Source organism: Geothrix fermentans DSM 14018 (assembly GCF_000428885.1).
In the GTDB taxonomy this organism is placed as follows: domain Bacteria; phylum Acidobacteriota; class Holophagae; order Holophagales; family Holophagaceae; genus Geothrix; species Geothrix fermentans.
The window spans coordinates 1-52,773 of record NZ_AUAU01000024.1 but is presented as its reverse complement, the minus strand read 5'-3'; the positions used below and the strand labels follow the sequence as shown (position 1 = coordinate 52,773).

Here is a 52,773-nt window from a genome sequence, read left to right as displayed (position 1 = left end):
CACGGCTGCCTCGGTGCGGGTCGGGGCGCGCAAAGGCCGGCTGGAGCGGTCATCCAACCCAGACCGGCCCTCCTTCCTGAATCGGGCCAGCCATTTGTAGGCAGTCCGGACGCTGATCCCCGCCGCCTGGGCCGCTGCCTGGACGGTCATTCCCAGGCACCGGACACGCCGGATCAATAACGCTCGACTTCGTGGACAGGTCTTTGCTGAACTGTGGAGGTTCATCCGGGTTGCCTCTGCGAAAGCCGCTGTGTGGTAACAACAGCTTCCCAGCTCAACCCGGATGAACAACCTCCTTGGCAGTTACACCTAGGTGTGGCAGGCCTCGCAGCCGGTGACGGCCAGGAGCTTCGGATTTCCGGAGAAGTGGGGCTGGTGGCAGGACAGGCAGGTGAGGGGCTTGCCGGTCGCCTTGATGATGCGATCCGAAGTGGGGTGGCTGGCCGTGGGGTGATTGGCCTTCTTGTCCTTGTGGCATCCCAGGCAGAGTGGCTGCACCGCCCCGCGGGGGAAGCCCTTGGCGTCGCCGCCATGGGCCGTGTGGCAGGTGGCGCACTGGCCGTCCATCACGGGCTTGTGCCGCGAGGCCGCTTTATCGGCCTGCTCCCGGAGGCCTTCGTGGCACTGGAGGCATAGGTCCCTGGGATTCCCGGCCAGGAGGGAGGGCAGGGTGGAGGCGTGGGGCGTGTGGCAGGCGGTGCATTCGCCGTTGGCCACCGGGGGATGGGGGAAGGCCTTCTTGGCGGCCGCGGCCACGCCGTCATGGCAGTTGAAGCAGAGCCCGGGCATGGCCTCGCTGGTCGAGAAGGGCTTGGCCGAGGCGGGCTCCGCGTGGCAGGTGGCGCAGCCCCCCTCCGCCACGGGCGGATGGGCCGTGGCCTTGAGCATGCCGCCCTGATTGGATCCATGGGGATCGTGGCAGGTGGCGCAGTCCTTGGCGGACACGGGGTAGCCCTTGTGGGCCTTCCTCAGATCGCCGGCGTCGTGGCAGCTGACGCAGAGCTCCTCCACGGGCTGGAGGAGGCCCTTGGCCAGCTTGCCCGTGTGGGCCGCATGGCAGCTGAGGCACTCGCCGGAGGCCGCGGGCTGGTGGGCGTGCTTGGACTTCACCGCCGCGGCGATGGTCGTGTGGCACGACAGGCAGAGGTCGAGGGGCTTCTGGCGCAGCAGGCGCTGGGCCTCGGTCTGGTGGGGGGCGTGGCAATCTCGACAGCTGCTGTCCAGATAGGGCTTGTGCCCCCAGCCGGCCTTGGGCGCCTCGGACTTCTCATGGCAGGCGAGGCAGACCTGGCTGCCGGGCTTCTCCAGCAGGGCCTCGCTCTTCGAGGCGTGGGGCCGATGGCAGGACAGGCACTCGCCGCCCTTGAAGGGCTGGTGCTGGGCGGCACCGGCCTTGGGCGCCAGGTCCGCGTGGCAGGCCAGGCAGAGCTGAGGCACGGGCTGCTCCAGGCGGGGCGCCCCAGCCGGGAGCTTGGCGCCGGCGGCCGGGGAGGCGTGGCAGTTGCCGCAGCTCTCGGTGAAGGGCGGATGGGCGCCCTTGAGGATCAGCCCCTTCTTCTGGGCGGTGTGGGGCTCGTGGCAGCCCAGGCAGTCCACCTTCGCGAGGGAGCCGGTGAGGTGCTTCCGGCCCAGGGCCTCGTCGCTGAGATCGTGGCAGGCCGCGCAGGCCTCCTGGATCCGGGGGGAGGCCAGCAGGGCGGGCCCGCTGCCGGAATGGGGGCTGTGGCAGCTGCTGCACTGGCCGTCGTTCACCGGGGAGTGGACGACCTGGAACCGGTCCTTCCGGGTGTGGCAGGCGTAGCAGCCCTCGGGCTGGTCGCGCTTGAGGAACCTGGCCTGGTCGCCGCCGTGGGGATCGTGGCAGGCGAGGCAGGCCCGCTGGCCCGTGGCGGGCTGGTGCTTGGCGCCGCCCTTCATCAGGCCGTCATGGCAGCTCGTGCAGAGTTTGTCGGTGTCGTCCTTCAGGAGCCTGGCGCGGCTGCCGCCGTGGGGGGCGTGGCAGGCGCTGCACTGGCCATCTTTCACGGGGGCGTGGAGCACCTTGCGCTTCACGACCTTCTCGTGGCAGGCCCCGCAGGCGGCCAGCTCGCCGCCCTTGATGAGCTTGGCGGAGGCCGAGGCGTGGGGCGCGTGGCAGGTGAGGCACTGCCCCTTCTCTGCCGGGGCATGGGGGACGACCTCACCCTTGGCCACGCCGGCGTGGCAGGTGGCGCAGAGTTTCTCGCCGGCCTGTTTGAGGACCGGAGCGGTGGCGCTGGTGTGGGCCTCGTGGCAGGCGAGGCAGTTCCCCTGCGCGGCAGGCGCATGCTGGCTCTTGCCCTTGACGAGATCCGCGTGGCAGCCGAGGCACAGCTCCTTCGCCGGCGCAGCGAGGAGGGCCTTCTCCTTCGACTCGTGGGGCCTGTGGCAGTCCATGCAGGCGCCATCCCGGAAGGGCGGATGCAGGGACTTCCCCTTCGCGAGGTCCGCGTGGCAGCTGGCGCACAGCTCCCGGGGCGGGGCCGTGAGGAGGCCCTTGGCATCCCCGGCATGGGGCCGGTGGCAGGTGAGGCACTGGCCGTCCTTCACGGGCTGGTGTGGCAGACCGGGGCCGGGCAGGGGGCCGTGGCAATCCAGGCAAAGTTCCGGCACGGGCTTCGCCAGCCTCACCTCGCCGCCTGAGGCGGGGGCGTGGCAGTCGGCGCAGGAACCAGGCGCGAAGGGAGCGTGCTGGCGGTCCCGCAGGAGGCCCTTGGCCTGGCCGCCGTGGGGATTGTGGCAGGTGGCGCAGGCCGCGGCCCTCAGGGGGAAGCCGCCGTGGGACGAGGAGAGGCCCGTGAGGTCGTGGCAGGTGTCGCACTGGCCCGGGGCACCGGCCTTCAGGAGGTTGGGCGTGGCCGAGGGGTGGGGCTGGTGGCAGGCCAGGCAGTCCCCGGTAGCTGGGTGGGGGTGGGCCGAATCGGTGCGGGCCTTGATGTCCCCGTGGCAGGAGAGGCAGAGCTCCTGGGTGTCCTTCCGGAGCAGGCGCTTCCGGCCCGTGTCGTGGGCGCCGTGGCAGGCGCCGCACTCGCCCTTGGCCTCGAAGCGGTGGGCCGGGCGTTCGTCCGCGGCCTTCTTGAATCCCTTGTGGCAGATGGCGCAGAGGGCCCGGCCGCCTCCTTCGTGGAGGATGTTCACGTTGGCGGTGCCGTGGGGCTTGTGGCACCACTGGCACTTCCCGTCCAGCAGGGGTTTGTGGGCCGTGGCCGGGGCCGCCGACTTGACCGCCCGGGGGTGGCAGTCCTGGCAGGTCCTCAGCGCCTCCGCGGCCAGGCCGGGGGCCAGGATCGCCATGAGGGCAAACCACAGGAAGGTGAGGGTCCGGCGTGAACGGGTCATGGCGTCGGCGGTCTCAGAAAGGTGCCCCGGGGGGGAGGGCATACATCATCGTAATGTCATCTTTGTTTGCGCCAAGACCCGGATGAACCGTATTCGTGTCCGACGCCACTCGGAAAGCCCGTCTGTGTGGGGAATTTCAGGCATCACCCTGAGGGGTGGAAGGGCCCTGGTGGGGTGGTTGGTCCCAGGTCCGTCACGGGATTGTCCGAGTCCACGCCCACTGCATCAGGTTTCCGAACACAACATCTCCGGGCCCTCTCCTGCCCGGATTCGGTGCAGGCGGGCCGGTCCGGTGGGCCGGGCGGATCACGTTTCGCGGTGGGTGATGCCGATCACGAATCCGCGAAGGCGGGATGGATCTCGCCGTGCGGATGCATCTTGGGCATCTTCGCGCCCAGGTGGCCGAAGTGCTTGCCGTAGGCGGCCATCATCTCCTTGCAGGCGCTCAGCAGGTAGCGGCGCTTGAAGCCGTCGGGCAGGGCTTTGATCTGCGGGATCTTCTGGGCGTAGAACGCCATGTAGCAGCGCCCGAGGGCCACGGAGACCTCCTCGAGGGTCATGGCGTAGGGCTCGAGGATGGGGGTCGCGAGGTTGTACTTCGCGTGGTCGAAGACGCGGATGCGGTCCTTCATCTCGTCGAAGAGGGGCGTGAAGGGCATGGGCGTGAGCACGGGGAACACCGCGATGTCCGGGTTCATCCGGATGGCGACCTCGATGGTCTTGTCGATGGAGGCCGGGGTCTCGGTGGGATGCCCGATCATGAAGGAGGCCTCGGTGACGATGCCGTGTTCGCGGGCCAGGCGGATGGCTTTGGCGATGGCGTTCACGTCGTTGCCCTTGTTGAGGGCCGCCAGCAGCTCGTCGGTGCCCGCCTCGGCGCCGATGTAGAGGTGCACCACGCCGGCCTTGCGGTACTTGGGCAGCAGGTCCTCGTCGCGGACGATGTCCTCGGCGCGGGTCTCCATGAGCAGCCGCACGCCGAGGTCCGCCGCGATGACGAGGTCCAGGAGGCGCTCCCAGCGGGCCCGGTCGCTGGTGGGGTAGGGGTCGATCAGGGTGATGGACTCGACGCCGTACTTTCCGGCGAGCAGCCGGATCTCCTCGATCACATCCTCCGGCGTGCGGGCGCGCCAGTCGCCCCGCCAGAAGGCCCGGTGGCTGCAGAAGGAGCAGCCCATCATGCAGCCGCGGGAGGTGAGGATGGAGGCCATGCGGCCTGGGGGATCGATGCGGTAGCGGTAGAGGCTCCAGTCCAGCAGGTGCCAGGCGGGCTTGTAGCGGTCGAGGTCCAGCGCGTGGGGCCGTGTCTCCGTGGCCATCACGATGCCGTCGCGGAGGAAGGCGATGCCGCGCACGCGGTCCAGAGCCCCCCCGGCCAGGGCCGCCAGCAGCTCGGGAAGGGTGTCTTCCGCCTCGCCCCGAAGGACGACGTCCACGGCGCCCGAGGGATCGTGCAGCAGCTCCTGGTAGCGGAAGGTGGGGAAGGGCCCGCCGATGAAGGTGGTGATGGCGGGATCCACGGCTTTGGCCAGTGCCAGCGCCCGCAGGGCCGCGGGCACCACGGCGGTGCTGATGGCGCCCGTGACCGGCAGGTAGTCGTAGGCCACCACCACGTCGGGGCGGTGCCGCTCGACCTCCCGCCTGATGTCGTCGAAGGTGGCGCCCTCGGTGTTCATGGCGTCGTAGATGCGGGCCTCGTGCCCGGCCCCTTCGACGGCCCCGGCCAGGTAGGCGATCTGGAGGGGCGGCCAGGTGCCGATGACCTCCACCCCCCAGCTGGAGTAGGGCGGCACCACGAACAGGACCTTGCTCACGACGTCACCCTCATTGCCTTTCGCAACATCATTCTGGAGTCAAAGGTGGCGGAAAAAGTCACAATGCCGGCGCTCCGGGCGGGTCACTGGAAGTAGGCGGCGTGGAGGGAGGGCACCAGGAAGGGGAGGATGAAGGCCGTGAGGATGGAGACCCCGAAGCAGCCGATCACCAGCCAGGCCGTGGTCCGCGGGCCCAGGCGGTAGAACAGCCGCAGGTGCAGGAGGGAACCGAAGCAGAGCCAGGTCACCAGGGACCAGGTCTCGATGGGATCCCAGCCCCAGTAGCGCCCCCAGGACTGGTGGGCCCAGATGGCCCCCGCGATGATGGTGGTGGACCAGAACACGAAGCCGAAGCCCACGAAGCGGATCATGGACGCGTCCAGCACCTCGGCCGCCGGGAAGCGCTCCAGGAACCGGCTGGCGGCGCCCCGGAGCTTGCGGAGCAGGATCACGGCCGCGGCGAAGGCGAGGAGGAAGGCCCCCACCGCCAGCTTGGTGAAGAAGATGTGGAAGATGAGCCAGATGGAGCGCAGCGTCGGGGGCAGGTCCTTGGCCTGGGGATCGGCGAACAGGCCCAGGCCCATCATCAGGATGGCGCCGGGGAGGGCCACCAGAGCCAGCCCCGCCCAGCCCGGCCGCCGCCACAGCACCACGAGCAGCATGAGGACGGCGATCCAGGCATTGGAGGAGAGCACCTCGGACTTGGCCATGTAGGGACCGTGCCCCACCGCCGCCCAGCGCGCGAGGATGGCCGCGGCATGAGGAGCCAGGCCCAGGGCCGCGACCCAGGTGGCCCAGCGCGCCCGCTCGGGATGGTTCCACATCAGGGCGTGGGCGAAGAGCACCGCCGCCAGGGCGTAGACGGCCACCGAGGACCAGTGGAGCGTGGCTTCGAGGATGAAGGGCGTCATGGGGGCTCCGGGCCTCAGGGCTTTCCAGGGGGAGGCGTGGCGATGCTGTGGGCGTCCTTGGCGTCCATGGTCCAGGGGATCTCCTTGCGGCCCACCTGCGGCGGCGCGGCGAAGGAGGTCTCCTCGACCATCCAGGCCCCCTTCTGCTTCCGGAAGAGGTAGAGCATTTCGTAGCGGTCCACGGAGGCCTCGCCCACCTGGGCGCCGGTGGCGACCTGCACATCGCGATACCGCCACTGCTCCCGCGTGCGGACCCGCAGCTCGCCCTTGCCTTCTTCGACACCGGCCACCTCCAGGGATTCCAGGTGGGCGTCGAGGGCAATGCCCATGTCCGCATGCACGCCGATGAGGCCCGTGAGGCGCCGGCCATCGGGGGCGTTCGGGCCCACCACCGGATCGATCAGGAGGATGTCGTTCTTCCGGTAGGCCTCGCTCACGGCCTCGTTGTAGCGGACCACGAGGTTCCGGGCCTGCGTTTCGGAGACGCGCCCGCAGCCCAGCCCCAGGGCCGCCAGGAGGAGGGGAAGGAAACAGGTGCGCAGGGTCATGCCTCGCCTCCATGCTCCCGCACCAGGCGCGCGAACCGCTCCTGGTACAGGGGCGCGAACCGGTGGGGCTTCATTGCCACGACCACCCGTTCCTGGCCGCCTTCCGGCGTCACGCTGACGAGTTCGTCCACCCGCGTCACGCCATAGGTGAGGGCCGCCCCGGCCAGGGCGACGATGAAACCGGCGTAGGCGAGCCCGATGGCGGGGTCGCGGCTGCCGTGGATCCGGGCCCAGTAGGGGAGGCCGTGCAGGCGGAAGGTCCCCCCGCCGGGCAGGGCCATGGCCTCGCCGGGCCGGAGGTCGGCCTCCGCGACCTTGGCGGCGCCCTTCAGGATCCGCACCTCCGCGTGGTCGGGGCGGCGCCCATCCGCCGGCATCGGCACCCGGATGCGGGCGCGGAGGGCGCCGGGACCCGGCGTGTAGCCGCCGAAGGCCTGCGGTTCCTTCCGCTCCAAGAGGGCCGCCGTCCCGGAGGCGGGATGCGCGGGCAGGTCCCAGGTCACCAGGGCGGCCGGCCCGAAGAGACTGTCGGCATAGAGGCGACCGCGGCTGACGCGGAGGTCCTGGTTGATGCCCAGCTCCCGGAGCGGTCCGCCATCCGGGTCGGCCTCGGCCACCTTCAGGCGGAGACCCATGAGATCGCCACCTTCGTACCGCGTCGGCTCCACCGACACCAGCCTCAGGGGGCCGTCGAGCCGGAAGGGGGAGGCCAGGGGGCCCGGCTGCTGGAGGCCCCAGGCCGCCACGGTGGGGGGTAGGACCTCGCCTTCGAACAGGTCCACCACGGCCTGGACGCTGAACAGGGCCCCCAGGGCCCCGGCGAGGATCACGCCCAGGAGGCCCGCGTGGAACAGGGGGGAGCCGGCGAGTCCCAGCCGTCCCCGGCTGCGGATGGAGATGGAGGCGGGGCCCTGTCCGGGGCGGGTGAACTCGAGCTGGAGGGGCGCGTTCCGGAAGTGCGCCTCGGTGGGGACCTGGCCCCAGGTCGCGCGGAGCCGCCGCGTCTGCTCGACGACCACGAGGATGAGCGAGGCCGTGGCGAAGGCCAGCGCCCCGAGGAACCACCCGCTGGTGAAGACATGGTCCAGGGACAAAGCCTCCACCAGGAAGGACGCGAAGGCCCCATGGGACCGCAGGCTCGCGACCTGGGCCGCCGCGGACCGCCCGGCCTGGGGCAGGCCGGCCCCGAGGGCGCAGGCGGCAGTGATGACGAGGATCTCCGTGACGATGACGGCGGGCCGGCGCAGGAGGCGCTTCAGCGGGCGGAGGGGATTCCATCCCGGCAGGGGGCGAAGGGCCTCATCGCTCGGGCTCACCAGGATTCCACCCCCGTGCCCGTGAGGGCGCTGTGGTGCACGGTCGTGTCGCAGTTGCTGGTCGCGTAGGTCCCCACGGCCGCCTTCTTGAACTGGAGGATCAGGGTGTTGGTGCGGTCGCCCTGGTAGGCGTAGCGGGCGGGCATGTTGGTGTTGCAGGCCATGAGGCGGGACATCTTGCTGCCGTGGGGGATCACCACGTGGCAGGCGAAGCACTGGTGGCCTTCGTGGGTGCTGTTCTTCGTGTGGACGTCGTTGGTGAGGGCCGTGGTGAGCTGGTGGCAGTTGTTGCACCAGGACTGGCTGGCGACCGTGCTGCCCAGCGCCGCCGTGAGGGTGACGTTCGGCCAGTTCGCGGCCGGCGCGCCGCCGGCGAACTCCCGCAGCATGAACTGGTTCGCCGACCCGTGCGGGCCCTGGGCCGCCGTGCCGTTGGTGTTGTGGCAGTCGGAGCACATCATGGTCTGGGTGCCCACGGCGGTCCACGGGGCCTTCATGAAGGAGGCGCTGAGCGCCTTGGGGGCGACGTTGCCGGTGTAGTTGTTGAGGCCGGTCACCACGGGATGGCCCGAGGCGTTGCTGGGGCTGAACTCCTGGGCGAGGTCGGTCTGCTCCCGGGTGATGACATAGGCGGCGGCCGCCGCGTCGGTGGTGCCCGCGTAGGGGGTGGCGAGCGTGAGGCTGGTGGCGGTGGCGGCCACGATCTTGTAGGCCGGCGAGGTGAGGTTCTTCTGGATGTACATGCCCACCACCGTGCGGCCGGGCGCGGTCTCGGAGTTGGTGGCCGTGGTGGTGACGACCCAGGTGGTGCCCGTGCCGGCGACCGTGGTGCTGCCGTTGGTGAACTTGGCGGTGCCGGTGTTGTAGAAGGCGGTGACGCCGCCCGGGCGCGTGGCGCCATAGCTGTCGTAGCTGGTGTGGCACTTGAAGCAGACCTGGTACTCGTAGATGGCGCCGCTGGCGGCCACCGCGGGGGATCCGCTGGCGACCTTGGTGAAATTGGCGGAGGTGGGCGTGGGCCACAGCCCCAGGCCGGCGTAGTTGAACTGGACGCCGTCCACGCCGCGGAGGGCGTACATGTTGTTCAGCACGCCCCCGGCGTCGGCCCGGAGGCGGTTCCGGTTGGCATCGGCCGTGGTGGCGTAGGCATGCACGCCCGGGGTGGCCATGTGGGGGTTGTGGCAGTCCGCGCAGCCCACGAGGTGGCCGCTGGTCCGCTCCACGGGGTGGTGGTTGGTCTTGAGGATCTCGGTGCGGACGTCCTTGGCGGGGCTGCCGTCATGGCAGGTCTCGCAGAGGTTGGCCTGCTGGGCGCCCAGGGCGAAGGCGTACCGCCCGCCCGGGTTGTTGGCGTCGGGCCAGCCGTGGGGCGTGTGGCAGTTCTTGCAGGCGCCGCGGAGGGTCGTGTCGGCGATGGCGGGGTAGGTGCTGCCGCCGTACTGGTCTCCCGGCCAGAGGATGCCGCTGGCGGGGTTGGTGTGCACGTTGGCCGTGGCGGTGTCGGCCAGGGTGTGGCAGTCCGTGCACAGGGCCAGGGAGTTGCTTACCCGGAGCAGCATGCCCGCGGGCGCGGTGGTGGTGGGAGCCTTGTGGACGTCGTGGCAGGTCAGGCACTCGACGTTGCCTGCCGCGGAGAGGACCGTGCCCAGGGTCGGGGTCTTGGTGTTGGGGGCGGAGGCCAGGTTCACGTGGACCGGGTGCGAGGTGCCGCCCTTGCCCACGTTGCGGGCGGCATGGCAGTCTCCGCACAGGGACCCGTCGTCGTTGCGGACGCGCTGGAAGTGGCGGTTGCTGGTGGTGCCGGCGGTGTAGGTCTGGGAGGCGTTCGGGTCGAAGGGGGCCAGGGCCTGCAGGTGCTGGTCGTGGCAGGTGGAGCACATGAGCTTCCCGCCTTCGAGGTACGTGGCCATGCCCGACGTGGGCTGGACCAGGTCGGGCCGGAGGTACACGTAGAAGAGGTCGTTGAGGACGAAGGTGCCGGTGCTGGAGAAGGCCAGCGAGATGCCAGTGCCGGCCAGGGCCTGGGCGGTGGTGCTGGTGGTGATCGTCGTGGCGCTGCCGAAGGTGGCGGTGCCGTTGGTGGTTTGGGACCAGGCCACCTTGGCGGTGCCCGTGGCCCCGCCGGTGGTGACCTGGAGCTTGATGGTGGCGGCGTAGGCGCCGGTGTAGTCGCCGGAGGAGGCGATCGCACCCGTGGAGGAGTTGGGCGAGCCCTTGATGATGCGGCCCGCGGCGCTGGAGTCCCAGCGGTGGGAGGTGCCGCCGGCGGTGGAGCCCACGAGGCTGGCGTCGGCGGGAATCGCCTGGTCCGTGGCCGTGAAGGCCTGGTTGGTGGCCCTGCCGCCGCTCACGTGGCAGCTCAGGCAGAGGTTCACGTTCCCGCTCACGGTCGTGAGGGCGCCCCCGGTGGCCCCGCCCATGACCTTGTGGCAGGTGGAGCAATAGTTCAGGGAGCCGTAGGCGTTGGCCGTCGCGATGTTGTGGGGGGGGTCCGTGGCGCGCAGGGGGGAGGACAGCCACCCCCAGCCGGCCAGCGCGAGCCAGAGGCACAAGCTTGAGGTCGACCAGCGGCTCATGGCGTGGATTTCCAGGGGGATGGGGGCGGTCCGGGCGGGTTGGAACCCCTTCCGGAGGATAGGGAGGATTTTGATTTCAGGACATGTTTGTGATCTATGGTTGGCTGGCGTGTCGGGGAGGACGGTGTGCGGAATGCCGCAGTGGTCTGGAATCAGATGGATGAAAGCGGGAAATGATGAGGATCACAAACGTGCGGGGAGGGACCGCGGAGGCGAATGCCCAGCGGAGACGCTTGCGGCTCACCAGGTCTCGGAGGAGGTCACGGTCACCCCGTGGTAGCAGGAGGTCTGGCAGCTTCCGTCCTGGGAGTAGCCGGTGGCCGAAGTCGGCTTCTTGAACCCGGTGATCTTCATGTTGCTGATGGTGTTGTTGTAGGCATACCGGGCCGGCATGGTGGTGCCGCTCCCGCTGTAGCCGATGAGCCGGGACATCTTGCTGCCGTGGGGGATCACCACATGGCAGTTCCAACATTGGTAGTTGTTGTGATTGCCCGTATTGTGGGCCGTGTTGTTGCTCAGGGTCAGGGTGTGGCAGTTGGTGCACCAGCTGGTGCTGGCGTTGGTGAGGGTGATGTTGGGCCAGTTGGCGGGGTTGGTGCCGCGAAGCATGAACTGCGCTGCCGATCCGTGGGGCCCTTGGGCGGCTGGCGAGGCCGCGTCCGTGTTGTGGCAGTCCGAGCACATCATGGTCTGGGTGCCCAGATTCGTGGCCCAGGGGGCCTTCATGGTGGCGGCGGCCAGGGCCTTGGGGGCGGTGCTGCCCGTGTAGCTGTTCAACCCCACCACCACCGGGTGGCCCGAGCGGTTGGCCGGGTTGAACTCCTGCGCGACATCCGTTTCCACCAGGGTGATGGGGCCGGCCAACAGGAAGCGGTAGACGCCCGTTGTGCCGGTGAAGTTGCCGCTCAGGGTGAGGGTCGTGGGGCTGGTGACCGCGGTGATGGTATAGGTGCCCGTCACGCCGTTGGCCTGGATGGTGCTGCCTACCAGGGACGAGGTCCAGGATGTGCCATAGCCAGTGACGGCCGTGCTGCCGTTGGTGAAGCTGGCGCCGGGGTGGAGGTAGAAGTCCTGGGGCGTGGTGGAGGTGGTGGGGGTCGTGGCCAGGGTCAGGCTGGTGGCCGAAGGCACGGCGCTGATGCGGTAGGCCGTGGTGTTGCCGCTGGTCATGGCGAAGAACTGGTTGACCAGGGCGCTGGTCCAGGTGGTGCCATAGCCCGTCACATGGGGAGCGGTGGTGGAGGTGATGGCGGCGGCGTCTCGGGTCTCGTAGGCGACGGAGGCCGTGGTGGTCTGGCCGAAGCTGGTGGAGATGGTCAGCGAGGTGGCGCTGGCCACGGCCGTGACGCGGTAGTTCGTGCTGGTGGAGCCGGAGGGGCGGATGTACTGGCCCAGCATGTTGGCCGTGGTCCAGCTGGTGCCGGTGCCGGTGACCGTGGTGCTGGCGTTCGTGAATTTCGCCGTGCCCGTGCCGGCCACCCAGGGCTGGGTGGTGCCGCTGACCAGGGTCAGGGGGCTGGTGCCGCCGCTGGTGATGCCGTCGGGAGCCGGGTTGGTGCCCCACGAGTAGCTGGTGTGGCACTTGAAGCAGACCTGGTATTCGAACTCGGCGCCGGAGGCGGCCACGGTGGGCGATCCGCTGGCGAGCTTCGTGAAGTTGGTTCCGGAGGGAACGGCCCAGAGGCCGAGTCCGGTGTAGTTGAAGGCCACGCCATCCACGCCGCGGAGGGCGTACATGTTGTTCAGCACGCCGCCGGCGCTGGCCCGGAGGCGGTTGCGGTTGGCGTCGGCGGTGGTGGCGTAGGTGTGGGTGCCGGCCGTGGCCATGTGGGGGTTGTGGCAGTCCGCGCAGCCCACCATGCGGCCGCTGTTGCGCTCCACGGGGTGGTGGATGGTCTTCGTGATCTCGGCCCGGACGTTCTCGGTGGAGGGGCCATCGGCGTCGTGGCAGGTGAGGCAGAGGTTGTCCTGCTCGGCGCCCAGGGCGAAGGCGTACTTGCCGCCGGGGTTGTTGGCGTCGGGCCAGCCGTGGGGGGTGTGGCAGTTCTTGCAGGCGCCGCGCAGGGTGGTGTCCGTGATGGCGGCGTAGGTGCTGCCGCCGTACTGGTCGCCAGGCCAGAGGATGCCGCTGGTGGGGTTGGTGTGGGTGTTGGCGGTGGTGGTGTCCGCCAGGGTGTGGCAGTCCGTGCAGAGGGCCAGGGAGTTGCTCACCCGCAGCAGCATGCCCGCGGGCGTGGTGGCGGGAGCCTTGTGGATGTCGTGGCAGGTGAGGCACTCGACGTCGCCGGCTGCGGAGAGCACGGCGCCGAGGGTCGGGGTCTTGGTGTTGGGGGCCGAGGCCAGGTTCACATGGACCGGGTGCGAGGTGCCGCCCTTGCCCACGTTGCGGGGGGCGTGGCAGTCGCCGCAGAGGGAGCCCGTGTCGTTGGCCACCCGCTGGAAGTGGCGGTTGTTGGTGGTGCCGGGGGTGTAGGTCTGGGAGGAGGTGGGATCGAAGGGGGCCTGGGCCTGCAGGTGCTGGTCGTGGCAGGTGGAGCACATGGCCTTTCCGCCTTCAAGGTGGGTGGCCATGGCGGAGACGGGCTGGACCAGGTCCGGCCGGAGGTACAGGTAGAAGATGTCGTTGAGGACGAAGGTGCCGGTGCTGGAGAAGGCCAGGGACACGCCGGAAGCTCCCAGAGCCTGGGCTGTGGTGCTGGTGGTGATCGTGGTGGCGGTGCCGAAGGTGGCGGTGCCGTTGGTGGTTTGTGACCAGGCCACCTTGGCGGTGCCCGCGGCCCCGGCGAGGGTGACCTGGATCTTGATGGTGGCGGCGTAGGCGCCGGTGTAGTCGCCGGAGGGGGTGATGGTGCCGGTGGAGGTGTTGGGCGAGCCCTTGATGATGCGTCCCGCGGCGCTGGAATCCCAGCGGTGGGAGGTGCCGCCGGCGGTGGAGCCCACCAGGCTGGCGCCCGCGGGCACGGCCTGGTCCGCGGCGGTGAAGGCCTTGTTGGTGGCCTGTCCCCCGGAGACGTGGCAGCTGAGGCAGAGGTTCGTGTTCCCGCTGACGGTGGTGAGCGCTCCGCCCGGGCCACCGTGGATCTTGTGGCAGGTGGAACAGTAGTTCAGCGCGCCGTAGGAATTCGCCGTGGCGATGTTGTGGGGGGGGTCGGTGGCGAGCGCCGCGGCGCCGGCCGTGAGCAGCAGCCCCAGGGCGAGGAAGGGGAGGGAGGTTCGGAGCCGGATCACTGGAGTCTCCCGGTGGGATTGGCCACGTTCACGTCGGCCAGGCCCTCGAAGGCGCGCCCATCCGCCAGCCGGCCGGACACCACGAGGAAGGCGCTCCCATCGGGCATGGTGGTCAAGAGGCGGTTCAGGTCGAACCAGGCCCGGTACTCCACGCGGCCATCGTGATCGAAATCCCCGAGGAAGGCGCCGGGCACATGGGCGGCGGGGATGCCGTTGGCCGTGAGGGAGTCGGTCTGGATGGTGGAGGGGTCCACGCCGGGGATCTTGATCAGCACCGAGACCAGGTCCGGGCGGGGGGGGATGGGCAGGGCGCCCCGCCCGCGGAACTGGGGACTTCGGGGGGGGGTCTGCTGAGCCGCGTAGTGTCGTTCGAAGGGATCTTCCCGGCGGAGGTCCGTGGGGGCCACGGTGAGGACGGCTGAGAGGATGTGCGGATCCGTGTAGGCGTCGAGGCCGAAGATCTCCACGCGGGTATTGCCGGGCGCGGCCACGAAGAGGCGGTTGTTCCGGTCGATGGCCAGGCTGGCGGGCCCCATGAGCTGGCCGGGGTCCGAGCCGAAGGTGCCGAGCTTCCCAAGCGAGGCGCCGGCGCTGTTCACCACCACCACCACGCCCCGGAAGGAATCCGCCAGGTAGATGCGCCCCTGGGCATCGGCCAGCAGGCCCTGCACCCGGCCGAAGGTGGTGTTGCTGCCGAGCATGCCGATGAGGCCGCCGAACTTGCGGAGGAAGGTGCCCTGGGCATCGAAGACCTGGATGCGCTCGTTGCCCTGGTCGGAGACGAAGACCTCGCCCGTGGGCCCCACGGCCACGCCCGTGGGGAAGTTGAACTGGCCCGCCTGGGTGCCTGGGCCGCCGAACTGGCGCGCCAGCTGGTTGTCGGGGGCATAGACCTTCACCAGGTTCGCGAGGCTGTCCACCACGTAGACCAGGCCGTCCGGCGTGATCTGGAGGTGGTTGGGCAGCTGGAACTCTCCATCACCCTGGCCGAGGTAGCCCGCAGGCACCCAGCCTGGCGTGAAGATGGCCACGCGGCCCTTGCCTGCTTCGCAGACGAAGATGCGGCCCGAGGCGTCCACGGCCAGTCCCAGGGGCCGGTCGAAGCCGCGCTTCACGGCGAGGAACTTCCCGGATTCGTCGCGGACCGTGATGGCGCCCAGGCGGGGATCCGCCACGTAGAGGCGCCCGGCCGCGTCCGTGGCCAGGCGCACGGGCTCGCGGAAGCCCTTGTCATAGGAACGTAATGCGGTGGCCACCGGAAGGGTGGCCTGGGCCGAGAGACCGAGGGCGGACAGGCATGCGAAGGCCGCTGGCAAGACCCAGCTACGGCGGAGGGTGGACCGGCCGGTCATGGATGACCTCCAGGGGCAGGCAGATATCAGGGGGGGGGGGGGGCGATTCCCAGGACAAGCCCGGAAAACCCCATGAGGGTAGGGACCTTTTTGAATTCTTGACAAGGTGCTGATCTATGTTCGATGGGACGGGATAGGTTGTCATGATCAACCCATGACGGGCTGTGTTGAAACTTGATGGGTAAAAACATGTAGATGACGAAAATCACAAAAATAGATGACCTATTGTTCGCCTATGGTGCCTATCTTCGTGGGGTCGGCTGACAGGTTCCTGTGACGTTTGGCTGATGCAAGACATCCACGAGGCAAAAAAGCCATGTCCCAACGTTCCACCCTGCTGTCCATCGTCCTGGCCTGCCTCGCGGGTGCGATGGCGCCTCTGTCCGCACAGAAGCCCCCAGCGCCTCCCGCAGCGCAGGACGAGGTCCTGGCCTGGCCCTCTCCGCCGTCTCCCGCGCGCATCAAGTGGGTGGCCGAATACCGCAACGCCTTCGATGTGGGAGCCAAGAAGAAGCGCAGCTTCATCGACCGGCTGGCCGGCAAGTCCGAGGAGGTGATCTGGATCCAGCGCCCCCTCAGCGTGGCCGTCGATGACAAGGGCGTGATCTTCGTGGGTGACTTCACGGCCGGGGTGGTGGCCCTGGATCCCGCCGCCAAGAAGATCTGGGCCTTTTCAACGGTCAGTGGCGCGACCCTGGCCACGCCCACGGGCCTGGCGGCGGACTCCAAGCTGGTCTACGCCGCCAGCGCCAACACGAACCAGGTGGTGGTCTTCGACAAGGAGGGCCACCAGCTCAGCGCCCTCACGAAGAACGATGGCATCAACCGCCCCGTGGGCTTGGCTGTGGACGAAGGCCGGGATCTCCTCCTCGTGGTGAACGGGGGCGAGCACACCGTGCGCCTCTACAACCGGAGCCTCAAGCTCCTCAAGACCATCGGAGGGCGCGGCAGCGAGGAGGGCCAGTTCAACTTCCCGTCCTACGCCTGCATGGTGCCTGGTGTGGGTTTCGCCGTGGTGGATACGGGCAATTTCCGCATCCAGATCTTCGACTACAACGGCCGGTTCATCCGGGCCTTCGGCAAGGCCGGCGACATGCCGGGCCAGGTCTCCCGGCCCAAGGGCATCGCCGTGGATCCCGACGGCCACCTCTACGTGGCGGACGGCGCCTTCTGCAACTTCCAGATCTTCGATCAGGAGGGCCGGATCCTCCTGCCGGTGGGCACGGGCGGCACCCGCAAGGGCCAGTTCCAGGTGCCCACCGGCATCGCCATCGACGCCTCCGGCGGCATCTACGTGGCCGACCAGATCAACGGCCGCATCCAGAAATTCCAGTATTTGCGCGAGGAGAAGGTTCCGCCCTCTCCAACCCCGCAATAGAGCGGCACCGGCCGTTCGCCTTTTTCCCCACTACCCCCCCCCCAACCACCTACGAGGTGAACCATGAAGTCCCTTCTCGTCGCCCTCCTGGCCGTCGGCTCCCTGAGCCTGAATGCGACCATCGTCGGCTCCAAGCACGACCTCAGCAGCACGGGCCCTGGCGGCAAGACCAACACCACCCAGGTCTGCGTCTTCTGCCACACGCCCCACGGCGCGGCCAGCGGCGCCGCCCAGATCGTGCCCCTGTGGAACAAGACCACCACGGTCACCACCGGCTTCACGATGTACACCAGCGGCACCCTGAACGGCACCACGGACGCCACCCCCACCGGCGCCAGCATGGCCTGCTTCACCTGCCATGACGGCACCCAGGCCGTGGGCAACATGCTGAACCTGCCCAACGACATCGCCAGCGTCACCTACACGGCCGGCGGCCAGCTGCTCGGCACCGGTCTCGTCAGCGGCACCGCCCTGCTGGGCAAGGACCTGACCAACGATCACCCGATCTCCATCACCTACCAGCAGAACCTCGACGCCACGCTGAAGGATCCCACGACCTTCGCCGCCGGCACCGTGCGCCTGTTCCCCACCAACGCCAACGGCTCCAAGGTGCAGTGCGCCTCCTGCCACGACGTGCACAACTACGGCACCGCCGGCACCACCGCGCCCTTCCTGCGCGTGAGCATGGTGAACTCCGCCCTCTGCACCTCCTGCCACCTCAAGTAGCAGGAATTCCGCTCTGAACCAGCGGGGGGTGGATCCACCCGCCCCCCGCTTTTCTTCTGGCCTCCTTCCCGAAGGTCTGTTGTGAAGCTCTGCCTTCTCACGCTGGTGCTCGCGGGCGCGTCCATCGCGGCCCGGGCCGAGGACTGCCCGCTGATCCTCAACCAGCGGTTCCAGCTCCACTACAACCAGTGGCAGTCCAGCCAGGCGCCCACCATGGCGGCCACCCAGGCCGTCTACGAGGTGGACGCGGGGATTCCCATCTTCACCTACCGCCTGGGGGCCCTGGCCCTGAACGGGGCGGTGGAATACAACCGCCTGGCCTACGGCGGCGCCTCGGATTCCGACACGGGCCTGAGCCGCTACGGGGCCCGCATCAGCCTCTTCCCCTACCGCCCCTTCCGCCTCTACCTGGACTACCAGCATTCCCAATCGCCGGATCTCTTCGATTCGGGGCATGTGAAGGGCGACACCTGGGGCGCGGGCGCCACCTATCACAACCGGATCCTCCAGGACGTGCGCCTCTCCTACCGCCACGGGGACTCGAAGCTGGGAGGCGACCGCGAGGACTGGTCCCAGTGGAAGCTGGAGGCGAACCAGCGGGTGGGCGGCACCCAGGTCACGTTCCAGTCCCTGCGCCAGGACTACGAGACCCTCCTTCCGGGCCAGGGATGGCGCTACGCCCAGGCGACCCTGGACACCGAGTCCCACTCGGCCGCCGACTGGACGCTGCGGACCCGGTCCCAGTTCCAGGATTCCATCAGCAGCAGCTGGTTCGACGTCGGGGCGACCTTCTACGGACCCATCAGCGGCGCCTGGCATTCCCTCACGAACGCCTCCGCCGGGGCCAGCACCACCGGGGGCACCCGCACGAACCGCACGTTCGCCTCCGAATCCCTGGTCTATGCCACGGGGCGCTGGAACGCCTACGGCACCGGCGCCATGAGCCGCTCCCTCACGGATGCCGCGGGCCAGGACACCCGGATGGACTCGGGCACCCTCGGTGGCACCTACACGCTGACGCAGGACTGGCGGCTTCACGGCGACCTGGGCGTCTCGGCCCTCGAGCAGGGCCTGCCGGCCCTCGTCCTCCGGCGCACCACCACGACCATGAACCTCGGCATCGCCCGCGGCGGCGACGTGCCCGAGCTCATCCGGCACACCCTCTTCTTCTTGAGCGACTGGACCTTCACCCGCCGGACCCTGGAGGAGTACCCGCCGGACTACGTCCCCTCGGAGCTGGCCCAGGAACTGTTCCAGCGGCGCATGCGGCAAACCGGCAACTTCGGATTCACGGCGGACCTGTGGCGCATCACCGACAATGCCAGCCAGGGCCGGGTGGACTGGGCCCGGGTGACGGGGCAGGTCCAGACCCGGGGCCGCCTCACGCTCTACGTGGCCGGCGACTACAAGGACGACCGCGGCCTCTCCCAGCCCGGCGTCGAGGCCCGCAACTCTGACGTGATGATGAATGGCTCCTACCAGCTGGGTGTCACGTCGATCACCGCCTCCGCGGGCTATTCCAGCAACAGCCAGCGCCTCACGCCGGGCGCGGCAGCCCCCGCCTATGCCTGGGCCGGCGCCCAGGACGAATCGAGCCGCCACTACTCGCTGGGGCTCACCACCCGGCTGGGCAAGGTCCCCGTGGGCGCGCTCGTCCAGCGCTTCGATGCGGCCCTCACCCCGGCGGCCACGACGCTCTACACCTGGGTGGACCTCAGCTTCCGGCAGGTCTCGCTCCGGGTGCGCTACGAGACCACCCGCATGGACAATGGGTTCCACAGCAGCCGTGTCACGGTGGACCTGCTGCGCTGGTTCGATACCCTCTGCTCGAGGTCCTGGCGATGAGGCGATTCCTCCTGGGTGCCGCGATTGCAGGACTGGCGCTGGTGCCAGCCTGGGGCCAGGCCATCCGGACTCCGCAGCCCATCCAGGCCAGGGGCGGCCCGCCCGCCCATGCGACCTGCGCCGCCTGCCACCAGGGGCACCGGGCTGTGACGCCCGCCCGGTCCAAGGCGGGGCGGGCGAACCCCGATCGTGTCTGCATCGCCTGCCACGAGGGGACGAACCTCGCCACCACGGCGGATCGCGCGCCCAAGCTGCCCCCCTGGAACGGCCAGGGTTCCGGGCACCTCAAGAGCCGCTTCAGCTCACGCCGGGCGGAGGATTATGCCCGCACCGTGAGGGCAGGGGGCCGGGCGTTCACCCTGACTCAGGGCTGCACAGGCTGCCACGATCCCCACGGCAAGGAGCGGGGCCGCCTGCGCCTCACGGCCTTCGACGCCCGCGGCCAGCTGCTGGACCGCCGGCCCCAGTCCGTGGCCGAGGTCTGCTTCGGGTGCCATGCCGGCCCTGATGCGGCGCCCCTGCTGTCCGGACCCGCCGACCTGGGGGCCCTGTTCGCCAAGGGGGCCGCCTCCAGCCACACCATCGGGGCCACGGCCGCGGGCCGCCCCGACCTGCCCAGCCTGCGCACCTCCACCTTCAGGGGTCTCCTCGACTGCGGCTCCTGCCACGACAATCCGGATCCCTCGGGCGCCAAGGGACCCCACGTCTCGGTCCAGGCGTCCATCCTCAAGGCCGCCTTCGGGCGGGAGAAGGACCAGGCCCGGATGGGGGAGCGCGCCAACGACCTCTGCTTCCTCTGCCATGACCGGCAGTCCATCCTCGCCAACCAGTCCTTCCCGTTCCACGCTCAGCACCTGAACGGATTCACCAGCAGCGGCTCCCTGGCGGCCCAGCGGCAGGCCCCGGCCCTCTCCGAGGCGGCGGCGGTGCTGGGCTTGCGCTCCCCCCGGGATTTCCGGCCGGGGCGCAGCGGCGCTTTCCAGCCGGGTTACGGCGAACCCACCACCTGCGCCACCTGCCACGCCTCCCATGGTTCCCTCCGGCTGACCTCCCTCATCGAGTTCGACCGGTCCGTGGTGGGCGCCTCCTCCGTGGGCGCCCCCGCCTTCCAGCGGGCCGGCCTCGGCCACGGCACCTGCACCCTCACCTGCCATGGCTACGACCATGTGCAGACGCGCTATTGAATGACCCGCCCGGATCCGGCCGAGGAGCCTCCCATGTCCCACGAACCCCACCTGCGGAATGGCTTCACCCGGATGGCGGTCCTGCTGGGAGCCCTCGCCCTGGGACCGGCGCTCCCCGCCGCGCCGGCCAAGCGCCCCGCCCGCACCGCGCGCACCGTGGATCCCATGCCGGAGCGCCTGAAGGCGATCGTGAAGGCCGAGCCGGGGCTGTCTCCGGAGGCCGCCCAGGCGAAGTCGGCCCGCTTGGAGAAGGCCTGGGAGCGGGCCACGGCCAAGGGCCTCCTGAAGACGCCGGCCTGGCAGGAGAGCCGGCAGGAGGGCCGCCTGGCCGTGCTGGGGAAGGCCTACCTCGATACCCGGCCGGGCCATCCCGGCCTGACGGAGGCGCAGGTCAAGGCCGCCTTCCTGGCCCAGGGCGAGGAACGCCGCGTGTCGCATCTCCTGTGCAAGACCCGGGAGGAAGCCGGGGCCGCCCTCAAGCGGATCCAATCCGGCGAGGCCTTCGAGCAGGTGGCGGCGGAGGTTTCCGTGGACCCCAGCGCGGCCCAGAACCGCGGTGAGCTGGGGTGGATCCGCCAGAGCCAGATGGTGGCGGCCTTCGGCGATCCCGTCTTCGCCGCGCCCGTGGGCGCCCTGGTGGGCCCCCTGCAGAGCGAGTTCGGCTGGCATGTCGCCAAGACCTGGGAAGCCCGGCGCGCGACCGAGGCGGAGTTCGCCGCGCGCAGGGACGCCCTGCTGAAGGAGGCTGCGGCCGCCCAGATGAAGATGAAGCGGGAGGCGGCCCTGGAGGCCCTGCGTCCCCGGTATCCCCTGGTCCCCGACCTGGCCGTGCTGGGCGCGGACCGCACCACGGAGGCCCTGCCTGGCGACGAGAAGAAGGTGGCGGGCCGGGTGGCCGGTGCGGCCATCAGCCTGCGGACCCTGAAGCGCCACATGGTGGATGTGCTCAAGACCATGGGCTCAAGCCATTCCCTGGGCGCCGCCACCAAGGCCCGGTTCATGGAGGGCGTGGCGGACGACATCCGCCTGGCCGCGGCGGCCCGCAAGCAGGGCCTGGAGCGCCGTCCCGAGATCCAGGCCGCCCTCTGGCTGGAGGAGCGGGAGCGGGCCTACGCCCGGTACGCAGAAGCCTTCCTCGCGGAGGCGCAGGTGGCCGAAGGCGACCTGGCGAAGCACCATGAGGCCTTCCCCGACCGCTTCCGGGAGGTGGGAGCCCTCCGCCTGCAGGTGCTGGTGGCCGATTCCAAGGACCAGGTGGACGCGGCCCTGAACTCGATCCACATGGGACTGCCCTGGAAGGAGGCCGTGACACGCCATGCCAGCGCCGAGGCCACGGGGAATCCCGAGCCTGGCTGGGTGGAGGTGGCCTCGCTCAAGACGCTGGTGCCCCCCACGCTCATGCAGCCCCTCCTGGCCGGGCCCCTGGGCCAGCCCGTGGGGCCCATGCTGGGGCCCGACGGCTACATGATCTTCAACGTCCTGGAGCGGCGCCCGGGGCCCGTGCTCCCCCTGGCCGAGTGCCGCGACGCGGTGCGGGCGGATTACCTCAAGCTCCACGGCCTCGCCATGGTCGATCGGAGCCTGGAGGACTAAGAGGTCGTATCAAAACCCCGGCGGGGCCGCGATGAAGCCAGGCGGGATGCACCGAAAGGAAGCGCCCGCAGGGCGATGCGGGACATCGTTCAAGGGCGGTGACGCCGCGGGGCGCCCGCCTGGCTTCATCCCTCCGGGCGAGGGCACCGGGCGTCGCGATGCCGCGTCAAGCTCGTCGCGCGTAGTGCCCGCTACGCATCTCCTCGCTTTCCTCGCCTCGCTCGCCCGGTTCCCTCGCGCGGCCACGTGGGGGTTTTGATACGACCTCTAACCCGTCCCTACTTCTTGTGGCAGGTCCTGCAGAGGAACGAGCCGGCCATGGTCACCCGGAGGAAGGGCGCCGTGGTCCCCTGGATGCCGTAGTTGTGCACATCGTGGCAGGAGGCGCACTGCACTTTGGCGCCCGTGACGTTCTCGGGGTAGAGGCGCACCCCCACCAGGGAGGCCGCGGGCTGCAGGCCCGTATCCAGGTTGTCCTGGTAGGTGATGGAGATGGGGTGGTCGTTGCTCAGGTCGGTTCCCACCAGCGAGGGACCGCTGCTGATGCGGCCGGTGCTCGGACTGACCCCGCCCCGGGCGCTGAGGTAGATGTCGTTGCCGCCGCTGATGGGAGCCACCAGCAGCGATCCCACGGCCACCGAGCCGTCGTGGCAGGAGAGGCAGGCCAGGCTTGGCCCCGTGGGCTGCGAATCCACGGTCCCCCTGAGGTCGGCGCCGGGATGGTTGGTGTTGTTGTACATCGTGAACGCCGCCACAGTCGTCGTGTGGTTCCAGTCCGGGATGAGCTTGGCGCTGCCGGCGGGATTGTGGGTCGCATGGCAGAACACGCAGGAATGGGTGGCCATGGTGACGGAGTTCAGGCCGGTGACACTGAGGTCGTGCGCGGTGCCTTCGATGCCCTGGGCCGGCGGGATGGCGGTCAGGACCGTGGAGGCGAGGAGGGCCAGGAGGTGCTTCATGGAGTGGGCTCCTATTCGAGTCGCTGAATGGAGTAGCTGATCGGCCGCCACCTTCTGTTCTATAATTGGGAAAAATACGCCGAATGATGCCGTCGGCAATCTTTGAACCAGCATTTTTTGCCGTTTCGCTGGAGGAAAATCCTTGAGCCACCCGATCCCCCGCCTCATGACGTCCTTGCTGATCCTGGCCATGCCACAGGTCCTGCCTCCCGTCGCGGCCGCGCAGACCTCCGCAGGCCGGACCGCGAAGACCCGCAAGCCCAAGGCTCCCGCCATGACCACCACCGCCAGCGGCCTCAAGTACGTGGATACGAAGGTGGGCACGGGGGCCATGCCCCAGCGGGGCCAGCGCTGCCTGGTCCACTACACGGGCTGGCTGTCGGAGAAGGGGCAGCGCGGGAAGAAGTTCGACAGCTCCGTCGACCGGGGCGAGCCGCTGGCCATCCCCATCGGCGTGGGGCGGGTCATCAAGGGCTGGGACGAGGGCCTGATGACCATGAAGGTGGGCGGCAAGCGCACCTTGCACATCCCCGCAGCCCTGGGCTACGGGGCCCGGGGCGCGGGCGCGGACATTCCGCCGAACGCGGACCTGATCTTCGATGTGGAGCTGCTGGGGATCCAGTAGTCAGGCCAGGGCCTGGGCCAGGTCGGCGCGCAGGTCCTGGACATCCTCCAGGCCCACGGAGAGCCGGATGAGGTCGTCGCTGATGCCGGCGCGCTGCCGCGCCTCGGGGGTCATGGAGGCGTGGGTCATGGAGGCCGGGTGGGCCACCAGGGACTCCACGCCGCCCAGGCTCTCCGCCAGGGTGAACCAGCGCAGCTTCCGCAGCACATGGTTCAGCCGCTCGGCGCCGCCTTCGGCCAATTCGAAGCTGAGCATGGCGCCGAAGCCCCGCTGCTGCCGCTTGGCGAGGGCATGCTGCGGGTGCCCCGGCAGGCCGGGATAGTGGACCTTCCCCACGGCGGGGTGGGCCGCCAGGAACTCCGCCAGCACCTGGGCCGTGGCCTCGTGCTGGCGCATGCGCAGGGGCAGGGTCTTCAGGCCGCGCAGCACCAGGAAGCAGTCGTGGGGCGCCTGGGAGGTGCCCAGGAGGTTGTTCACGCTCTGGATCTGCTGGGTCAGCGCCAGGCGGCCCGGCCCTGCCACCACGGCGCCGCCCACCACATCGCTGTGCCCGTTGAGGTACTTCGTCGTGGAGTGGATGACGAGGTCGGCGCCCAGCTCGAAGGGGCGCTGGAGGAAGGGTGAGAGGAAGGTGTTGTCCACGGCCACCAGGCAGTCCGGCTGGTGGTGGGCCAGCTCGGCCACGGCGGCGATGTCCGTGAGGCGCAGCAGGGGGTTCGAGGGCGTCTCGATCCAGATCATGCGCGTCTCGGGGCGGATCGCGGCCTTCACCGCGTCCAGGTCCGCCAGGTCCAGGTAGGTCACCTCCAGGCCGTAGAACCGCTTGGCGTGCTCCAGCAGGCGGAAGGTGCCGCCGTAGCAGTCCACGGTGGAGATGAGGTGGCTGCCGTGGGGCAGCAGGTTCAGGGCCACCAGGATGGCGCTCATGCCCGTGCTGGTGCAGGTGGCGCCGTGGCCGCCCTCCAGCAGGGCCAGGGCCTCCTCCAGGGCCGCCCGCGTGGGATTGCCGCTGCGGGTGTAGTCGAAGCCCGCGTTGGTGCAGATGTCCTTGAAGGCGAAGGTGGAGGAGAGGTAGAGCGGCGGCATGACCGAGCCGTAGGCCGGGTCGGGCTGCACGCCCGCGTGCACGCACTGGGTGGCCAGGCCTGCGTCCGGCACCAGCTCCGGCCGGTGGATCCAGCCGGCCTCGCTCTCCCGCACGGGGGGCAGGATGGTGAAGTGGTAGGCCGGGTTGCCCGGCACGTTGGTATCGAGGTACTGCTCGCTCAAGGGAGCCTCCGGAAGGGGGGGATCCTCGTCGTTCCACGGCGATCCAAAAAGCGAAGGGGCCCGATGACTCGGGCCCCTTCGCATGTCAGCTTCTGACACGTCAGCATCTCTCCGCGATGGCTCGCGGCAGGAATTGGCACCTTGCTCTCGCAGGTTGCCAAGGTTTCACAGGGCCCGTCCCTCCACCTTTCTGGATATCGCGTGATGAAACTGACAAAGATCCTGTGGACGACCAGTATGGAGGCGCCGGAAAGGTCTGCCAACAGGTATTTGCGGGGGGACCCGGATCAGAGCGTGATGCGGGTCCCCAGCACCTGCAGGAACTGGGCGATCCAGGCGGGATGGGCGGGCCAGGCCGGGGCGGTGACCAGGTTGCCGTCTGTGACGGCACCGTCGATGGCGATGTCGGCATACTTGCCCTTCGCGGTCTCCACCTCGGGACGGCAGGCGGGATAGGCCGAGCAGGTGCGGCCCTCGAGCACGCCCGCGGCCGAGAGGATCTGGGCGCCGTGGCAGATGGCCGCCACGGGCTTCTTCGCCGTGAAGAAGTGGCGGACGAGTTCCAGTACCTTGGAGTTGAGGCGCAGGTACTCGGGGGCCCGGCCGCCGGGGATCACCAGGGCGTCGTACTGGTCGGGCCGGAGGTCCGTGAAGTCGGCATTGAGGGCGAAGCGGTGGCCGGGCTTCTCCGAATAGGTCTGGTGGCCCTCGAAGTCGTGGATGGCCGTGGCGACGGATTCGCCGGCCTTCTTGCCCGGGCAGACCGCGTGGACGGTGTGGCCCACGGCCAGCAGGGCCTGGAAGGGCACCATGATTTCGTAGTCCTCCCCGAAATCGCCCACGAGCATGAGGATCTTCTTCGCGGCCATGACTGCCTCCTGGAAGAGAAACGGCTCCGATGATACGCGTTCACATGCGAAAAAGCCCCGCCGTCGGCGGGGCTTTTTCGTAACGAGAAGGAATCAGGCTTTCTGATAGACTTCGGCGCCTTTGTTCACGAACGTCTCCGCCATCTCCTCCATGCCCTTCTGGAGGGCCTCTTCCTCGCTGTAGCCGTGGCTCTCGGCGTACTGCCTCACGTCGTCCGAGATCTTCATGGAGCAGAAGTGGGGGCCGCACATGGAGCAGAAGTGGGCGGTCTTGGCGCCCTCGGCGGGCAGGGTCTCGTCGTGGAACTCGCGGGCGGTGTCGGGATCCAGGGCCAGGTTGAACTGGTCCTCCCAGCGGAACTCAAAGCGGGCCTTGCTCATGGCGTCGTCCCAGATCCGCGCGCCGGGGTGGCCCTTGGCCAGGTCCGCGGCGTGGGCGGCGATCTTGTAGGTGATGACGCCGTCCTTCACGTCCTTCTTGTTGGGCAGGCCCAGGTGCTCCTTGGGCGTCACATAGCAGAGCATCGCGCAGCCGTACCAGCCGATCATGGCGGCGCCGATGGCCGAGGTGATGTGGTCGTAGCCCGGCGCGATGTCCGTGGTGAGGGGGCCCAGGGTGTAGAAGGGCGCCTCGTCGCAGACTTCCAGCTGCTTGGTCATGTTCTCCTGGATGAGGTGCATGGGCACGTGGCCGGGGCCCTCGATCATCACCTGCACGTCGTGCTTCCAGGCGATCTTCGTCAGCTCACCGAGCGTCTCCAGCTCGCCGAACTGGGCCTCGTCGTTGGCGTCGGCGGTGCTGCCGGGGCGCAGGCCGTCGCCCAGGGAGAAGGCCACGTCGTAGGCCTTCATGATCTCGCAGATCTCCTCGAAGTGCGTGTAGAGGAAGTTCTCCTGGTGGTGGGCCAGGCACCACTTGGCGAGGATGGAGCCGCCGCGGCTCACGATGCCGGTGACGCGCTTGGCGGTCAGCGGCACGTAGCGCAGCCGCACGCCGGCGTGGATGGTGAAGTAGTCCACGCCCTGCTCGGCCTGCTCGATGAGCGTGTCGCGGTAGATCTCCCAGGTGAGGTCCTCGGCCTTGCCGTTCACCTTCTCGAGGGCCTGGTAGATGGGCACGGTGCCGATGGGCACGGGGCTGTTGCGCAGGATCCACTCGCGGGTCTCGTGGATGTTCTTGCCGGTGCTGAGGTCCATCACCGTGTCGGCGCCCCAGCGGATGGACCAGGCCATCTTCTCGACCTCCTCCTCGATGCTGGAGGCCACGGCGCTGTTGCCGATGTTGGCGTTGATCTTCACCAGGAAGTTGCGGCCGATGATCATCGGCTCGGTCTCGGGATGGTTGATGTTGGCGGGGATGATGGCGCGGCCCCGGGCCACTTCGTCGCGCACGAACTCGGGCGTGATGCGGCTCTTGATGCCCGCGGCCTCGCGGCCCAGGTTCTCGCGGATGGCGATGAACTCCATCTCGGGGGTGACGACGCCCTTCCTGGCGTAGTGCAGCTGCGTGACGTTGCACCCGGCCTTGGCGCGCAGGGGCTTGCGGTCCGCGTGGAAGCGGATGGCGTCCAGCTCCTGGTCCCGCTCGCGGAGCTTGCGGTAGAGGCTGGTGGCGCCGGGCAGCGCCTCCACGTCGCCCCGGCCCAGGATCCAGTCCTGGCGGAGGGGATGCAGGCCCTTGGCCACGTCGATGGTGACGGCGGGGTCCGTGTAGGGGCCCGAGGTGTCGTAGAGCACCACGGGTGCGTTCTCCGTGAGCTGGTCCTTGAAGTCGCGGGTGGGCTGGAGGTGGACCTGGCGGAAGGGCACCCGGACGCCGGGCTGGCTGCCGGCCACGTGGATCTTGGTGGAGGCGGGGAAGGGCTTCAGGCAGGCGGCCAGGGCCGTGCCGTCGACTGGGGCGGAACCGGATTGCATGGTCATGAAAACTCCGGACTTGGGAAAATCGGGCGGGAATTGATCCCCGAATCAGCAAGTTTATCGCGCGGGGGCGGGGCGACGAATTCAAAGATTGTCACGGGGACCGCCGGAGGCACCTCCCATCGACGGATGCGCGATAATCGAGACCCCGGAGGGATCATGCCCCGACGCGTCCTCTTCATCAGCAGCCTGGCCCTGAGCCTGGTGGCCGCCGCCCGGCCCCAGGAGGATCCCGTCATGAAGGTCCGGGCCCAGCGGGCCTCGGCCCAGGGCATCTCCGAGGGGGACCTCCCCCCGGTGCCCCGGGGCATCGTGGAGCCGCCGCCCCTGCCGCCCCCGGAGGCCCACGTGCGGGATACCCCGAGGGGACGGCGGGCCGCCCGGAGCAAGGTCAAGTCCCGGCGTGGCAAGGCCGGGGTGAAGAAGGGCAAGGGGGCCGTCGCCCGGTCCCGGACCGCTCCCCGGAAGGCCAAGTGAGGATCGGCGTCCTCACCTCCGGCGGGGACGCACCGGGCATGAACGCCGCCATCCGCGCGGCCGTGCGCCAGGCGGACGCCCTGGGGCACGAGGCCTGGGGCATCCGGCGGGGCTACCAGGGCCTGCTGGAGAAGGATTGGGCGCCCATGCCCAGCCGGGCCTGCGCCAACATCCTCCAGCGGGGCGGCACGGTGCTGCAGACGGCCCGCTGCCCGGAGTTCCACCAGGAGGACCGCCGGGCGGAGGCCGCGGCGAACCTGCGGGAAGCGGGCATCCAGGCCCTGGTCATCATCGGCGGGGACGGCAGTTTCCGGGCCGCCGAGGCCCTCAACCGGGAGCAGGGCATCCCCTGCGCGGGCATCCCCGGCACCATCGACAACGACCTGCCGGGCACGGATCGCACCCTGGGCTTCGACACGGCCCTGAACACCGCCGTGGAGGCCATCGATCGCATCCGGGACACGGCCTCCAGCCACGGCCGCCTCTTCCTGGTGGAGGTCATGGGCCGGCGTTCGGGCATGCTGGCGGTCCACACGGCCCTGGCCTGCGGCGCCGAGGCGGTCCTCTATCCCGAGTCCCCGGACGACTCCTACCAGACGCTGGTGGCGCGGCTCCACGCCAACTGGCTGCGGGGCAAGCGCAGCTCCATCGTGGTGGTGGCCGAGGGGGACGAGCTGGGCAACGCCGTGGCCGTGGGGGAGCGGCTCCGGCGGGACTACGGCCTCGACCTGCGGGTGGCGGTGCTCGGGCACGTCCAGCGCGGCGGGAGTCCCTCGGCCCTGGACCGCATCTGGGGCAGCCGCTGGGGCGCCGAGGCCGTGCGCCGCCTGGGCGCGGGCCAGGGCGGCTTCTACCTGGGCGAGGTGGCAGGGGCCCTGGCGGTCCAGCCCCTGGCCCGCATCCTCGATCCCCGTCCGGCGCCTCCGGAGGATCTGGGCGACCTGGTGGACATCCTTTCGCGCTAGGCAGGTTGTGACGGGGGTGGGCCCCGTGTTCCCCTGGAAGGGCCGCATGGCGGCAGGAGGTCAGTGATGCCGGATAGCCACAAGGATTCCCTGGTCGCGGTCGTGATCTCGGTATCGCCGGTGGCGATACGCGAGACCTCCCGCATGTGGGCGATTGGGAAGGTGGCGTGATGTCGGACACGGGTAAACATCCATCCTTAGTCGCCGTCGTTATGGCCGGAGGCCGCGGCACCCGCTTCTGGCCCCGGAGCCGCAACGCCCGGCCCAAGCAGTTCCTGGCCATCGTCGGCACCGAGACCCTGCTGCACCAGACCGTGCGCCGCCTGGACGGCCACGTGCCCCCCGAGCGCGTCTTCGTGGTGACCACGGAGGATCTGGCCGCCGAGACGCGCCGCATGCTGCCCGAGCTGCCGCCGGAGAACGTGATCGTGGAGCCTGAGGGCCGGAACACCGCGCCCTGCCTGGCCCTGGCCCTGGTGGAGATCGAGCGGAAGTTCCCCCAGGGGGTCATGGCCGTGCTCTCCGCGGACCACTGGATCGGCGACCGCGAGATCTTCCTGGAGGACCTGGACACCGCCGTGAAGCACGCCGCCTGGGAGCGGGAGCTGGTCACCTTCGGCATCAAGCCCACCTATCCGGAGACGGGCTACGGCTACATCGAGTCCGAGGGCCACGGGGCTGTGCAGAAGGTCGTGGCCTTCCGCGAGAAGCCGCCGGTGGAAGTGGCCGTGCAGTACCTCGAATCCGGCCGCCACTACTGGAACGCCGGCATGTTCGTCTGGACCCTCGTGGACTTCCGGGAGGGCCTGATGCAGCACGCGCCGGAAGTGCTGAAGCCCCTGGATGCCTGGGTGAAGGCCGGCGCGGATCCCGCCACCCTGTCCGCGGCCTACCGCCAGCTGCCCAAGGTGGCCATCGACGTGGCCCTCATGGAGAAGGCGGAGACCGTGGCCGTGGTGCCCACCCGCTTCCGCTGGTCCGATGTGGGCTCCTGGCCCGCGGCCATCGAGTTCCAGGAGACCGATGCCGAAGGCAACGTGAGCCAGGGCGAGACCCTGCTGCTGGACACCCGCAACAGCGCCTTCTTCGGCGGCAAGCGCCTCATCGCCGCCAGCGGCGTGGACGACCTCATCGTGGTGGATGACGACGACGCCCTCCTCATCTGCCGCCGGGACCGCGCCCAGACCGTCAAGCAGATCGTCGAGCGCCTCAAGGCCGAGGGCCGCGAGGACCTCCTCTAGACTGAAGACTGAAGACTGAAGACTGAAGACTGAAGACTGAAGACTGAGGACCGACCATGCAGCGACCGACCACCCTCCACGTGGACAAGCCCTGGGGACGGGGCCCCGTCCGCGAACCCGCAGGGTGAGCGGGAGCGCGCCACGGGCGTGGCGCGCGATCCGGGGGTAGTCCCGGAGCCCCCCGCGAGGCTTGCCGAGCGGCGATGATGAACGGACCTTTCCAGCGAGAGACGACCATGCAGCGACCCGAGACCCTCCACGTGGACAAGCCCTGGGGCTCCTTCGACCAGTACGCCCTCAACACGCCCTGTACGGTGAAGATCCTCACCTGCAACCCGGGCCAGAAGCTGAGCCTCCAGCGCCACGCCCACCGCGGCGAGCTGTGGGTGGTGCTCGATCCCGGCGTGGTGGTGGACCGCGACGGCGCGGAGCTGCGGCCTGCCGTGGGCGAGGAGGTCTGGCTGTCCCAGGGGAGCACCCACCGCCTGCGCTGCGACGCCTCCACCGGCCATCCCGTGCGCGTGCTGGAGGTGAGCCTCGGCACCTTCGACGAGGCGGACATCGAGCGGCTCCAGGACGACTACGGGCGCCGCTGATGCGGGCGCTCCTCCTCCCGCTTGCCGCCCTCCCCCTGCTGGCCCAGAGCGGGGAGGACATCCTCGCCCGGGTGGACCGCCTGCGCCATCCCTGGCCCACCTTCACCGTGGACCTCTCCATGAAGGCCCCCCAGGCCGCCCAGCGCTGGCGGGTCTCGGCCCGGGAGAACGGCGACGCGCGGCTGGACGGGCTCTCCGAGAAGGAGAAGGGCCGCGGCGTCCTGCTCCGCGGGGACGACATGTGGCTGCTGCTCCCGGGCGCGAAGCGGCCCGTGAAGGTCTCGCCCCAGCAGCGCCTCATGGGCCCCGCGGCGGGCGGGGACGTGGCCCGCACGCGGTTCCGGGAGGACTACACCGTGCGCGAGGTGGCGGAGGAGCCGCTGGAGGGCCGGCCCTGCTGGCGCCTGCAGCTGGCGGCGAAGCGGCCGGCCCTCAGTGCCCGCCAGGTGGTCCTGTGGGTGGCCAAGGAGGGCTCGCTGCCCCTGAAAGCCGAGTTCCGCCTGGCTTCAGGGCGCCTGGCCCGCACGGCGCACTTCGGCCCGCCGGTCCAGGCCCATGGCCGGCCCGTGCTCTCGCGCATGGAGCTGGAGGAGGCCGGCGGCGCCAAGGTGGAGCTGGCCTTCGGGAACTGGTCCCCAGGTGGCGTGGCGCCGGGGGCCTTCGACCTGCCCGGCCAGGACCGGTGATAGACTGAGGGTGAGGTGCCCGCAAGGGCTTCCCGCCACCAACCGTCCCACCAATCGATCCCAGTCCCGCTCGCGGGACTCCCGCTGAAACATCCCACCACTCGAAACCCCGCCAAACTTACCCTCACGAAGCGCCCGCACCTCCGGGCGCTTCCTTTTTCGGGGGAGGCCGCGGGGCCGCAATCAGCGCTCGGAAATCGGCGCTCGGACTAGGCCGGACCCGCTGGCACAATGGAAGGATTCGGAGGATTTATGTCCACGCCCAAGCTCGGACCCGTCGGCAGCTATGTGAAGCACCACTTCCGCCACTTCAACGCCGCCGCCCTGATCGATGCCGCCGAAGGCTACCGGGTCTTCCTGGAGCAGGGCGGGAAGATGATGGTGACCCTGGGCGGGGCCATGAGCACCGCGGAGCTGGGCCTCTCCTTCGCCGAGATGATCCGCCAGGACAAGGTGCACCTCATCGTCTGCACGGGCGCCAACCTGGAGGAGGACATCTTCAACCTGGTGGCCCACGACTTCTACGAGCGCGTGCCCCACTACCGCGACCTCACCCCCCAGGACGAGGCGGATCTCCTCAGCCGCCACATGAACCGTGTGACGGACACCTGCATCCCCGAGATGGAGGCCATGCGCCGCATGGAGAAGGCCATGCTGGAGGTGTGGATGGAGGCCGACGCCAAGGGCGAGCGCTACTTCCCCCACGAGTTCTTCCAGAAGGTGCTGAAGAGCGGGAAGTACGAGCAGTACTACCAGATCGACCCCAAGCACAGCTGGATGCTGGCCGCGCTCGAGAAGAACGTGCCCATCGTGGTCCCCGGCTGGGAGGACAGCACCCTGGGCAACATGTTCGCTGCCGCCGTCATCCGCGGCGACGTGAAGAACGTCCACACCGTGCGCACCGGCATCGAGTACATGACCTGGCTGGCCAAGCACTACCAGGAAGTCACCAAGACCTCGACGCTGGGCATGTTCCAGATCGCCGGCGGCATCTCCGGCGACTTCCCCATCTGCGTGGTGCCCATGCTCCACCAGGACCTGGAGCTGACGGACGTGCCGCTCTGGGGCTACTTCTGCCAGATCAGCGACAGCACCACCAGCTATGGCTCCTATTCCGGCGCCGTGCCCAACGAGAAGATCACCTGGGGCAAGCTGGGCATCGACACCCCGAAGTTCATCGTCGAGAGCGACGCCACCATCGTGGCGCCGCTGATCTTCGCGTATCTGCTGGGCTGGTAGGAAAGCACAAAGCTCACCACCAAGGCACCAAGACACCAAGAACTGCGGAAGCATTTCTTCTTTTCTTGGTGCCTTGGCGTCTTGGTGGTGATCAGTTTTCTTTTCCAGAGTTCAAGGATCAGCCGCTTCAGCCCATGACTCCTCCGCCCCCCCCACCCATGCCCACCGGCCGCTTCGCGCCCTCGCCCACCGGCGTCCTCCACCTGGGGAACCTGCGGACGGCGCTGGCGTCTTGGTTGTCGGCGCGGGCGGCGGGGGGGCGATGGATCATCCGCATGGAGGATGTGGACGGGCCCCGCTGCCGGAGGGACCTGGGCGAGGCCCAGCTTCGGGATCTGGAGGCGCTGGGACTGACGTCCGACGAGCCTGTGTTGTGGCAGTCGGGGCGCCGCGGAGCCTACCGTGCGGTCCTGGAGGTGCTGCATGAGGCGGACCGCCTCTATCCCTGCGCCTGCACCCGGAAGGACCTGCTGAAGCTGGCTTCGGCGCCGCATGCGGAGGACGGCCTCCGCCCCTATCCCGGCCACTGCCGGAACCGGGCCTGGGAAGGCTTCGACCGGGCATTGCGGCTGCGCCTTCCCGAAGGTCCGGTTGCCTGGCAGGACCGCCTCCTGGGGTCCCAGGAGGACGACCCCGCTGCGCTCACGGGCGATCCCCTGCTATTCCGCCGGGACGGCTGCTTCGCCTACCACCTGGCCGTGGTGGTGGACGATGGCGCCCAGGGCGTGACCGAGGTGGTGCGCGGGGCGGACCTGCGCCCCGTCACCGCCACCCAGATCCGCCTCCAGGAGGCCCTGGGCCTGCCGCGCCCCGCCTACGCGCACCTGGGCCTGGTCATCGCGCCGGACGGTTCACGCCTGGGCAAGCGGGGCGGGGCGCTGGGCCTCGCGGAGCTGGCGGCCCGCGGCGTCGGGGCGCCCGAGGTGGTGGGCTGGCTCGGCTTCACGCTGGGGTGCCTGGAGCGCCCCGAGCCCTGTGCCGCCGCTGACCTGATCCCCCGCTTCGACTGGACCCGGGTGCCGAAGGGCGAGGTCCGCGTGCCGGCTCCGTGGGCTACCTGACGGAGGGATCCAGCTTCTTCAGCTCGGTCCAGAGGAAGTCCGCGCTCGCCAACTCACGGCCGTCCCTGTAGCGGATCTTGTAGGGCTGGCCGCTCAGGGAGCTGCCCGTGCCGCAGGTCCGGATGAAGTCCGCCGCAGACTTCACCCGCCTGCCGGCGTTCTTCCACTTCAGGCGCAGGTGGTCCCCCGCCGCCTTGGCGTCGTGTTCACTGCCGTTGCGCAGGAACACGGCCTGGCCCTGCAGGGCCTCGATGGCCCGGATGAGGGCCTCGATCTTCTGGGCTTCGGGGGCCGGGGCCTGGAGGAGCAGGACGATGGGCATGCCTCGACCTTACCCGAGGGCGCTGAGCTTGCGGGGCGCGCTCACGGCACGGAGCCACAGGATGCGCCCCTGGTCGTCCACCTCCAGGTGGAGGGTCCAGCGGGGCGCGACCTGGACATTCGCCGGCGCCCAGAGGCCCACCTGGGCCGGCAGGCCGTTGAGTTCCTGGATCTCCAGACGGAGGTCCGTCCCCAGCTTGGCAAGCCCCAGGAAGAAGCGGGCCACCGCAGCAGCGCCGACGATGGGCACCCTGCCTGCCGCATAGATGCCGCCGCCGTCGCCACAGGCCTGCACAGCAGGCGCGAAGAGGGCCTCCAGGGCCGCCAGGTCCTGGTTCGCCAGGGCCTCCTGGAAGGCGAGCAGAGCCCGCTGGGTGAGCTCGCGCCGGGCCGGGGAAGGGTAGGCGGGCCGCCGGAGGGCCTTCTTCGCGCGGTGGAGGACCACCTTCACGTTGGCCGCGCTCATCCCCAGGGCCGTCGCCGCCTCCTCTACGGAGTGGTCGAAGACCTCGCGGAGCAGGAAGACCGCGCGCTGCTGGGGCGTGAGCTTCTCCAGGGCGACGAGGAAGGCGTAGGAGCCGCTCTCCAGGAGGTCGAAGCCCTCCTGGGGCGGGGCGACCGGCAGTTCTTCCTCCAGCGGCGCCGGGCCCGGCAGCCAGATGCCCGGGTAGGCCTGGGAGCGCCGGCGGCGCAGGAGATCTTTCGCGAGGTTCGCCGCCACCGCCACGAGCCAGGGCTTCAGCGGCGCCGTCTCGTCCCTGGGCGGGCGCTCCAGGGCGCGGAGGTAGGTCTCCTGGACCACGTCCTCCGCGTCCGCCGGAGAGCCCGTCATGCGGTAGGAGAGGCTCCACAGGAGGCGCCGGTGCGCCTCGAAGGCCTCCGTGAGCAGGGCGGCCTCCATCAGGCGCAGGCCGCCAGGGCCGCCGCGGCCAGCCCTGCGCGATGGCCGCTGACCAGGCTCACATCCGCCAGCCAGCCGACCTCGCCCACCCAGTCGCCGGCCAGGTGGAGGCCCGGCGCGCCGAGATCCTCCGAGACGGGGCGCTGCCGGCCGGGCTCATCCAGCACAGAGGCGGCCTGGATGCTGGGGAGGAAGCGGGCGTGGAGCAGCACCTCGCGCCATCCCGGCTGCAGCCGATCCATGAAGGCCTCCATGTGCGCTCGCATCGCGGCGGGCTCCTCGCCGGGACGGCCCTCATGGTAGCGGACCAAGTGGACGAGGGCGGCGCCTTCGGGCGCGAGGCGGGCCACCTCGGACTGGACCACCATGAAGACGGGCTCGTCGATGCCGAGGCCCAGGTTCACCGAGTGATCCGGCAGCCGCGAGAGGCAGAGGTCCAGGCAGGAGACCGTGACGGGCCGCGGGTCGCCGAGGACGGCCCGCAGCCGCGCGGCCGCAGGCGTGGGCAGCAGCTTGAGGGTCTCGGCGGGAGGAAGGGCGAGGATCACCTCGCTGGCCTCGAAGGTCTCCCCCGAGCCCATCCGGACCCGGTGGCCCCCGCCGAGGGTCTCCAGGCCCGCCGCGGCCTGGCCCCGCTTCAAGACCGCCCCCGCCGCCTCGGCGGCCCCCGCGAGACGCGCCACGAGGCGGGCCCATCCGCCGTGGATATAGAAGACGCCCTTCTGGCTGTCCAGCAGGCGGCGCAGGGGCGTGGAGGCCCGCAGGCGGCTCAGGTCCCCCTCGTAGGCATTCGTGCGCAGGAGGGCGCCCAGGAGTTGGCGCAGCCGGGGATCGGAGACGTGGCGTTCCAGCCACTGGCGGCAGGTGAGGCCGGCGGCCTCCTGCAGATCCACCCTCGGGAGCCCGGCCATGAGGGAGAGGAAGGCCCCCTTCTCCCGCCAACCCAGCAGGCCCGTGGCCAGCATGGAGAGGGGTCCCGCGGGAAGGAGGTCCAGGCGGCCCTCCCGGAGGGTGCGGCCCCTGGGCTTCGGCTCCGCCCCCTCGGGCAGGAGGTCCAGCTCCCGGAGCAGGGCGTAGCCAGGGCCCTTGTAGAGGGCGTGCCCCCCCAGGTTGAGCTGGAAGCCCTTCCAATCCTGGGTCTGGGCGTGGCCTCCGAAGGCCTCGCCTCGCTCCAGCAGGAGGGTGCTCCTGCCCGCCCGGGCGGCCGTGACGGCGGCCATGAGCCCGGCCAGCCCCCCGCCGATGACGATGACGTCGGTCTTCTGCGCCATGTGAACCTCCTGCCCATGTCACGCCGCAGGGGTCCGGGGGGTTACACGAAAAGGACCCGGCCGGGCCGGGTCCTTTCAGAGGCTTGGTCGCCCGTTAGGCCAGGTTGTTCACCTTCTGGGCCAGGCGGGACTTGGTGCGGTCGGCGGCGTTCTTGTGCATGACGCCCTTCCGGCAGGCCTTGTCCACGAGGCCCTGGGTCAGGGGGAGCTGCTTGGCGGCCTCGGCCTTGTTGCCGCCGGCGATGAGGGCCAGGAAGCTCTTGACCGCCGTCTTCAGGGTCGAGCGGTTGCTGCGGTTGCGGAGGCGGGCCTCGGCATCGCGACGGGCCTTCTTGGCAGCGGACTTGTGGTTGGCCATGGGTCGGATCTCCAGCTTCCCTGGAATCCCCGGGAAGCGCGAAAGACCATCCTATCGCAAACGCCTCGCAGGTCAAGGGGAAAAGGCGGCGTCCGAGGGCCAATCGCCCCCTTCCGGAGCGGCCCTCCCCAGGGCATCCTAGTCGGAGGCGAATGGCCTCCCGGGAAGGATGGGGTCATGCCTCAGAAGAAACTGGAGTCCGTCGTGGATCTGGCGGCGAAGGCGAAAGCCTTGCGGCGGGACGTGCTCCTGCAGGTCTTCAAGGCCCAGAGCGGCCACCCGGGCGGCAGCCTCAGCTGGATCGACATCGGCGTGGCCCTCTACTACCACGAAATGACCGTGTTCCCGGAGGACCCCGCCAACCCGGCCCGGGACCGCTTCGTGCTGTCCAAGGGCCATGCCTGCCCCGCCCAGTACGCCATCCTCGCCGACCAGGGCTTCTTCCCCCGGGCCTGGCTGGAGACCTTCCGCCAATACCCCACCCGGCTCCAGGGCCATGCCGAGAACCACTACACGCCCGGCGTGGAGGTCACCACCGGCAGCCTGGGCCAGGGCCTGCCCCAGGCCGTGGGCATCGCCCTGGGCCTGAAGGTCCAGAAGTCCGATCGCCGCGTCTATTGCGTGGTGGGCGACGGCGAGAGCCAGGAGGGCGTCATCTGGGAGGCGGCCATGGCCGCGCCCCACCACAAGCTGGACAACCTCTGCGTCTTCCACGACCTCAATGGCCTGCAGATCGACGGCGAGGTGAAGAAGGTCATGAACATCCACCCCGTGGCGGAGAAGTGGAAGGCCTTCGGATGGGCCGTGAAGGAGATCGACGGCCACGACTTCACCCAGATCCTGGAGGCCCTGGCCTGGGCCCGCACGGTGAAGGGCCAGCCCGTGATGATCTGCGCCCGCACCGTGAAGGGGAAGGGCGTGAGCTTCATGGAGAATCAGGCCGGCTGGCACGGCGTGGCTCCCAAGACCGAGGACTACGAAAAGGCCCTGGCCGAGCTGGCCGACTGAAGACTGAGGACTGAATGGAATCCCTGCGACACACCTTCGAACAGCGGCTGGCGGCGGCCCTTCCCGGCGTGGAGATCGTGCTGGAGCGACCGAAGACCGGCGAGCTGGGCGACCTGGCCTTCCCCTGCTTCCGGGCGGCCAAGCAGCTGGGGAAGAACCCCGTGCAGCTGTCGCAGGAACTGGCCGCGGCCATCGCCATCGAGGGCGCCACGCTTGTGGCGGCGGGGCCCTACCTCAACCTGAAGCTGACGCCGGAGACCCGCGCCCAGGCGGTGCTTTCCGCCATCCTGACCCCTTCCGCGAATCGCCCTTTCGGTTCGCGGCCCGCCAACGGGAAGAAGGTCATCGTCGAGTACAGCTCGCCCAACATCGCCAAGCTCTTCACCATCGGACATCTGCGCTCCACCATGATCGGCCACACCCTGGCCCAGACCCACCAGTTCCTGGGCTACGAGGTGGTCCGCCTCAACCACCTGGGCGACTGGGGCACGCAGTTCGGCACGCTGCTGGCGGCCTACACCCGCTGGGCCCAGGAAGGCAACGCCGACCTGGAGCAGGACTTCGACTGGGCAGAGCCCGCGCCCGAGAAGCGCCGCACGCCCCTGTTCCGCCTCTTTCAGCTCTACGTGCGCTTCCACGCCGAAGAAGAGAGCGATCCCGCCATGCGCGACGAGGCCCGGGCCTGGTTCAAGCGCCTGGAGGAGGGCGATGCGGAAGCGCGGCGCCTCTGGCGCTGGTTCCGGGAGATCTCCCTGCGGGAGTTCCAGCGCATCTACGATCGCCTGGGCGTGAGCTTCGACACGTTGGAGCAGGGCGAGGCCTTCTACGAGGATCAGCTGGTTCCCACCATGAAGCGGCTGGAAGACGCGGGCCTGCTGGTGGAAGGCAACAATGGCGCCCGCATCGTGGATCTGGAGGACGTGGGCATCAGCACGCCCTGTCTGGTGCAGAAGGCGGACGGCACCAGCATCTACGCCACCCGCGACCTGGCCGCGGCCCTCTACCGCAAGGAGGCCTACGCTTTCGACCGCTGCCTGTATGTCGTGGGCACGGATCAGGTGCTCCACTTCCAGCAGATCTTCGCGGTGCTCGACAAGCTGGATCCCTGGTTCAAGGGCCGCATGCTGCACACGCCCTTCGGCATGATCAAGCTCCCCGAAGGCAAGATGAGCACCCGCAAGGGCAACGTCATCTTCCTGGAGGACGTGCTGGACGAGGCCCATGAGCGTGTGGCGGCCATCATCGCGGAGAAGAACCCGGACCTGCAGGGTAAGGAGGCCGTGGCCGAGATGCTGGGCATGGGCGCTGTGGTGTTCTTCGACGCCATGAACGACCGCGTGAAGCCCATCACCTTCACCTGGGACCGCGTCATCGCGCTCGACGGCGACACGGGCCCCTATGTGCAGTACGCCCACGCCCGCATCATGAGCGTTCTGCGCAAGGCCGGCGGCGGCTGGGCCGCGAAAGCCCAGGTTCTGTCGGCCGAAGGGCCCTTCCTTTCCTACTCGGAAACGCAGCTTCCGAGCCAGCTCAGCGGCCTGGAGGCCTCCGAGGCCCAATCCCTGCTGTTCGAGCTGGCGGGCCTCCCCGGCGCCATCGCCGCCGTGGCGGACGGCTGCATGGCCACCCCCCTCGCCCGCCAGCTCGTGGCCCTGGCCCGTTCCTTCAGCGGCTTCTACACCAACTGCCCCATCCTCGCCCCGGAGAACGCGCCGGAAGTCCGCGACGCCCGCCTCACCCTCTGCGTCGCCACCGCCCGCGCCCTCCGCCAGGGCCTCTACCTCATGGGCATCCAGGCCCCGGAGGAAATGTGAGCTGGGAAAAGGAAGAAGATCACCACCAAGACACCAAGACACCAAGAAAAGATCTTTCAAAAGATGAAGAAAGGGTGGCCACCCTCATTGTGGATGCGGCGATCAAGGTGCATCGGGCCCTCGGGCCAGGGCTGCTGGAAAGCGCGTACGAAGCCTGCCTTGCTCACGAACTGAAGCAAAGAGGATTGACTGTCGAGACCCAGGTTCCGGTTCCGATCCGCTATGAAGGGCTGATGCTCGACGGTGGGTTCCGGTTGGACATGCTCGTGGATGGCATCGCCATCATCGAGCTGAAGGCTTTGGAGAAGGTGCTTCCCATACATGACGCCCAGCTTCTGACCTACCTGAAGCTTTCTGGGCGAAGGCTTGGCTTCCTTCTCAATTTCAATGTTCCTGTCATGAAGAACGGGATCTCCAGGTTTGTCTTGTAGGTTGTTTGCAGTTCTTGGTGCCTTGGTGCCTTGGTGTCTTGGTGGTGATCAGTTGTTTGCTGTTAGGAGTGGGCGATGACTAAGTACGTGTTCGTGACCGGCGGTGTGCTCTCCAGCCTGGGCAAGGGGATCGCGGCGGCCAGCCTGGGCGCGCTGCTGGAGGCGAGGGGGCTCAAGGTCACCCTCATGAAGATGGATCCCTACCTCAACGTGGATCCGGGCACCATGTCGCCCTTCCAGCACGGCGAGGTCTTCGTCACGGACGACGGCGCCGAGACGGACCTGGACCTGGGCCACTACGAGCGGTTCACCTCCGTGCCCACCACGCACAACCACACCATCACCACCGGCAAGATCTACAACACCGTCATCCAGAAGGAGCGCCGCGGCGACTACCTGGGCAAGACCGTGCAGGTGATCCCCCACATCACGGACGAGATCAAGGGCGTGATGAAGAAGGTCGCCAAGGACATGGACGTGGTGATCATCGAGATCGGCGGCACCGTGGGCGACATCGAGAGCCAGCCGTTCCTGGAGGCCATCCGGCAGTTCAAGCTTGAGGCGGGCCTGGATTCCCGGATGAAGGCCAACGCCATCAACATGCACCTCACCTACGTGCCCTACATCAAGGCCGCCGGCGAGCTGAAGTCGAAGCCCACCCAGCACAGCGTGAAGGAGCTGCGGGCCCTGGGCATCCAGCCGGACGTGCTGGTGTGCCGCGCGGACGTCGAGATCCCCCGCGACCTGAAGGACAAGATCGCCCTGTTCTGCTCCGTCGGGACCGATGCGGTGTTCAGCTGCCGGGACGCCCACTCCATCTACGAGGTGCCCCTGAACCTGCACCAGGAGGGGCTGGACGCGAAGGTGGCCGCCCAGCTCGGCCTCGGGGATACGGAACCGGACCTCAGCGCCTGGAAGAACCTCCTGAACCGCATCCGCAACCCCAAGGGCAGCGTGCGCATCGGCATCGTGGGCAAGTACGTGGAGTTCAAGGAGAGCTACAAGAGCCTCATCGAGGCCCTTAGCCACGCCGGCTACGGGCTCGAGACCCACGTGGACCTGAAGTGGATCGAGGCCGAGGAGCTGGAGAACCAGGATCCGGCGGCCTTCCTCCAGGACTGCCATGGCATCCTCGTGCCCGGCGGCTTCGGCGTGCGCGGCACCCGCGGCATGATCAAGTCCATCCAGTACGCCCGCGAGCGTCGCATCCCGTTCTTCGGCATCTGCCTGGGCATGCAGATGGCCTCCGTGGAGTTCGCGCGGGACGTGGCGGGGCTCGAAGGGGCCGATTCCACCGAGTTCGACGATGCGCCCAAGCACCGCATCATCTTCAAGCTCCGCGAGCTGGTGGACGTGGAGGAGCTGGGCGGCACCATGCGTCTGGGCGCCTATCCCTGCCGCCTCGCGCCGGACAGCCAGGCGGCGAAGGCCTACGGCACCACGGAGATCAGCGAGCGCCACCGGCACCGCTACGAGTTCAACCACGAGTACAAGAAGGCCCTGGAGGACAAGGGCCTCGCCTTCACCGGCATGAGCCCCGACGGCGTCTTCGTGGAGATCGTGGAGCTGAAGGACCACCCCTACTTCCTGGCCTGCCAGTTCCACCCCGAGTTCAAGAGCCGCCCCCTGAATCCCCACCCGCTCTTCACCGCCTTCGTGAAGGCGAGCGCCGGCAACCGCGGCTGATCTTCACGGAAACCGGGGCGACTGTCGCGACAGAGGACCAACCTCTGTCGCGACGGTGTTTGCAAGGAATCTGAAAGGTTGGCGGTGCTCCAATGGACCTGCCGCGAAGATTATCTATGGGTAATCTAACGAGGTATAAAAATCTACCATCAAGTAATCTTTGGCTGGTTTCAAAGACGATCTTGGTATCATTTATATGGACCCGGTGCTTCGCAGACGGACCCGGCGCTCCAGCTCATTGCCAGAGTCGACCGAGGAGGGACCATGCAACTGTCGGGCTTGCGCTACGGCTCCAAGCTTCTGCAATTGGTTGAATTTCCGGTGGCGGAGTTCATCGATGGTTCGGCCACGAACCCGGAGATCCAGCAGTTCCTCGAGAAGCACAAGAAGCTGGTGGTGAAGCCGGCTTTCAACGGCGGCGTCGGCAAGAAGGGGAAGGCCGGGCTGGTGCGGGTGGTGAGCACCCTCCAGGAGGCCCTCCAGGCGAAGCGGGAGCTGTTCTTCGCGCAGCACACCTACGGCAGCAAGGTCGTCACCGCCAACGGCGTGACCATGGAAGCCTTCGTCCCCTCCGACTTGGAGGTGTACTTCAGCATCATGAGCTCCAGCGTGCATCGGGGGCCCGTCTTCACCATCACGCCCTGGGGCGGGGTGGACATCGAGGAGCTGGCCCCGGAGAAGAAGGCGGTGGTCGAGATCGATCCCTTCACCGGGATCAACGCCTTCGAGATCACCAACGCCCTCACGGACACCGGCTGCCCCGAGCCCTTCATCTCGGCCCTGGTCCAGCACCTCCCGAAGCTGTGGGAGCTCTACGACGGCTACGGCCTCACGACCATCGAGCTCAACCCCATCCGCGTCCAGCGCAAGGGCAACCAGGTTCTTCCCGTGGCCTGCGACGTTAAGGCGAGCTTCGATCAGGACAACCCGGCCTGGAAGCGCATCGGGCTGCCTGACGCCCTCTTCCAGACGGAGACCACGGCCTTCGAGGCCGACATCAACGAACTGCGGACCTACCAGGGACAGAGCGACGTGCTGGAGATGAACCCCCAGGGAAGCATCATCCCCTTCATGTTCGGGGGCGGCGCCAACAGCGCCGGTACGGAGACCCTGGGCGAGGCCGCCATCTTCTCCTCGGACTTCGGCGGCAACCCGCCCTACGAAAAGATCTACGAGATCAGCCGCATCACCTTCGAGCACTGGTACGAGAAGGCCAGCATGCTGCTGCTCATCGGCGGGAAGGCCAACAACACGGACATCTACGTCACCTTCAAGGGCGTGTTCGACGCCCTGCGGGACCATGTGGCGAAGGCCGGGTGGAAGCCGCTGTACGTGGTGATCGGGCGGGGCGGGCCGAACGTCGTGAAGGGGATGTTCTACGCCAAGGACATCCTTGACCGCCTGCGCCTCCCCTACAAGGTGTTCGGCCACGACACCTCCATGATCCTCACGCTGGAATACGCGAAGCGGATCGATGCGTGGTGGCGCGCCGAGGGGGCCGCGGCCTACCGGAAACAGATCGAAACGCAGCTCCGGGCCTAGGAGGGTTCCATGCGACGGTTGAAGACGAAGCCTTTCCCCTACTACGTGGGCCTCCATTCCCTCGAAGAACTCGTGACCCGGGAGCACCGGGTCTGCGTGATGAACATCCTGGGCAGCGAGAGCCGCAAGGTGACACCTGTCTCCCACGAGTACAGCGGCGGCAACGTGGTGGCCGGCGTGCAGTACGGGCGCCGGGGCAGCCTGGAGACGAAGCTCGGCGCCATCCCCGTCTACCGCAGCATCCGCGAGGTCATGGAGAAGGGGATCTCCTTCGACATGGGCGTGGTCTACATCCCCCCGCTTGGCGTATTCAAGGCGGTGTCCGAGCTGGTCACCCACAACGAGGCCCTCAAGCGCATCGTCATCGTCACGGAGAAGGTGCCTGCGCGGGATTCGAGGAACATCCGGGCCCTCTGCCAGGAGGCGGGCGTGGACGTCATCGGCGCCAACTGCCTCGGCATGGCCAACGCCTGGGACCAGGTCCGCATCGGCGGGAGCCTGGGGGGAGACCACCCCGAGGAGACGCTGGTGAAGGGCTCCATCGCCATCCACTCCAACTCCGGCAACTTCACCACCACCATGGCGGAGTACCTGCGCACGGCGGGATTCGGCATCAGCACCGCAGTGTCGAGCGGCAAGGACGTCTACATCCACTTTGCGCTGCCCGAGTTCCTGTACGCCGCCCAGAACGACCCGCGCACCAAGGCCGTGGTGGTCTATGTGGAGCCCGGCGGATACTACGAGAAGATGGCCCTGGACTGGATCCGCGACCGGGCCTTCGGGTTCACGAAGCCGATCATCGCCTGCGTCACCGGCCGCTGGAAGAAGAACATCACCCGGGCCTGCGGCCATGCGGGGGCGCTGTCGGGCAGCGGGGACGACGCGGAGAGCAAGGAGCGCTGGTTTGACGAGTACTTCGGGGTCGATGTATTCGATCCCGGCACCCGCAAGGTCAGCAAGCGGGGCGTGCGCGTCCCCAGCATCCAGTACATCCCCGACGCGGTGAAGGCGGTCTTCGAGAAGATCGACGAGAAGCCCGACTTCCCCTCCACCGGGGACCTGTCGCTCAAGCTCTGGCTGGGCGACACGATGGTGAAGCTGCCGCCCTCCCTCGACCTGCCGATCGTCCAGGCCCCGACGCCCTACGACCAGCAGATCGTGGAGGTGAACAAGCAGGTGGGCGCCCACCACCTCCGGCAGAACATGGCCTGCAAGTCCGGCGCCTCCAGGATGAATCCCGAGACCCAGGTGGCGGAGCTGCACGGGATGACTGTGCTGGAGCTGTCCCGGCGCACCCTGGAGGAGAACCTCTACTTCGCGCTCGCCAAGGTGATGCCCGAGAAGTCGGACATTCCCACGCTGAACCTGATCCTGAACCTGTTCATGAAGATCGACGAGCGGCGCATGGAGCTCATCGACGTGGGCCGGGCGAACGGCTGCACGCCCAATGCCTACCTGGCTTCCCAGATCGCCCTGGTGGGAGACAAGGACCTCCTGGCGAAGTCGCGCGGGCACGCGCGGTTCATCATCGATCTCATCCGGGAGTTCGGCCTGGACGAGCACACGAAGACGCTTCCGGCGGAGCTGGACGCCTTCATTGAAGCGCACCTGCTGCGGGCCGAGCCCTCCCGCAAGACGGACATCTCGGAGCTCCTCCTCAAGGAGGTCAAGCGGTCGCGGAAGTCCTGCGTGGCCCTGAAGGTCTGCCAGCACATCATCGACCTGGCGGAGAAGCGGGGCCTGGAGATCCGGGACGCCTACGAGTTCCTGCTGGCCACCATCGCCGTGTGCGTCCTGTGGAACCCGATGCTGGAGAAGCGCATCACGCGCCAGCTCGTCGAGGATTCCGTCACCTACTTCTACCTCATGTCGCGCATCGTGGCCTACTCCGTGGTGGCCCGGGAGCACAACCCCCACTGGAAGAAGCTGGTGGACCAGAAGCTGTCGAACCTCAACCACAGCTTCACGGAGAACGCCTTCAAGGTCCTCTTCAGCCGGGTGCCCACGCCGCCGGAACTCGTCGAGTTCCAGACACTGCTGGGGCTCACCATCACCAATGGGCCCGGGACGCTGTCGGCGAAGGGGGCCAAGGAAAGCGTCAGCGCCCGGAACGACATCTCCATGGCCTTTGTGGGTTTCCTGGCCAACACCGGGCGGGCCCACGGTGGGAACGGATACGAAGCCATCGAGTTTCTGGTCGAGCAGTTCGGGAATGTGCCGCTTCCCGATCCGGGCGACCCCGGCCATGGCCTGGACCTGAAGCAGATGGCGAACCGGACCGCGAAGGCCTACCGGCTCTACAAGAAAGAGGCCTCTGAAGCGGAGGATGGGCATGTCAAGCCCATCCCCTGCATCAACCACCCCATCTTCCGCGGCAACAAGATCAACGTGGATCCACGGGAGCAGTACGTGGCCGGCGTGATGGCGGAAAACGGCGTCTACAACGTCTTCTGGGAGTTCTACCGCCTGTTGGTGCAGGAGCTCTACAACGAGGGCGCCACCAAGAGCGTCTTCTGCGTGAATGTGGATGCGGTGCTGGCGGTGATCACCCTCAAGCTGGTGTGGAAGGACCTCCAGGCCGGCCGGATCACCCTGCGGCAGGTCCAGGAGCTGGCCTTCACGCTCTTCCTGTTCGGCCGCACCCTGGGCGTCAGCGCCGAGATCTCCGATCACCGGGACCGCGGCCTGGACATGGACTGCCGCACGCCCGAACGTGATTTGAGCTTCGTCTTATAGCCGTTCCCTGCTGCAAAAGGGGCGGGCCAGGCGGCCCGCCCCTTTTGCAGTGACTGAAGACTGAGGACTGAGGATTGATTCCTACTTGCTCCCGCCCTTGGCGGCCCACTCCTCGAGCATGGCCGTGGTGACGGACTTGGGACGCTCCAGGGCGTAGCCCAGGGCGCGGTCCCAGGTGATGTTGGCCAGCACGCCGATGGCGCGGCCAACGCCGAAGAGCACGGTGTAGAAGTCGTACTCGGTCAGGCCGTAGTACCACTGGATCACGCCGCTCTGGGCATCCACGTTGGGCCAGGGGTTCTTGGTCTTGCCCTGCTCGGTGAGCACGCCGGGCGCCACGTGGTAGATCATGTTGACCAGCTTGAAGAGCGGGTCGTTGGGAAGGTGCTTGAGGCAGAACTCCATCTGCGCGGTGTAGCGGGGGTCGGTCTTGCGCAGCACGGCGTGGCCGTAGCCGGGGATGACGTGGCCGCTGTTCAGCGTGTCCCAGAGGGCCTGCTTGACGTTCTCCTCGGTGGGCTCGGCGCCGTTCAGCTTCTTCTGGAACTCCATGATCCACTGCAGCACCTCCTGGTTGGCCAGGCCGTGGAGGGGGCCCGCCAGACCGTTGAGGCCGGCGCTGAAGGCGTAGTAGGGATCGGAGAGGGCAGAGGCCACCAGGTGGGTGGTGTGGGCGCTGACGTTGCCGCTCTCGTGGTCGCTGTGGAGGATGAAGTACATCCGGGCCACATCGTCATAGGGCTTCGCGATGCCCATCATGTGGGCGAAGTTGGCGCCCATGTCCAGGCTGTAGTCGGGAGCGATGATCTGGCCACCCTTGTACTTGTAGCGGTAGATGAAGGCCGCGATCTCCGGGAGCTTGGCCAGCAGGTCGCAGGCGTCCTCGTAGGTGGTGTCCCAGTAGTCGTTCTTCTTGAGGCTGTGGTAGGCCTTGTTGAACTTGCTCTCCTTCTGCATGGCCAGCACGGCGGAGGAGAGCATCACCATGGGGTGGCTGTCCTTGGGCAGGGCGCGGATCACGTCGAAGACGTAGGACGGCACCTTGGCGCGGGACTTGAAGTCCTCCTTGATCTCCTCGGCCTCGGCGGCGGTGGGGATGTCGCCGGTGAGCAGGTAGTACCAGAAGGACTCCACCGTCGGGTACTCGGCGCCCGGCAGCTTGGGCAGGGCGGCGAAAGTCTCGGGGATGAGCTTGCCGCGGAAGCGGATGCCCTCCTGGGAATCCAGGTAGGAGATGTCGGTGACGAGACACTTGATGTCACGCGCGCCGCCGATGCACTGGTCGATGGTCACCTCGTCGATGACGACCTTGCCGAACTCCTTAAGGAGGCGGGTGGTGCGAGGGCGGTGCTCCTCGATCTTCTCGAGCAGGTGGGATTTCAGGCGTGACATGGCTGGCTCCATGAAATGGGAGGGTGGATGGGGTGGCTTTGGAAGGAGCAGGGGGGTCCGATCATCATACGGGCATCATCTATTGATCCGATGCCTTTCATTTCGTTTGATGACCTCATGGGAATTAATCGAGGTGATCGCGGCCCAATAACTAGAGTATGTATGGAGCTATGAGGAGATGCCGTGACCTGCGTCAATCTGAGGGTATTGCTGTCCACAATGGTATTCATAGGCCTGGGGGCGCAGGAGACACCTCGGCCCAACCGACTGGCCTGGTTCGAGGGATTTCCGGAACCCCTCCCCGAAGGTGCCAGCGAACTGGCCCTGGAAGTCACCAGCCAGATGCTCCGTCCCGATCTGGAGCATAGCGCCGACGGCCGCACCTGGGCGCGCCTGGACGGCGAGGAGTGGCAGCTGACGGGGGATTGGGCGGTGAAGGCCGGCGCGTCGAGGTTCAACGTCCGAGTCCGTGTGGCCTCGCGCTCCGGCGGCGTCGCCGATCAGGCCATCTGGAACTGGCATACGGCCTTCAACATGCCGCAGGGGGGACGCGAGGACGCACCCAAGAACCGCCTCGTCTACCACCTGGAGTGGGATGGGCGCGTCATCGGCAACCTGTCGCGCCCCGGCCTGGCGCTCATGGACCTGGACCTGGCCTGGGTGCGGCCCTTCGGCACCCGGGATGCCGGCGGCCGGGTGGGGCTCTCCGTGCAGCTGCCCACGGGGAAGCAGTCTGATTTCTCCGGGAGCGGCGGCACGGACGGCCTGGTGGGCGGGGCCCTCTGGCGGCGCTACGGCCGGATCAAGGTCTTCGGCCAGGTGGAGCGCGTGATGCTGGGCCTGCCCCGGAACAGCCCCCTGCGGGAGGTCATGGACCAGACCTCCTTCAACCGCGCCTGGGCCTCCGTGGCCTGGTTGGGGCGGGGCCCGGGCCTCATCGACGGGCTCGGCCTGGAGATCAGCGTGGGCTACACCGGCAGCCCCTACCACACGGGCCTGGCGCGGCTGGACCGGGCGGGGTGGCAGCAGCACTGGACCCTGCGCCACACCCGGTTCCCCCGGTGGCGCTTCGGGGTCAGCGAGGAGGCCGGTACGTTCACGGCCCCGGACATCACGGCCTACCTGGCCTACCGCTTCGACGGGAACTGACCTGCCTGTAAACTAGATGGTTCGTGCCGGAGTTCCCATGCAGCCCAACCAGTACCGCGACATCCGCCTCGAGAAGCTCGGCAAGCTCAAGGCCCTCGGACTGGATGCCTGGCCGCGGAAGGCGAAGCGCACCCACGGCATCGCCCAGCTCGCGGCCGCCTACGCGGACGCGGAAGCCTGGCCCAACGAGAAGCTCGAGGGCCTGGGCCTCACGGTGTCCGTCATGGGAAGGCTTCTCACCATCCGCGAGATGGGCAAGAGCGTCTTCGCCCACCTCACGGAGAACGGCGAGAAGCTCCAGGCCTTCTTCCGCAAGGACGACGTGGCCGAGCCCGGCTGGGATGTGCTGAAGCTCCTGGACATGGGCGACTTCGTCAGCGTCAGCGGCCCCCTCATGCGCACCAAGACGGGTGAGCTGAGCGTCCGGGTGAAGGAGGTCCAGTTCCTCTCCAAGGCCCTGCTGCCCCTGCCGGAGAAGTGGCACGGCCTCCAGGATAAGGAGCAGCGCTACCGCCAGCGCTACCTGGACCTCATCTCCAACGGGGACGTCCTGAAGACCTTCCAGACCCGGTCGCGCATCGTGAGCGCCGTCCGCCGCTACATGGAGGGCCAGGGCTACCTCGAGGTCGAGACGCCCATGATGCAGCCCATTCCCGGCGGCGCCACGGCCCGGCCCTTCATCACGCACCACAACGCCCTCGACATGGACCTCTACCTCCGCATCGCGCCGGAGCTCTACCTCAAGCGTCTCATCGTGGGCGGCTTCGAGAAGGTCTTCGAGATCAACCGGAACTTCCGGAACGAGGGCCTCAGCGTCCGCCACAATCCCGAGTTCACCATGATGGAGATGTACGAGGCCGGCAGCGACCTCCGCGACATGATGGCCCTCACGGAGAACCTCCTGAGCACCGTGGCCCGCGAGGTCATGGGCTCGGAGCAGCTGCCCTGGGGCGATCAGGTGATCTCCTACGCCGCGCCCTTCCGCCGCCTCACCATGAAGGACGCCATCGCCCAGTACGGCCAGATCGACCGCCACCAGCTGGAGGACGCCGGCAGCATCCGCGCCCTGGCCCGGGCCGTCCATGTGGAGGACGTGGACACCAAGACCACGGGCACCCTCCTGGGCGATCTCTTCGACCACCACGTGGAGAAGCAGCTCATCCAGCCCACCTTCATTACGGACTATCCCATCGAGCTGTCGCCCCTCACCAAGACCCTGGAGGGCGACGACCGCTTCGTGGACCGCTTCGAGCTGTTCATCGGCGGCATGGAGCTGGCCAATGCCTATTCGGAGCTGAACGATCCCGTGGACCAGATGGGACGCTTCCAGGCGCAGATGGACGAGCGCGAGGCCGGCAACGACGAGGCCATGCTCCTGGACATGGACTTCGTCACCAGCCTGGAGCACGGCCTGCCCCCCACCGGCGGCGAAGGCATCGGCATCGACCGCCTCGTCATGCTCCTCACCAACAGCGCCAGCATCCGCGACGTCATCCTCTTCCCGCTCATGCGACCGACGAAGCCGGTGGAGGCATCCGAGGGCGCCAAAGAGGACTGATCACCACCAAGACACAAAGGCACCAAGTAAAGACAAAAGCTGTTCTTGGTGCCTTGGTGTCTTGGTGGTGAATCTTCTGTTCTGATGTTTCGGTTGCCGATATGACTGAATCGCGATCGACCCGCTGGCATACTTGAAAACCCCGTGATTGGAGGCTCCCATGGCCGTCCCGATGCTTGAGCTCGCCCCGCAGAATGCCGCCGTGAAGGCGAAGGTGCTGGAGGGGCTCTCGGGCCTCATCGACCGCTCCTCGTTCATCCTGGGCGAGAACGTGAAGGGGCTCGAGGCGGAGATCGCCCAGTACGCGGGCGCCGCCCACGCCGTGGCCATGTCCAGCGGCACGGACGCCCTGCTGGCGGCCCTCATGGGCCTGGGCATCGGCCAGGGCGACGAGGTGATCGTCCCCAGCTTCACCTTCTTCGCCTCGGCGGGCGTGGTGTCCCGCCTGGGCGCGAAGCCCGTCTTCATCGACCTGGATCCCGCCACCTTCAACGCCACCGGCGCCCTGGTGGAGGCGGCCATCACGCCCCGCACCAGGGCCATCATGCCCGTGCACCTCTTCGGCCAGCTGGCGGAGATGCCCGCCATCATGGCCGTGGCGAAGAAACACGGCATCCCGGTGCTGGAGGACGCCTGCCAGAGCCTGGGCGCCAAGGGCTGGGGCAAGTCCGCGGGCCAGTTCGGCGACATGACCGCCTACAGCTTCTACCCCACCAAGAACCTCGGCGCCTTCGGCGACGCGGGCATGACGGCCATCCGCGACGACGCGGCGCTGGGCGCGCGGGTCCGCCGCATCCGCGTCCACGGCATGGAGCCCGTCTACATGCACCACGAGGTGGGCATGAACGGGCGCATGGACGAGTTCCAGGCCTTGGTGCTCCGGGCCAAGCTGCCCCTGCTCGACAGCTGGCACGAGGGCCGGCGTAAGCACGCCGCCTGGTACCAGGAGCGCATGAAGGCCCTCACGGCCGACGAGGCGGTGCTGCCCCGCGAGGTGGTGCCGGATGGCCGCCACATCTACAACCAGTTCACCATCCGCGTGAAGGGCGGCAAGCGCGACGCGCTGCAGGCCCACCTCAAGGAGCGCGGCATCGGCAGCGCCATCTACTACCCAATCTGCCTCCATGAGCAGCCCTGCTTCAAGGACCTCGGCTACAAGGCCGGCCAGCTGCCGGAGTCCGAGCTGGCCGCCAAGGAGGTGCTGAGCCTGCCCGTCTACCCGGAGATGACCGGGGCCATGCTGGAGGATGTGGCGGCGGCGATCCTCGGGTTCTTCGGTAGGAAGTAGGCACTCTTAGGCCGTGGCCGCCCCCACCCAGGCTTCGAGCGCGAGGCGGGTGGGGGCGTCCATGGCCAGGAACTGCAGGCCCATGCCCACCTGGTCGGCGCCCTCCCCGCCCGGGGCCCCGCTTGGGGTGTAGCCCAGCACGTAGGCCACGGTGGCGACGATGGGGCCCCCGGGCAGCTCCGGGTGGTGGAGCACCAGGTCCTCCAGGACGGCGCCCGGCAGGAAGAACCGGGCCGTGCGGGCCTCCAGGAGGGCGAAGCAGCCGCCGACGCTCAGGTTCATGATCCGGATGCCCCGGAAGCCGTGGCCCTTGATGGTGAAGGAGATGGCGAACCCAGGGCCGGTGGCGACGCGGATGTCCCTCCGGTTGACATGGCTGGTCATGGACGGCATTCCTTCCTCCGGAAATCCCTGCTTGGGTATCGGATGGTCCATGGATAAACTGGACTTTCTGATCGGCCTGAACCCACCGGGGGACAGGGCGGGTTCCCAGGAATCCGGCCCTGATGGCGCAGAACGCCGTCTCACCCAAGCGGGGACCACGCGAGCACCACGGCGCTGGCCGGACCTTCCACCCATCTCATTACTTCACTGGAGTTCCCATGGAAATCCTCCTCATCGAGAACGTGCCCAGCCTCGGCGCCCGCGGCGACGTCGTGAACGTCAAGGACGGCTACGCCCGCAACTTCCTCCTGCCGCGCAAGATGGCCCTGCCCGTCACCGCCGGCAACAAGCGCCAGATCGAGCTCGAGAAGGCCCGCGCCGAGAAGCTCCGCGCCAAGGAACTGGCCGACGCCAAGAGCCTGGCCGAGAAGCTCGAGGCGGTGAGCCTCGCCGTGGCCAAGAAGGCCGGCGAGAATGGCCACCTCTTCGGCTCCGTCACCAACGCCGACGTGGCCGAGCTGTTCAAGGGCAAGGGCTTCACCCTCGACCGCCGCGACATCAGCGTGCCCCACATCAAGGACGCCGGCACCTACACCGTGGATGTGCGCCTCTACAGCGGCGTGCACGCCAAGGTCAGCCTGGAAGTCACCGCCACCGCGGCCGAGTAGGCCTCCGCGGAACCCATCCCCCCACACGGCCGGCCCCGCGGAGGGGCAGGTCCCGCCGGGATTCCGCGCCGCCGGAACCCGCCCACCCCATCCCAAGGAGTCCATCCATGGCGAAGACCACTGCCAAGCCTGAAACCCTCGGCATCGCCGAGCTCGCCGCCACCCTGGCGGAGGCCCAGGACCTGTCCAAGGCCCGTGCCAAGGCGATCCTCGACGGCGTCCGCGACCACATTGTGGAGACCCTGCTCTCCGGCCAGCGCGTCAACCTCTTCGGCCTCGGCACCTTCGAAGTGCGCGCCACCAAGGAGAAGATGGGCCGCAACCCCAAGACCGGCGAGAGCATCCAGATCCCCGCCGGCCGCAAGGTGGTGTTCAAGACCGCCAAGGGGCTCAAGGACCAGATGTAGCCGACCGCCGGGTGACGGAGAACGCGCCAGTGGCGCGTTCGGAGTCGGGACCCGGCGAGGAGGTTATGCCACAGACGCAGAAGGCCGCCGGAAGGCGGCCTTCGTCATTCCGCGAAGGCCTTCC

Annotated in this window: 43 protein-coding genes and 1 riboswitch; of the genes, 24 read left to right on the top strand and 19 right to left on the bottom strand. The window is 68.5% G+C overall.

Going from position 1 to position 52,773, the window contains the following annotated elements; genetic code table 11:
* The 9 genes from G398_RS20370 to G398_RS0108865 all read right to left on the bottom strand — a co-directional run.
* Nucleotides 1–225, bottom strand: a 225-nt coding sequence (locus tag G398_RS20370) for a leucine zipper domain-containing protein (protein WP_157492349.1), incomplete at its 3' end; no start/stop codon positions are given.
* 84 nt (nt 226–309) lie between these two features.
* Nucleotides 310–3,357, bottom strand: a complete 3,048-nt coding sequence (locus tag G398_RS20755) for a cytochrome c3 family protein (RefSeq protein WP_026853348.1) — start codon at nt 3,355–3,357, stop codon at nt 310–312.
* A gap of 332 nt (nt 3,358–3,689) precedes the next feature.
* A complete protein-coding gene (locus tag G398_RS17315; protein WP_052571714.1) occupies nt 3,690–5,171 on the bottom strand; it encodes a B12-binding domain-containing radical SAM protein in 1,482 nt (493 codons plus the stop codon).
* 83 nt (nt 5,172–5,254) lie between these two features.
* Complete coding sequence (locus G398_RS21065) at nt 5,255–6,082, bottom strand: cytochrome c biogenesis protein (protein ID WP_026853347.1); 828 nt, start codon at nt 6,080–6,082, stop codon at nt 5,255–5,257.
* Between the two features lie 14 nt (nt 6,083–6,096).
* Nucleotides 6,097–6,630, bottom strand: coding sequence for a hypothetical protein (locus G398_RS21060; protein ID WP_026853346.1), 534 nt, complete (start codon nt 6,628–6,630; stop codon nt 6,097–6,099).
* Complete coding sequence (locus G398_RS20750; RefSeq protein WP_026853345.1) at nt 6,627–7,946, bottom strand: cytochrome c biogenesis ResB family protein; 1,320 nt, start codon at nt 7,944–7,946, stop codon at nt 6,627–6,629. The genes G398_RS21060 and G398_RS20750 overlap by 4 nt, the downstream gene beginning before the upstream one ends.
* Nucleotides 7,943–10,498 (bottom strand): cytochrome c3 family protein, encoded by a 2,556-nt coding sequence (locus G398_RS19595; RefSeq protein ID WP_052571713.1) that lies wholly within the window; start codon nt 10,496–10,498, stop codon nt 7,943–7,945. The genes G398_RS20750 and G398_RS19595 overlap by 4 nt, the downstream gene beginning before the upstream one ends.
* Before the next feature lie 264 nt (nt 10,499–10,762).
* Nucleotides 10,763–13,750 carry a cytochrome c3 family protein gene (locus G398_RS21935; protein WP_052571712.1) on the bottom strand — a complete coding sequence of 996 codons (2,988 nt, stop codon included), beginning with the start codon at nt 13,748–13,750 and terminating at the stop codon, nt 10,763–10,765.
* Entirely contained in the window at nt 13,747–15,102 is a 1,356-nt protein-coding gene (locus G398_RS0108865) for an NHL repeat-containing protein (protein WP_026853344.1), read from the bottom strand. The genes G398_RS21935 and G398_RS0108865 overlap by 4 nt, the downstream gene beginning before the upstream one ends.
* A 316-nt stretch (nt 15,103–15,418) precedes the next feature.
* Here G398_RS0108865 and G398_RS17300 point away from each other — a divergent pair, with 316 nt between their 5' ends.
* The 5 genes from G398_RS17300 (at nt 15,419) to G398_RS0108840 (ending at nt 21,828) form a co-directional block, all read left to right on the top strand.
* Nucleotides 15,419–16,480 carry an NHL repeat-containing protein gene (locus tag G398_RS17300; protein WP_043484484.1) on the top strand — a complete coding sequence of 354 codons (1,062 nt, stop codon included), beginning with the start codon at nt 15,419–15,421 and terminating at the stop codon, nt 16,478–16,480.
* 63 nt (nt 16,481–16,543) lie between these two features.
* Nucleotides 16,544–17,206 (top strand): cytochrome c3 family protein, encoded by a 663-nt coding sequence (locus G398_RS0108855; protein WP_026853343.1) that lies wholly within the window; start codon nt 16,544–16,546, stop codon nt 17,204–17,206.
* Nucleotides 17,207–17,287: 81 nt separating this feature from the next.
* A complete protein-coding gene (locus G398_RS0108850) occupies nt 17,288–19,051 on the top strand; it encodes a porin family protein (protein WP_026853342.1) in 1,764 nt (587 codons plus the stop codon).
* Nucleotides 19,048–20,235, top strand: coding sequence for a cytochrome c3 family protein (locus tag G398_RS0108845; protein ID WP_026853341.1), 1,188 nt, complete (start codon nt 19,048–19,050; stop codon nt 20,233–20,235). The genes G398_RS0108850 and G398_RS0108845 overlap by 4 nt, the downstream gene beginning before the upstream one ends.
* Before the next feature lie 33 nt (nt 20,236–20,268).
* Nucleotides 20,269–21,828, top strand: a complete 1,560-nt coding sequence (locus tag G398_RS0108840) for a peptidylprolyl isomerase (protein ID WP_026853340.1) — start codon at nt 20,269–20,271, stop codon at nt 21,826–21,828.
* 278 nt (nt 21,829–22,106) lie between these two features.
* On the opposite strand, the gene G398_RS0108835 is transcribed toward G398_RS0108840, so the two are convergent.
* Nucleotides 22,107–22,787: a cytochrome c3 family protein gene (locus G398_RS0108835; protein WP_026853339.1), complete on the bottom strand. Its 681-nt coding sequence runs from the start codon at nt 22,785–22,787 to the stop codon at nt 22,107–22,109.
* A gap of 166 nt (nt 22,788–22,953) precedes the next feature.
* On the opposite strand from G398_RS0108835, the gene G398_RS0108830 reads away from it, so the two are divergent.
* Nucleotides 22,954–23,412: an FKBP-type peptidyl-prolyl cis-trans isomerase gene (locus tag G398_RS0108830; protein ID WP_084512331.1), complete on the top strand. Its 459-nt coding sequence runs from the start codon at nt 22,954–22,956 to the stop codon at nt 23,410–23,412.
* Here G398_RS0108830 and G398_RS0108825 read toward each other — a convergent pair whose 3' ends face one another.
* The 3 genes from G398_RS0108825 to thiC all read right to left on the bottom strand — a co-directional run bounded on the left by G398_RS0108825 (nt 23,413) and on the right by thiC (nt 27,473).
* Nucleotides 23,413–24,681: a trans-sulfuration enzyme family protein gene (locus tag G398_RS0108825; RefSeq protein ID WP_026853337.1), complete on the bottom strand. Its 1,269-nt coding sequence runs from the start codon at nt 24,679–24,681 to the stop codon at nt 23,413–23,415.
* Nucleotides 24,682–24,781: 100 nt separating this feature from the next.
* A riboswitch (SAM riboswitch) is annotated at nt 24,782–24,882 on the bottom strand.
* 86 nt (nt 24,883–24,968) lie between these two features.
* Complete coding sequence (locus G398_RS0108820; RefSeq protein WP_026853336.1) at nt 24,969–25,550, bottom strand: DJ-1/PfpI family protein; 582 nt, start codon at nt 25,548–25,550, stop codon at nt 24,969–24,971.
* 93 nt (nt 25,551–25,643) lie between these two features.
* On the bottom strand, nt 25,644–27,473 hold the full coding sequence (gene thiC / locus G398_RS0108815) for a phosphomethylpyrimidine synthase ThiC (protein WP_026853335.1): 1,830 nt from the start codon (nt 27,471–27,473) through the stop codon (nt 25,644–25,646).
* Between the two features lie 156 nt (nt 27,474–27,629).
* Here thiC and G398_RS0108810 point away from each other — a divergent pair, with 156 nt between their 5' ends.
* The 7 genes from G398_RS0108810 (at nt 27,630) to gluQRS (ending at nt 33,735) form a co-directional block, all read left to right on the top strand.
* Nucleotides 27,630–27,947: a hypothetical protein gene (locus G398_RS0108810; protein ID WP_026853334.1), complete on the top strand. Its 318-nt coding sequence runs from the start codon at nt 27,630–27,632 to the stop codon at nt 27,945–27,947.
* Entirely contained in the window at nt 27,944–28,912 is a 969-nt protein-coding gene (gene pfkA / locus G398_RS0108805; protein WP_026853333.1) for a 6-phosphofructokinase, read from the top strand. Before G398_RS0108810 ends, pfkA begins: the two co-directional genes overlap by 4 nt.
* Before the next feature lie 212 nt (nt 28,913–29,124).
* Nucleotides 29,125–30,153, top strand: coding sequence for a mannose-1-phosphate guanylyltransferase (locus G398_RS0108795; protein WP_026853332.1), 1,029 nt, complete (start codon nt 29,125–29,127; stop codon nt 30,151–30,153).
* Between the two features lie 236 nt (nt 30,154–30,389).
* Nucleotides 30,390–30,749, top strand: a complete 360-nt coding sequence (locus G398_RS0108790; RefSeq protein WP_026853331.1) for a phosphomannose isomerase type II C-terminal cupin domain — start codon at nt 30,390–30,392, stop codon at nt 30,747–30,749.
* Complete coding sequence (locus G398_RS0108785) at nt 30,749–31,435, top strand: outer membrane lipoprotein-sorting protein (RefSeq protein ID WP_026853330.1); 687 nt, start codon at nt 30,749–30,751, stop codon at nt 31,433–31,435. Before G398_RS0108790 ends, G398_RS0108785 begins: the two co-directional genes overlap by 1 nt.
* Nucleotides 31,436–31,687: 252 nt before the next feature.
* Entirely contained in the window at nt 31,688–32,674 is a 987-nt protein-coding gene (locus G398_RS0108780) for a deoxyhypusine synthase family protein (protein ID WP_026853329.1), read from the top strand.
* Nucleotides 32,675–32,808: 134 nt separating this feature from the next.
* The gene (gene gluQRS / locus G398_RS0108775) at nt 32,809–33,735 is read left to right on the top strand and encodes a tRNA glutamyl-Q(34) synthetase GluQRS (protein ID WP_157492345.1); all 927 of its coding nucleotides are present in this window, start codon (nt 32,809–32,811) and stop codon (nt 33,733–33,735) included.
* Here gluQRS and G398_RS17295 read toward each other — a convergent pair.
* The 4 genes from G398_RS17295 to rpsT all read right to left on the bottom strand — a co-directional run bounded on the left by G398_RS17295 (nt 33,728) and on the right by rpsT (nt 36,586).
* On the bottom strand, nt 33,728–34,057 hold the full coding sequence (locus tag G398_RS17295; protein WP_052571710.1) for a DUF5329 family protein: 330 nt from the start codon (nt 34,055–34,057) through the stop codon (nt 33,728–33,730). The two genes, gluQRS and G398_RS17295, sit on opposite strands and share 8 nt — an antisense overlap.
* Before the next feature lie 9 nt (nt 34,058–34,066).
* Complete coding sequence (locus tag G398_RS0108765; protein ID WP_026853327.1) at nt 34,067–34,957, bottom strand: sigma-70 family RNA polymerase sigma factor; 891 nt, start codon at nt 34,955–34,957, stop codon at nt 34,067–34,069.
* Nucleotides 34,957–36,228, bottom strand: a complete 1,272-nt coding sequence (locus G398_RS17290) for a phytoene desaturase family protein (RefSeq protein WP_043484481.1) — start codon at nt 36,226–36,228, stop codon at nt 34,957–34,959. The genes G398_RS0108765 and G398_RS17290 overlap by 1 nt, the downstream gene beginning before the upstream one ends.
* Nucleotides 36,229–36,322: 94 nt before the next feature.
* Nucleotides 36,323–36,586, bottom strand: a complete 264-nt coding sequence (rpsT, locus tag G398_RS0108755; RefSeq protein ID WP_026853326.1) for a 30S ribosomal protein S20 — start codon at nt 36,584–36,586, stop codon at nt 36,323–36,325.
* Between the two features lie 192 nt (nt 36,587–36,778).
* Here rpsT and G398_RS0108750 point away from each other — a divergent pair, with 192 nt between their 5' ends.
* From G398_RS0108750 to G398_RS0108725, 6 genes are all read left to right on the top strand, one after another.
* A complete protein-coding gene (locus tag G398_RS0108750; RefSeq protein WP_026853325.1) occupies nt 36,779–37,594 on the top strand; it encodes a 1-deoxy-D-xylulose-5-phosphate synthase N-terminal domain-containing protein in 816 nt (271 codons plus the stop codon).
* A gap of 14 nt (nt 37,595–37,608) precedes the next feature.
* On the top strand, nt 37,609–39,408 hold the full coding sequence (gene argS / locus G398_RS0108745) for an arginine--tRNA ligase (protein WP_026853324.1): 1,800 nt from the start codon (nt 37,609–37,611) through the stop codon (nt 39,406–39,408).
* Complete coding sequence (locus G398_RS0108740; protein WP_043484474.1) at nt 39,405–39,839, top strand: GxxExxY protein; 435 nt, start codon at nt 39,405–39,407, stop codon at nt 39,837–39,839. Before argS ends, G398_RS0108740 begins: the two co-directional genes overlap by 4 nt.
* 75 nt (nt 39,840–39,914) lie before the next feature.
* Nucleotides 39,915–41,525, top strand: coding sequence for a CTP synthase (locus G398_RS0108735; protein WP_026853322.1), 1,611 nt, complete (start codon nt 39,915–39,917; stop codon nt 41,523–41,525).
* Between the two features lie 264 nt (nt 41,526–41,789).
* Entirely contained in the window at nt 41,790–43,067 is a 1,278-nt protein-coding gene (locus tag G398_RS0108730; protein WP_026853321.1) for an ATP-grasp domain-containing protein, read from the top strand.
* A 9-nt stretch (nt 43,068–43,076) separates the two neighbouring features.
* Nucleotides 43,077–45,803, top strand: a complete 2,727-nt coding sequence (locus tag G398_RS0108725) for a citrate/2-methylcitrate synthase (protein ID WP_026853320.1) — start codon at nt 43,077–43,079, stop codon at nt 45,801–45,803.
* 81 nt (nt 45,804–45,884) lie between these two features.
* Here G398_RS0108725 and G398_RS0108720 read toward each other — a convergent pair whose 3' ends face one another.
* Entirely contained in the window at nt 45,885–47,195 is a 1,311-nt protein-coding gene (locus G398_RS0108720; protein WP_026853319.1) for a citrate (Si)-synthase, read from the bottom strand.
* Between the two features lie 342 nt (nt 47,196–47,537).
* Between G398_RS0108720 and G398_RS0108715 the strand changes: the two genes are divergently transcribed.
* From G398_RS0108715 to G398_RS0108705, 3 genes are all read left to right on the top strand, one after another.
* On the top strand, nt 47,538–48,344 hold the full coding sequence (locus tag G398_RS0108715) for a DUF3187 family protein (RefSeq protein ID WP_169720636.1): 807 nt from the start codon (nt 47,538–47,540) through the stop codon (nt 48,342–48,344).
* A 37-nt stretch (nt 48,345–48,381) separates the two neighbouring features.
* On the top strand, nt 48,382–49,902 hold the full coding sequence (gene lysS / locus G398_RS0108710; RefSeq protein WP_026853317.1) for a lysine--tRNA ligase: 1,521 nt from the start codon (nt 48,382–48,384) through the stop codon (nt 49,900–49,902).
* Between the two features lie 160 nt (nt 49,903–50,062).
* Nucleotides 50,063–51,190, top strand: a complete 1,128-nt coding sequence (locus G398_RS0108705; protein WP_026853316.1) for a DegT/DnrJ/EryC1/StrS family aminotransferase — start codon at nt 50,063–50,065, stop codon at nt 51,188–51,190.
* A 6-nt stretch (nt 51,191–51,196) separates the two neighbouring features.
* On the opposite strand, the gene G398_RS0108700 is transcribed toward G398_RS0108705, so the two are convergent.
* Nucleotides 51,197–51,574: a PilZ domain-containing protein gene (locus G398_RS0108700; protein ID WP_157492344.1), complete on the bottom strand. Its 378-nt coding sequence runs from the start codon at nt 51,572–51,574 to the stop codon at nt 51,197–51,199.
* A gap of 218 nt (nt 51,575–51,792) precedes the next feature.
* Between G398_RS0108700 and rplI the strand changes: the two genes are divergently transcribed.
* Both rplI and G398_RS0108690 read left to right on the top strand, forming a co-directional pair.
* Nucleotides 51,793–52,242 carry a 50S ribosomal protein L9 gene (rplI, locus tag G398_RS0108695; protein ID WP_026853314.1) on the top strand — a complete coding sequence of 150 codons (450 nt, stop codon included), beginning with the start codon at nt 51,793–51,795 and terminating at the stop codon, nt 52,240–52,242.
* 107 nt (nt 52,243–52,349) lie between these two features.
* Nucleotides 52,350–52,649, top strand: coding sequence for an HU family DNA-binding protein (locus tag G398_RS0108690; RefSeq protein ID WP_026853313.1), 300 nt, complete (start codon nt 52,350–52,352; stop codon nt 52,647–52,649).
* Nucleotides 52,650–52,773: the final 124 nt, after the last annotated feature.

Bases quoted from the DNA above. Each gene is read 5' to 3' on its own strand.
- rpsT (WP_026853326.1), bottom strand. From the start codon at position 36,586: ATGGCCAACCACAAGTCCGCTGCCAAGAAGGCCCGTCGCGATGCCGAG.
- G398_RS0108735 (WP_026853322.1), top strand. From the start codon at position 39,915: ATGACTAAGTACGTGTTCGTGACCGGCGGTGTGCTCTCCAGCCTGGGC.
- G398_RS0108835 (WP_026853339.1), bottom strand. From the start codon at position 22,787: ATGAAGCACCTCCTGGCCCTCCTCGCCTCCACGGTCCTGACCGCCATC.
- G398_RS0108720 (WP_026853319.1), bottom strand. From the start codon at position 47,195: ATGTCACGCCTGAAATCCCACCTGCTCGAGAAGATCGAGGAGCACCGC.
- G398_RS17290 (WP_043484481.1), bottom strand. From the start codon at position 36,228: ATGGCGCAGAAGACCGACGTCATCGTCATCGGCGGGGGGCTGGCCGGG.
- G398_RS0108785 (WP_026853330.1), top strand. From the start codon at position 30,749: ATGCGGGCGCTCCTCCTCCCGCTTGCCGCCCTCCCCCTGCTGGCCCAG.
- G398_RS0108830 (WP_084512331.1), top strand. From the start codon at position 22,954: ATGACGTCCTTGCTGATCCTGGCCATGCCACAGGTCCTGCCTCCCGTC.
- thiC (WP_026853335.1), bottom strand. From the start codon at position 27,473: ATGACCATGCAATCCGGTTCCGCCCCAGTCGACGGCACGGCCCTGGCC.
- G398_RS0108820 (WP_026853336.1), bottom strand. From the start codon at position 25,550: ATGGCCGCGAAGAAGATCCTCATGCTCGTGGGCGATTTCGGGGAGGAC.
- G398_RS0108795 (WP_026853332.1), top strand. From the start codon at position 29,125: ATGGCCGGAGGCCGCGGCACCCGCTTCTGGCCCCGGAGCCGCAACGCC.
- G398_RS20755 (WP_026853348.1), bottom strand. From the start codon at position 3,357: ATGACCCGTTCACGCCGGACCCTCACCTTCCTGTGGTTTGCCCTCATG.
- G398_RS17300 (WP_043484484.1), top strand. From the start codon at position 15,419: ATGTCCCAACGTTCCACCCTGCTGTCCATCGTCCTGGCCTGCCTCGCG.
- gluQRS (WP_157492345.1), top strand. From the start codon at position 32,809: ATGACTCCTCCGCCCCCCCCACCCATGCCCACCGGCCGCTTCGCGCCC.
- G398_RS0108705 (WP_026853316.1), top strand. From the start codon at position 50,063: ATGGCCGTCCCGATGCTTGAGCTCGCCCCGCAGAATGCCGCCGTGAAG.
- G398_RS0108725 (WP_026853320.1), top strand. From the start codon at position 43,077: ATGCGACGGTTGAAGACGAAGCCTTTCCCCTACTACGTGGGCCTCCAT.
- G398_RS17295 (WP_052571710.1), bottom strand. From the start codon at position 34,057: ATGCCCATCGTCCTGCTCCTCCAGGCCCCGGCCCCCGAAGCCCAGAAG.
- argS (WP_026853324.1), top strand. From the start codon at position 37,609: ATGGAATCCCTGCGACACACCTTCGAACAGCGGCTGGCGGCGGCCCTT.
- G398_RS0108840 (WP_026853340.1), top strand. From the start codon at position 20,269: ATGTCCCACGAACCCCACCTGCGGAATGGCTTCACCCGGATGGCGGTC.
- rplI (WP_026853314.1), top strand. From the start codon at position 51,793: ATGGAAATCCTCCTCATCGAGAACGTGCCCAGCCTCGGCGCCCGCGGC.
- G398_RS0108730 (WP_026853321.1), top strand. From the start codon at position 41,790: ATGCAACTGTCGGGCTTGCGCTACGGCTCCAAGCTTCTGCAATTGGTT.
- G398_RS0108780 (WP_026853329.1), top strand. From the start codon at position 31,688: ATGTCCACGCCCAAGCTCGGACCCGTCGGCAGCTATGTGAAGCACCAC.
- G398_RS0108845 (WP_026853341.1), top strand. From the start codon at position 19,048: ATGAGGCGATTCCTCCTGGGTGCCGCGATTGCAGGACTGGCGCTGGTG.
- lysS (WP_026853317.1), top strand. From the start codon at position 48,382: ATGCAGCCCAACCAGTACCGCGACATCCGCCTCGAGAAGCTCGGCAAG.
- G398_RS0108700 (WP_157492344.1), bottom strand. From the start codon at position 51,574: ATGACCAGCCATGTCAACCGGAGGGACATCCGCGTCGCCACCGGCCCT.
- G398_RS0108810 (WP_026853334.1), top strand. From the start codon at position 27,630: ATGCCCCGACGCGTCCTCTTCATCAGCAGCCTGGCCCTGAGCCTGGTG.
- G398_RS0108765 (WP_026853327.1), bottom strand. From the start codon at position 34,957: ATGGAGGCCGCCCTGCTCACGGAGGCCTTCGAGGCGCACCGGCGCCTC.
- G398_RS21060 (WP_026853346.1), bottom strand. From the start codon at position 6,630: ATGACCCTGCGCACCTGTTTCCTTCCCCTCCTCCTGGCGGCCCTGGGG.
- G398_RS0108715 (WP_169720636.1), top strand. From the start codon at position 47,538: ATGCTCCGTCCCGATCTGGAGCATAGCGCCGACGGCCGCACCTGGGCG.
- G398_RS0108865 (WP_026853344.1), bottom strand. From the start codon at position 15,102: ATGACCGGCCGGTCCACCCTCCGCCGTAGCTGGGTCTTGCCAGCGGCC.
- G398_RS21065 (WP_026853347.1), bottom strand. From the start codon at position 6,082: ATGACGCCCTTCATCCTCGAAGCCACGCTCCACTGGTCCTCGGTGGCC.
- G398_RS0108690 (WP_026853313.1), top strand. From the start codon at position 52,350: ATGGCGAAGACCACTGCCAAGCCTGAAACCCTCGGCATCGCCGAGCTC.
- G398_RS0108855 (WP_026853343.1), top strand. From the start codon at position 16,544: ATGAAGTCCCTTCTCGTCGCCCTCCTGGCCGTCGGCTCCCTGAGCCTG.
- G398_RS0108790 (WP_026853331.1), top strand. From the start codon at position 30,390: ATGCAGCGACCCGAGACCCTCCACGTGGACAAGCCCTGGGGCTCCTTC.